A 45577-nucleotide genomic window follows, 5' to 3' on the forward strand; every position below is an offset into this window, starting at 1 on the left:
TAGTACTGGTCAGCACCGGCTGCAATGGTAAGCATGTAATACCTGTCATCTTGCTCACCTTGCTTCGTCAGAGCCGCCCTCATCGTTTTCAACAAAAGGGTAAAGTTAACTCTGTCCTCCGCAGAGGCGGCAATACCCGCCTCCCCATAGCACGGATATTCCCAATCCAGATCAATCCCGTCCAAGCCATAGGTAGTCACGGCCAGAACAGCGGATTCTGCGAGCTTCTGTCTCCCTTGCTCAGTTGCAGCTGCCTCCGAGAATCCGCCTGCACTCCAGCCTCCCACAGACAAAATCATTTTCAAATCCGGGAAAGCTTTCCTGATGATTGGAATCCGGTCCATATGCTGCAGATGGCTGGTCTGAATGATACCTTCCTGTATATGAGCAAAAGCGATATTGATATGCGTCATTCGGCTCAGCTCTACCTCTGGTACACTATGCAAATCACGATGTCCGACGTATCCAATAATCCATTTGGGGTTCATAGGCTGCCTCCATCATGTTGGAATGGTTCACTTCGCTGTCCGGCCAGCTGCAAGCTTACCTGAATGGCTTCCTTCACAGCACCAATCCGATATCCGGATGAGACATAACGAATCTGATAAGCCTCATCCAGAACAACCAGATGGGGGTATCCCGACTCTGTCGCTCCAGAGCTACGGAACACCTCGGGCAGTGAGGCAGGTGATGCCTCGCCTAACCGGACTTGTGGCGGCAGCATCTCAAGCTGCTCCGTCTTCAGGGAGTTTCCTGTACCAGCAGAGCCAGTAATTAGAACAACCGATATATTCCGTTCTACCAGTTCTTGCCTCAAGTCAGCAAGTTCTTTCAGCAAATGCATGGTCGGTTCCCGGTCCGGTTCAACCCAGGAAAGAAGTATGCCTGCAGCCGTTCCACTTACGCTATGCTCGAGTGTAGTTACGTTCTCGTCCTGCCACCGCAGTTTCGTGTGTTTATCCACCGTTCCAAGGACAGGAATTTCTTCATCGGAGCTGCGGAAGTTTACGGCAACACAAGACTCTTCCCCCTTGTTCAAATTAAAATAAGTGAACCGAGCTCTTACCGTGCCGTTTTTCAAACGTACGCCTGTCGTCATGCGATAAGCCCCCTCCTCTGCTGGCAGAGGCTCGTCAAACAGCTTTGTCTCTTTATAAGGAAAATGCAAGGTCACGTATTTCCCCTGAACAAGACGAGCAATAGAAATATTCTCATAGTAGGAAGCCTCCGGCATGTTTCCTTTTGACTCGTTTTGCACAAGACGAATGCTTCCCATTCGCTGCTTTCCCTTTTCTTTAATGCCAAGATCCGCGAAGATCCAGGACCCTTTCTGCCAATACTGCGGCTTGCGTTCACTTGGATGCAAACGGGATGGGATGCCAAGGCTGCGACAGAGAGCAACAAACAGGATAGCCAGCGATTCCTCGTCTCCTGCCATGATCCGATAGGTTCCTGCTGCTGTACCCTTTCCTTTCAGATTAGGCAGATCCTCCCAAGGAATGAACTTTTCCTTGAGTGCTTCAGCAAGAAGCGAAGGCTCCCTCACCATTGCGTCCCTCTCATCTGATGCAAACGCTGATTGGAATTGTTTCCTGTACGGTCCAAGCATTTCAAAGGCAACGCGCGGACATAACAAATAGGGAATAAACAAGGTATCCGGGAGCATACCTCGCAGCGGAAGCGAATAATCTAAATGCTCATGCAGGACTGGACGGAACGTATCAATCAAATCTTTACTATTTAGCGACTCCAGCAGCAATAACGGCCATTGCCCGTGCTCAGGAGAGCTTTCCCTGAGAAACGCGGCTATCTCATGGCCATTTCCACGCGCCTTCTGCATGACGTCCCATACCCTCGCCTCCGGAAGGCTTAGTTCGCGAGATAGATCAACGCTCTCCTTATGGGTTACAAAGGTGGCTTCAAACGCAGTGCGGATGTCCGTCCCTTCAGACAAACGCTGCTGATGGAGTGACTCCGCTTCCCCTGTTAATGGCGGGAGTTCCTCTCCCTCCGTCTCAGGCGGAGGAACCATATCGAAATCAATCACTCCGCTCTTCTGCTCAGGTTGATTTTGCAGATCCAGCACCAGTTCCAATCGGTCTGTCTGGTCAATCGTGATCTTATGCTCTCGCCAGCGTCCCTGATATACCGCCCGGATGAGCAGATCGCCATATCCCGTTTTGAAGACCACTTCTCCGTCTTCATTCGTCAGTAACTCCGCAATCGGATAGAATTCGGCCATGTTATACAGCTCAAATCGCACGGAAGCACCCACAACTGCAGCTCCGGCCAGATCCTTGACCGTTACAGTGAGCTCCTTCGTTGGAGCGTAATTCTCCAAAAGATTGAGCTCGGTGTACCATTCGGTTGCCAATGTCACATCCTCTGGACCATGATAGGCGCCAAGCACTCTCGTATTCATCAGCATCGACCGACGGGCAGGAGGTGTAAACCATCCCTGATTCAGCCGTGCTTCCGGTTCACAGGCACCAATATAATGCCAGGTTCCGTCAGCCCATGCTTCCACCCAGGCATGATTGTCGTCACAATGCGCCCATCGGGGAGTGTATACCTGACGAGCAGGGATCCCGATACTTCGCAGTGCGGTTACTGCCAGCGTTGATTCTTCCCCGCAGCGCCCCCTTGCACTCCGAATCATGGTGAGCGGTGAAACCGTCCTAAGGTCACTGCCGGTATAGACTGCCTTTTCATGGCACCAGTAGTTGGCTTCCAGAATCGCTTCTGACATCGTGAGCGACATGATGCGATCAGCCAGTTCAGCATAGAAGACCGCTCGGCAATCCTCAATATTCTCCGTATTCACCCTGCATGGAAGCACAAAGTGAAGGAACAAATCATCCGGTACCCGTTGCCCCCACGGAACCTCCCGCCTCATCCGCAGAGTTGATCTTACGTGGCTAAGAAACAGTGCGCCCGGAACATCTGCCAGATCCTGAAGCGGACTGTATGCATACACAAACTTGAGCGCCCACTCTTCTTCTACGGACAGCGGCTCCCTAAATACCGAAAAGATTTCGTCAGCCTGAGCCTGAACAAGCTTCCTTTTGATACGGAGTTTATCTTCAATAGATTTCATTTCTTCGGGGGTAAGCGAAAACGCCGACGTTTGTACACTCATCTCGTATCCCTCTCTTCCCACAGGTACCCGTCTTCGCGAATGAGCCATCTTCCGGTCCCATCCGCAGTCGCAGCTGAAACCTGAAATAGGCTTGGAGCAGCGTAGACCTCGGGATAAACATTCACATCAGAAGTCCAGCCGAGCAATGACAGATCTTGCGTAAATGTCCCATTCTTTTCTCTGTAATTACGCTGCAGATAATATAGCTTTCTTAGCTCCCATTTGATCCGTTCATCCTGTGGAAGCACAAAATCGGCTTGAGCATACTCACCCGCAAACACAACATAACCCCACAGTTCGGGATAATGCATGTTCACCAGTCCCATCGGCGACCAGACCCAGTTGTCCTCCGGATATGGCTTACCGGTTCCGGGATCCATTACTTTGCGGTAATTTCCATCGATCACTTCAGTCCGCCACTCCACCCGTGAGAAATTAACTCTCCAAAATTCACCCGGCAGGGGTGCCCGCTTTTCCTTGGCGCATTCTTTCAGACTGGTCCACGGGATCGCAACCTCAACAGACCATTTCCGGTTAATCGCTTCCGGACGGTTCAGCTCGCCGTCAATATACACGGCTGTTTTCAATCCTTTTATATCCCAGCTGTCCAGCGGTGGCCCTCCGTCCCGGTATGGCTTGATGAGGAGCAGGTCCCATACCGTATTTAGCGCATTGATCTCGAATTCGTAATACGCGTGGCTGTCCCCGTCAGGATCAATAAAAATTTCAAAGTCATTATCATAAAAAATGACAGAATCCCGCTCCGTCAGCGTTGCCCAGATCTGATCTTCCCAAAGCTCGGCACCAAAATAAAAATATTCATCATCCCATAGCATCTTCACCCTTGTATCCTTGGACGGAGCAGGACGAAGGTCCCCTTCAATATCGACGAACTTGTCCGTCCATTCCGCCTGATCCCAAAAAGGCTTATCCAGCCTTCCGTCAAGCTCCAATTCACCTGCTGCACGTTGGCAAATGTAGTGCTTCGGCTGATACGTATCGATATGTGGTATAGGCACGCCACTTAGCATCATGTTGATCCCTCCATTCAGTTATGCGTAACGACTGCTCCGGAGCCGCCATACATGTCTACCTTTTCATCGAACTCCAGCTTCACTACCGTTGTCAGTTCATGGGTGTCTTCACCCGTCAGGTGAATCCAGGTTGTACCAGGAATTTGAAACCACGGAACCCCGCCATGAATGTCATACGACAGTTCTTTGCCTGAATGCAGCACGGATACTTTCCTGATCTCGTTGCACAGCCCCTTCACACAAATGCTCTCCTTCGGATCACCATGCACAAAGAGATAGAGCGTCTTTCCATCTGCCGAGAGCGTGCTTCCATCTCCATAATATCTGCTCATAATTCCGTCTCTTGTCCCGTATACCGCCTCTGCATGCGGTCTAATCCACTCGCCCAGTCCAAGCAGGATGGCTTCCTGCCTCTCATCAATTGTTCCGTCCTCTCTTGGGCCAATATCGAGCAGCATGTTGCCACCCATGGAGATGCAGTCGCAGAACATGCGAACGATCTGAGAGAGTGACTTGTAATGCTGATCCGTTGGGACGTACCCCCAAGAGGAATTGATCGTTGTACAAAACTCCCACGGCCCATCTGGTCTCGTAATCGGCAGCCCTTGTTCTGGCGTTTTGTAATCCCCATGTCCCTGCAGGCGTGAATTGATGATGAGATCTGGCTGCATTGATTTCAAATACTGCTTGAATTCAGGCAGATTCCACTGCTTCTCGCTTCGTTCCCAATCCCCGTCAAACCACAGCAGGTCAACCTTGCCAAATCCGGTGAGTAATTCTTTCAATTGATGGTTGTTAAACTCCAAAAACCTCTGCCATTTGGTTTCATCCTGAACCCCATCCAAGGGATAGGAGAACGGATTGCTAGAACCGGGGTCATCCGGCACCTTGCCACCTTCATATACACTCGGATAATCCGGGTGGGACCAGTCGATCAACGAGTAGTAGAGTCCGAGTCGAAGTCCCTTCGCCGTGATCGCATCGGCATATTCTTTGACAATATCACGTGCAGCCTGTGTTTTCTTTACCGTGTTCAAGTCACTGTACTGTGTATCCCACAGAGCAACTCCGTCATGATGCTTGGTTGTCAGCACAGCATACTTGGCACCCGATTTCTCGATCAGATCCGCCCACGCCGCGGCATTGAATTTGGAGGCCGTGAATCCCTCCATTTGCTTCATGTAGTCGTCATAAGTCATGGGTCCATTGTAAAAAGACCACGACTCCGCAACACCGTCCACGGCATAGATTCCATAGTGAATAAAAATTCCCAGCTTCGCATCCTCAAACCATTTCTGCATCATCATCTACACCTTTTTCTCAGCGATATTTGGAAACCGTGTGCACACGTGCGAAAAAGCTATGTCCAAACCGTTTTTTTATTGATATCATTTATAAGAAAAGAAATGGCATTTCTCCATATGGAAAGGAGGCAGCATTTCACTTGCGAATGGACTATTTCAAATCCAAACTGTTCCTGAAATACATTTGGTCCTACCTGTTCATTCTGCTAATTCCTCTCGTATTCATGACCGTATTTCTCTATGAAAACGCAGTTAAAACCCTCCGTACTGAGATTGAAAGCTCGCGTCTGGCCCAGCTATCACAAACCAACGTAACCATTGACAGCCGAATGAAAGAGCTGAGCGAGATTGCTTCCCGCATTTCTTACGATAATCGGCTCTCTTCCTATCGGGTCACCAATATCCAGACCAGCCCGGAAGCCATTCGTGCCTTGGATCAGTACAAAGCCACCAGTTCCATGATTGATGAAATCTATCTTTATTTCCACGATGATACACGTATCTATTCCAGCAAAGGTTTGACCGATTTTGAGGTGTTTGCTGACAATCTCAGCTTCGAGAGATGGGACAAACAATCCCTGTATAACGATCTCAACGAAACGAAGCATCCTACCGTAAGACCTGCCGATGTTGTAACCAAAACTGGTGGAGTACAGGACCGCAAGCTTGCTTACCTTATTCCGATTACTCCTAACAGTCTGAACCCCCACGCCACGGTCATGTTTTTTATCAAGGAGTCGCAGATTACGAGCCTGATTGATTCCATACTTGGAAACTATCAAGGCCTGACCTATGTCCTCGATGCAGAGGGTCAGGTACTAACGGCCAACCATCAGGGAGATACACTAAGCACAGATGCATTGGCTGCCTTGATTAAAGGCATTACTCCAGGAATCCAGGAGCGGACGCTGGACGGCAAAGATCATTCCATCGTATCGGTGCAATCGGAAACCAACGGCTGGACCTACATGACTGTAATGCCAAGCTCCCAGTTTTTCAGCAGTGTACTGGATGTCCGCAGTTTCATGATGATGATCATAGGTATCGTGCTGCTGGTCGGAGTTGCAATTGCTCTCGTTCTCGCCAAAATGCAGTATCAGCCCATCTCAACCCTGGTCGAATTTGCCGCTTCCCGCTTCCCGGAAAAGAAACCTGATGGAGAGTCGCGAAATGGGAGCGCCAATGAACTGGAACGAATTCGTTCTGCCTTGCAGAATTACAGCTCCCGCATTGATATACAGGAACCGTATGCTCGGAACCAGTATTTGTCGACCTTAATTAAGTCTGGAAATCCAGATCCATTGTCTTCTGAACTGGTGCAGCTGTTCGACCTGAAACTGAACAAGGATTATTTGTTTGTCATGGTCATTGGCTGGAATGATTCCAAGCATGCCGATATGGAACTCCGCCGCCGCATTGCGAGCAGTCTTGCACAGATTGAATTGCCTGATCTGCAGGCAATCGGTTATGGCGTTGAGCTGCCTCAGCTGGACCGTTTCGGTTTAATCATGAGTTTTGATTCCGCTGAAGGAATCGATCTGGTAACACGTATAAAACAGATCATGGAGCAGATAAGAGGCTTACTTTTGGGAACCTTGTCCATACCTCCGTTAATTGGTGCCGGAAGCGCTTATTCGCAGCTTCATGAACTGACCCAATCTTACGTTGAAGCCTGTTCTGCTTTTGATTTGCTCGTACCCGGTGAGTATGGATCATCCGCTTTATTTGAAGAAATGTCCAAGACACCGAGCCATTCCTACTGGATTCCAAACCATATGCAGCTGAAGCTGGTTCAAAGTCTGAAACAGGGAAATATCGATATCGCTACTCAGATGATTCGCTCTTCCGTGACCAGCTTGCAGTCTTCCATGCTGCCTGCGCTGCTTGTGCGCTGCATCAGCTTCGACCTGCTGAACACGATCCTGAAGACAGCCTCGGAACTTGGAGAACAGCAGATGCTGCAGCAGATTGCTCCCAACATGGTGTTTAGCAGCTCGCTGGAAGAGCTTGAATCCGTTCTGATCTTGCTTGCCTCCCAGTTATGCAACGAGGTGAAAAAGGAAACGCAGCATGAAGAGCAGACATTGATAGACCGCATCATTGAATATATTGATGCCCATTTTACCGATCACAATCTTAGCCTGGATACGCTTGCGTATGAATTCGAGGTTTCACCTTCCCATGTGAGTCGCTCCTTCAAGGAGAAGACCGGAATCAACTTCCTTCAGTACATTTGGCAAAAACGACTCGACAGGGTTTTTCATCAGCTGAAAACAACGGATACCCCTCTGAAAGATCTCATTCAGGAAGTCGGCTATCTGGATACACCGAATTTCATCCGCAAATTCAAGAAGGAGACCGGGCTTACACCAGGACAATATCGCAAGCTTCATCGCACTACGGGTAGTGATGCAGGAACTGAATCGGCCAGCTAATAACAGGAAAGCCAACAGACGAACAATCCGGATTGCCGTCGATGTTGGCTTTTTTCTGTTATTTCAAAGTGCTGCTAACGGGGATTCACATCCGATTACTTGCCTGCGGAATTCCACGTATCATACACTTCCTGATAAATTTCCTGAATCCGGTCTCCACCCATTTTCTTCATCTGTTCAACATAGCCGTCCCAGTTGGACAATGGCTCTTCCCCGGTTACAAACTTCGCTTCCATCTGCTTCACGTACGTATCAAGATCAGATAACAATGCGGAGGCTTCATCCTGCTGTTCGTTGGTCAGATACGCATTCGGAAACGGTGCTTTACCGATCGGGATCAGCTTCTCTTCATTCTCTTTTGCAATCCACTCGTCAAATTCGGTCGTCAGACCATTCGTCAGCTCCGGTGAGTTATGCCCTGGAGTCAGCATGCCGAAGTTTGGCGTAATGGTGCCTCTGTACTCTTCCCGATCGCCGCCTCCCGGAACAGGCAGCCATTCTTTTTCATACGTATCTTTGTTGGTATACTTCCACAGCGTGCCTTCAGGACCTTGATTGAAGAGCGTTTGTCCCTCGATCGAATACAAGTAATCGATCCAGCGCATGGTGGCTTCAGGATGCTCATTCACACTTGTGATAGCAAATGTCCCGTTAGCAGAAAGACCTGGATGCATACCGTAAACAGGCGTTCCTGCAATATCGCTCGCCACGGGTGTCATAAGCGGATTTTTCATTGCTGCATCCGGATCGCCACCCAAGGTAAAGTAGGAGTAATAGTCGTTAAAGAGAGCAATCTGATTGTTTTCCCCTTTGGCTTTTTTCTGCTCAGGGGTTTGCGAGAAGGTTTCGTGATCCAGCAGATCTTCCTTCCATAAACGATTCATGAATTCCAAATACCCCTTATATCCTTCCTGCATCGGACTGTAAAAGACCTTATCCTGCTTATCGACGTAAACAACAGGGTCATATATGCCCCAGAAGCCCAGAAAATACATGCGCAGATCATCCAGCTTCACGGAGGTCAGCGGAATTTCATCGGCCTTGCCGTTACCATTCGGATCTTCCGTCTTCACTCGCTTCAGCAGCGTGTACAATTCCTCTGTCGTTTTTGGCAGTTCTTTTACACCAAGCGCTTCCAGCATACTGCCGTTATACCACATGGGGCTGCGATACCAGACGGCGGCACTGTCGATGAATGGCAGGGCGTAAATATGTCCTTCGGGCGTTGTGAACGATTTGCGAATATCCGGATTCTCATCGAACAATTTCTTTATGTTCGGAGCATATCCCCCATCAATGTAAGGTTCCAGCGGGAGAAGTGAGCCTTGGGTGCCATAGGTCACCTGCTCTGCCGGTGTAAGATCGGCTCCGTACAGCACATCAGGCAAATCTCCACTTGCAAAGACTAGATTCTTCTTGGTTGCAAAGCTGTCAATCGGAGTAAGCTGAAATTCAAACTTGATGTTGGTAAGCTTCTCTGCTTCCTGAATAACAGGCATGGTATTCCAATCAGCCACGCCTACATCCTGGGACATCATGGTCAAAGTGATGGGTTCCTCCACAATAGGAAAGCCCTCTTGCTTCACCCCTGTCTCTTCCGGTGTACCCGGTTCAGCGGTTGAACCGCCATCAGGAGATGCTCCGCATGCCGCAAGCATGCTTGCAGCAAGGATCAGACTTAACAGAACCGTTGATTTCTTGTGAGCTCTCTTCATGACAACAACTCCCTTTTTGATGATTTATTTGGTATAGATCAGCCCTTGACAGAACCGATCATGACACCCTGAACGAAGTATCGCTGCAAAAACGGATAGATGATAATGACCGGAAGTGTCGATACAATAATGACTGCATAACGGACAAGTGCCGCCACTTCGGCTTTGTTATTCAGTGCCGAGGCCGATGAGCCGTCCATCATACCGGAGCCTTGCGCTGACATTTCCTGTAGGACAAGAATCTGTCTTAACACAAGCTGAAGCGGATATTTGGCCGAATCATTTAAATAAATCATTGCTGAGAAATAACTGTTCCAGTGACCTACACCGTAGAAGAGCGCCATAACGGCTATGATCGGCATGGATAATGGCAGTACGATTTTGAAAAACAGCTTGAAATTAGAACAGCCGTCAATCTGTGCAGCCTCCTGAAGCTCACTCGGGATCGTTCCCTGAAAGAAGGTGCGGGAGACGATGATATTCCAAACCGAAGCTGCGGAAGGCAAAATCAGGGCCCACATGCTGTTGATCATGCCGAGCTCCTTAATCAGCAGATAACTCGGTACTAACCCTCCGCCGAAGAACATCGTGAACATAAAGACGCCCATAAAGAACTCCCTGCCGACCAGGTCTCTTCTGCTGAGCGCATAGGCTGCAGGAATGGTGAACGCCAGGTTCACAGCAGTACCGACAACCGTATACAGAATCGTGTTCGCGTAGCCTGACCAGATTCGTTGATCCTGAAGCACGCGCTCATAACCTTCAAACGTGATATCTTTCGGAAATAGCCACATTGCACCTGAAGCAACTTCCTTCGGATTGCTGATGGAGGCGCTAATCATATATACCAGCGGGTACGCCACAAGAAGGAAAGCAATTGTAACGTAGATGTAGTTCAAGGTTAGAAAAATTTTGTCTTGTCTCGTTTCCTGTATACCGGTTAACATTCAGCCTCCTCCTTTACCACAGACTGTTCTCGCTCGTCTTGCGTACGATTTGATTGACGGTAACGAGCAAAAACGCATTAATGACAGAGTTAAACAAGCCGACAGCAGTAGAGAAGCTGTACTGGGCATTTTCCAGACCTGAACGGTATACGAAAGTGGATATGACATCGGAAGATTCCATGTTCAGCGGGTTCTGCATCAGGAGGATCTTCTCAAACCCGACCCCCAGCAGACTCCCCATGTTCAGAATGAGCAGAATCGTCATGGTTGGTACCAGCACGGGAATGTTAATGTGCCGGATACGCTGCAGCCGGTTTGCCCCGTCTATAATGGCTGCTTCATGCAGGCCAGGGTCCACTCCAGACAACGCAGCAAGGTAAATGATCGTTCCCCAGCCGGCACTTTGCCATACGCCGGAGAGTACGTATACCGTCTTAAACCATGCTGGGCTTGTCAGAAATGAGGGTGCATCTATTCCCATCCATTCCACGAAACGGATCAGGATTCCGGTTGATGGAGAGAGGAAAGCAATTACCATCCCGACCATGACAACAACCGAGATAAAATGAGGCGCATACGTGACGGTTTGGACCAGCTTCTTGAACCGTTTATGCTTCAGTTCATTAAACGCCAGAGCCAGAATGATCGGAATCGGAAACCCGACAGCCAGCTCATACAAACTGATCGCCAGTGTGTTCCACATCAAATCCCAGAAATAATAGGATTCAAAGAACCTTACAAAATGATCAAAACCTACCCAAGGACTCCCAAATACTCCGCGTACCGGATTGTAATTTTTGAACGCAATCTGGATGCCGTACATGGGTCCGTAATGAAAGATGAGAAAATACAGAAATGCGGGTGCAATAAACAAATACAGTTGCCAGTTTCTCCAGACCTTATGCCATCGCTTTCTACTGATGTTCGGCTTGTATAATGTCTGCTGCCGATTGGCCGTTTTTACCTCCTGCACACAGGATCGCCTCCTTCTGTTGCTTCTCATGTTTGGGTCATACGCTGCAGGAAAAGTTGGAGCATTCATGTTGCATGTCAGTTTTGTTGGCGCAGCTGTAGTTTAACAATAGGGGATGACGTATTTTTTCGTAAATATGTCATTTTGTCAGGCCCCGTAAACGTTGATGCAACAACGTTTTTTATCATTTATTCTCCATTTTAACAATTCGAAAATGTGTCGTTTTCGACCAAAAGAAAGCGATTACAATTGCAAAAGTGGAAAATTACCAATTGATAATTTCGGGTGTATACGATTTATTTTACATCACGTTTACTTTTTTTAAGTAAATTCAACCTTTTCGCGTTATATTAATTAACACTACAATAACAAAAACCTGCCTTGAGTTAGCGTTTTTATGATTTTTCATGGTCAATATTTACCTAATGTTCATATGTACCACGTTCTTGCAGGCTAGTGCAAAGTCTAATCCCCAAAAGAAAAAGTCGCCATGAAGGCGACCTTTGATCAATTATGTTTTATTATTCCGCGCTTATGTCCAGTTCCACCAAATCTCAAATCGCTAAACGTTGAAGACCTGTATATTTTAAATCCCGTAAAAACTTGTTTTGTCCATCGTTTTGCTGGCATACTCTGTCTTGATTTCGTTACGGTAAGATCTTTCAATCTTGCGCACATAGGACAGCCGCTTCACATTTTTCATCGTATCTTCAGCCCGCTCTGCATTAACATACATAACAACATAATGCATACGGCGGGAAATGTAATGCACGGTACCATACTTTTCGAGATTGCGGGCTGCTTTTAGATCACTAACCCAAATAATAAATCCTGTCCTTTCCGCAAACATCATTTTCCCCGCCCTTCTTATAATGGAGACCGGACACTTCGGGGTGAAGGTCCGGTCTATATGGATTTTAATTCATTCGGAATTCAGTTAACCGCAGCTGCACTTGCCGCCGCTTCCACAGCCGCCACCTTTGGGGTTCGGGTCATTGCTCGGAACCTTGATTGTGGTTGAGACTGCATAAGCAATGGTTTCAGACATCTGGTGCAGCATTTCATCGAGCGCTCTCTCTGCCTGCTTGAAGCGAGCTACTGCCTCAATTTGTTCCAGTTCCAGTTCCAGAGCCTTCACTTGGTCTTTTGCAGCATGATAATCCGGGTGGAAGTGTCCAAAACGCTGTGTTTCTTCAAACAGTTCCTTTTTGGCTTCCAGCTTGCGTATTCCCGCTTGAACCTCCGGATTGCTCTCAACTTGCTGCTTCCAATATAAATAATCCGATACTTCGGCAGATTGGTTAATCATGTCGCCCAGTTCATATGCGCCCGTCAACACTTGGGCCATATCGACCGTGTTCAATTCCGCTACGCTCATGAAATTCATCCTATCTATATATAAAGTTCTACGTAACGTAGACTACTTTATCATAGCATATCCCCCGGTAGTTAAGAAGAGTTTTTCCTGCAAATAGAAAATAGGGGAACATAAGCTCTTCCTGCTTCAGATCTGCTCCGGAACGATTAATCTGATCTTGTCCCAATCCATGGGAGAAATGGTGCACCGTTCTACTGCCCTCTCGTCTGCCCCCGGTACAATCCATCCTGTCAGTGTCCAATCGTCCTGGCCTTGAATTTGATCCGGAATAATGTATACCTCGGACTGTTCCTTCCTCAGGCCCAGCTTGGTCTGCCATTCTATTGCTTTTGCCGTAATCTGACGTGTCGTGGACATATGATATCGCCGCCAATCGTTATGCCACATATCGGGAATGGAGCCGAATGCGGGTACATCAACCGACTGCTCTGCAATCGGCTGTCCGTGTGTATATGAAGATGCCCGATCCGGTTCATTTTGAATCAAGCCTGCCCTGCCAGGCACATAAAAGCTTTCTCGTAGACCGCTAAGCCCAACCCTTGGCTCATGCGTGTGAATCTCAGTATTTTTATCCTCCCCCGACCCCTCGCTGCATATGAAATCGGTCGGATGTATATTTTCTATTTCCTCTGCATTTCCCCCGTGCTGTGCCTTCAATCGCTCCCACTCATTCCCCCACTGATGAATCGCGTGATACACATGCTCGGGGACTCCCGTGGCAGCATAACGGCGCAGAAATTCCACCACCTTGTCAGACGTAAAACCACTATGGGATGCATGGACAATGTGTTCTTTGGTCACACGATAGATGCTCATGCGATCACAGCTCAGCAGTTCGGCACAATTCTCTATTTTCCAGCGGACCTGAGGAGCCACCTCTGCCGGGACCATAATTTCGAAGTCAGGCTGCACAAAGAAAACATTCTTCGCGCTGTCCAGTTCCTGCTGTACTTTCAAGGGTAACAGTTCCTCAGGCTCAATCAACCAGCGAAAAAACAAATCACCCGAAGCATTTTCACCACTTTCTCCGTACCCCCACCCAGCCAGTGCGTTTAGCCAGCTCTGAACATATTCAGGAAGCCCGGGATCACTGCCACTTCCTTTGAAATGCGGAATCAGATCTGAAATATTGAACCAGGTCTCCTGTCCTTTACAGAGCAGGACCAGGCGATAGCGAAAATGTTGTTCTGCAGGACTGGTTACACCATATCGCTCCATGCACACCTTGAATATCTCGCGATGCATGAACGACCACGGCTGCTCTAACCAGTGGCCCAGAGTCTCATCATGTACCCTTATTTTCTCTTGATCCTTATGGAGAAGTCCCAGAGCAAGCAGCATGTCCAGCATAATGGCAACATGAACAGGGTAGATATCCGGATGCTCGTAGTTTAGATTCAATGATGCAAAATCATCAGGACATAAATGAACCAAAGCGCTCAACCGCTGCACCATTCTCTTGTGGATCGTACCTTTATTCGTCAATGTGAGGCCTTCTCTTGCGATCCAGGCCAATATGTGGATGATTTCGGCAGCGATATCAGGCCTTGCTTCACGAATCACGTGAATTTGACCACCACTGACCATCTGGATTTCAGATTCCTTCTGATCCTGCTCATGTATTAAAAATGGATGTTTACCGACTCTATTTGCGTAGGCTACAGTTAATGCAGGGATATAACGCAGCGGGATGTAGTACAGGTTCTCTCCCCACGTTTTGCGAACCGCTTCGATCCACCCTTTTTGTCTCAGACGCATAAAACCTAACCTGGCCTCCGCCCCGCTCAATCCTTCTTCCGCAGACTCAGCGGTGGTCATTATGACTGAAAAGGGTTGACACGCATGTTTGTGAAAAAGAGCACCAAGTACCGAATGTTCTGTGGCTGACAGTTTCAATATTTCATCGATATCCACCGCTTCATGTCCCTGCATTACTATGCTCCCGCCTTTCCTCTTCCCACGCTAACGCTTAATGGTGACTTAAGTATGTTCATGTATTATGGAGTATTCATATCCCTGCTCGACCAAAAACATCTGACGGCGCAATGCAAACTCCTGTTCCTTGCTATCCTCTGATACCAGCGCATAGAAATAGGCTCTATTGTCACCAGGCTTAGGCCTTAAAATCCTGCCCAGTCGCTGAGCCTCTTCCTGCCTTGAACCATAACTTCCCGATATCTCAAGCGCAACAGCAGCGTCAGGAAGATCGACAGCGAAATTCGCTACCTTGGAAACGACAATGGTTTTAATTTCGCCCCGCCGAAAGGATTCGAACCACTTTACCCTTTCGTGTTGTGACATCGTACCCGAGATCAGCGGAGCGTCAATTTCCCGGGCAATGGTTTCGAGCTGGTCCAGATACTGACCGATCACAAGTGCAGGCAAACCATCATGTTGACGCAGTAATCGTCTGATCACTTTTAGCTTAGCGGGATTTTCCGCTGCAAGACGAAACTGATGTTTTCCTTCTGCCTCCAGATAGGTCGTTTTCAGATCCGTTGAAAAAGGAACACGTATCTCCTGACACTGCACATTAGCAATCCATCCTTGCCGCTCGAGGTCTTTCCAAGGCATGTCATACAGTTTAGGACCAATGAGGGAGAATACATCCTGTTCACATCCATCCTCCCTCACCAAGGTTGCCGTCAATCCCAGCCTTCGCGTAGCTTGAATATCCGCAGTTGCCCGGAAGACAGGAGCAGGTAACAAATGCACCTCATCATAAATAATGAGTCCCCATTCCCGCTCACTCAGCAATTTAATGTGAGTAAAATCAGAATCTTTGGATTTTCGATGTGTAAGAATCTGATACGTAGCCACCGTGACAGGCCGAACCTGTTTTTTCTGACCGGAGTACTCCCCGATTTGATCCGAAGTAAGAGTAGTTTTATCCTGTAATTCCTGAATCCACTGCCTTACAGAGGTCGTATTGGAAGTCAGGATGAGGCATTCACATTGAAGACGTTCAAGCACTGCCATGCCAATGACTGTTTTTCCAGCTCCACAAGGCAGCACGAGTAGCCCGCTCCCTCCCATGCCCTCACTTCCCTCAAATGCGTCTACAGCTTCTTTCTGATAAGAACGCAGTTCAAAGGCTTTCTGATCGACATCGGTTTCATGATGTGTATTCTTTTCATTTTTCCAACCAAACGGAAGACGTGTTCCTGGGCGATAGCCTGCATAATCTAGTACAGGGTAGCCCAGACGCGTCAATTCTTGCTTGAGCAAGCCCCGCTGTTCTCCGCGAACGACAAGCTCATCCCGGGCAACACGCTCCATCCGAAAGGCCGCAATGGTTTTGAGACCACTTAATTCATCCAGCAGTTGTTCACTGTCTCCAATCAGACGCAGGTGCTGGTGATCCTGCTCCCAATGCAGCTTCAATTTTCCGTATTGTTCTACGATTCTCCGAATATCCTGCACAAGTGCTGCGGGTACATTCCAGCGAGAAATGGACTCGAGACTGCTAACGACTTGTTCTGCACTCCAACCGAGTGCCGCAGCATTCCACAGGGATAATGATGTCATGCGATAGGTATGGAACCCCTCCGGCGTCTTTACAAGTTCGGCAAATACGCTTAGTCGTGTCCGTGCCTGCTCGAATCCCGGATGACCCACTTCCAGCAAAATCGTAAAATCCCGTTGAACAATACAGGCATCCGTCTTCTCCATGTCTGCTCCTCCGATCCGGTACTGATTACGTTGTGCTCCAAGATAGATGCTCATGACAAAAAGTTCAGTTCCGGCAAACCCGGAAATGAACCTTTACAGCCGACACCTACCCAGTAAATTCGCAAAAAAAGAGCACCCTACTTCTATGAGTAGGATGCCCAACTATACCCAAAACATTCTATTGGCCACCCATATAATCGGTAGCCATGGCAATAAAGAGCTTAACTGCATGCTGCATGGCATCTTCATCAAAATCAAACTTGGGATGATGATGCGGATAAATGGCGCCTTTGTCCGGATTCCCTGCCCCGACAAACATGAAGCAGCCTGGAACCTGCTGCAAATAATAAGCGAAATCTTCTGCGGGCATCAGCATCGGAGACGTGTGCACTTGTTCATCACCGAACACCTGAACGGCTTGGCGGAAGAAGCGGTCGGTTTCTTGCTTATCATTGACTACAGGCGGATAACCCATGATGTAGTTCACTTCCGTCTGTGCCCCATAGGCACCGCCTGTTTGGGAAACGATGCGATGTACACGGTCCTTCATGTCGGCTCTCGTTTCTTCATCAAACGTACGGACGGTTCCGCTCATTTTGCAGGACTCGGCAATGACATTCTGGGCAGACCCTGCCTGCATTGTACCAATCGTCAGCACCGCAGGTCGCAGCGGATCCACGGAACGGCTGACCACCGTCTGCAGCTGCATGACAAGTGCAGAGCCTGCAACCAGACTATCCACGGTCGACTGCGGCATGCCACCATGCCCGCCCTTTCCTTTGATCTCAATGTAAAAGTCGTCAGCAGCCGCCATCAGCGGTCCTTCCTTGCTGGCTGCCACTCCGACCGGAAGAGGCGTCCACAGATGGATGCCATAGATGACATCCACGCCTTCAAGCGCACCATCCGCAATGACTTTCACAGCTCCGCCAGGAAGCAGTTCTTCCGCAGGCTGGAACAAAAAGCGAATCTCGCCTTGGATATCAGCCTTGTGCTTGCTGAAATACAATGCCGTTCCAAGTAAAATGGAAACATGCCCATCATGACCGCAGGCATGCATTGCTCCTGCCTTCTGTGAAGCATACTCTACGTCCTTCTCATCCTGGATTGGCAGTGCATCCATATCAGCCCGAAGCATGACGACTGGACCGGGATTGTCCCCCCGAATCGTACCAATTACACCATGACCACCTACATGACGCTTCACTTCAACGCCAAAGCTCTCCAGCATATCCGCTACAAAAGAAGATGTCTTTTCCTCATGAAAGGAAACCTCGGGATTGCGATGAAGATGACGCCGCCATTCCACCATATGGATTTGCAGATCGTCCCACCATATATTATTTGTCATTTTCTCCCCATCCTTTCGATCTTGAACGGAACTTTCATCAAGTCCGAACCATCCTCTTCAAACCTATTGCTGTATATTGTAGCAGAATTGGAAGAAAACCGATACGAAACACCTTGGGAAAGCTTGCACGGGAAGGGGAAACATACTATCATGAACTAGAGAAATGCACGAGAATTATACTCGGAAGCTATGAGGAGGATCAGACGCTTATGATTTTTGAGAATACAGGCTTGGATGGCTTGAAAAGCGACTTGGCATACCTGGATGAGAGCGCCGAGAAAGTCGGATTTGTCCGGTGGCAATGGGAGTATTACCGTGCTACATATGACTACAAAATTGAAGATGACAACACCAACTCAGAATACTTTGTACGTATTAACACCCGTGTAGTAGATGGCAAACTTGAAAAACCAGATACCGTGCTCTCTGTCGAGGCTGTTTACCTTGGCAAAGCAACCTTTCCGCACGGTCTCGATTATGACTCTACCGTTCCGCAGCCAGTCGTGAAGCTGGCAGCCCAAAAATTGCAGCAGCTCAAAGAACTGCTGGAAGCATAGGCTGGGCCAAACCATGAAACAACAATCGGCCCAAACGAAAACAAAGAGAGGCACGCCGGATTTCCAACTGCTAATCCTCACTTTATTGTTAGTGGGCTTTGGACTGCTGATGGTATTCAGCTCCAGTTCCAGCATTGCAATTGCAAACAGTAGCTTTAACAATGATCCCCTATACTTCACGAAAAAACAACTTATGTGGGCGGTTATCGGTTTAGTTGGTATGTTCTTTGCCATGAACATTCGTTTTAATAAATACAAGAAGCTTTATGCACCTTTTTTCCTGTTCACAACCGCTTTGCTGGTGCTCGTACTTGTTACAGGCGCCATGTTGAACGGTGCACGAAGCTGGATCCGCATCTTTGGCTTTAGTCTTCAGCCTGCGGAGTTCGCCAAAATTGCCATAATCCTATACCTTTCTGCACTGATCACCAAAAAAGGCGAACGCTTCAGGGACCTCAAGACAGGTTATATTCCGGTCCTAGTCATTGTCGGATTCATTGCAGGATTGATTATGCTGCAGCCGGACTTCGGTACCTGCTTCATTCTGGTTTCCACCTGCGGTCTCGTCATTTATGCAGGCGGAGCAAGCATGAAGCATATTATGGGATCGATCCTGCTCGTTGTACTGGGAGGGGCACTCGCACTCGGCGCGAATGCCCTCTTCTCCTCCATGTCTCCTTCAGACGCTGTGGACAGTACTACTGCAGCCTCTGCTGAGCAGAATTACAAGATCGGGCGTATTCAGGCATTCCTTGATCCGTTATCGGACACTAGTGGTGGAAGTCTCAACCTTTTCCGCTCCCTTGTGGCCATCGGTGATGGCGGCATGACCGGTTCGGGTATTGGACAAGGTACGATGAAGCTTCATTACCTGCCAAATGCGTATAATGACTTCATTTTCTCCGTAATTGGGGAAGAGCTTGGTTTCCTGGGGAGTGCGCTATTCCTTTTGGTTTATCTGTACTTTATCTGGCGAGGCATTATTGTCTCGTTGCGCTGTCCTGACCCGTTCGGAACGCTGGTGGGTATCGGAATCATGGGATTGATCGCCATTCAGGCGTTCATCAATATCGGAGGCGTGACCCAGACCATACCGGTGACGGGGGTTACCCTTCCGTTTATCAGTTATGGAGGTACGTCACTCTTTGTGATGATGGTGGCCATGGGTATTCTGCTCAGTATTTCGCGTACGAACAACCAGGACGTCATTAAGGAAGAGAGAACCAAATCCGTAACGGTACAAACGCAAACACGTACTTCTCCCGCTCTTCGTTCACGGGATTCCAAATCCATTCGGCGCATTCGTTAACGGTGTACCGGAATAAAAAAAGACTTCGCATCCTAGGGATGTGAAGTCTTTTTTGGGTTAACTGGAGCTCAGAGAACATCATCTACGATCATCTGCTCTCCAGTCAATTTGGAGGTTAGTACCTTACAGGTCGTCGCCTTTGAAGGATACGCCTTCTACCTTCACGTTCACTTCGACAACGCGCAATCCGGTCATGGTCTCTACCGCTTCTCTCACATTCTGCTGAAGCATACGGGATACTTCATGAATCGGTGTCTCGTACAGGACGATGATGCGCAGGTCAATGGCTGCTTCCAGTTGGCCGACCTCAACGCCTACGCCTTTCTGTACGTTTTTACCGCTGAGACGTTTGGCCCAGCCCTCTGACAATCCTCCAGACATTGCGGCAATCCCCGGTGTCTCCATCGCAGCCATTCCGGCAATTTTCGCCACCACGTCATCGGCAATCCGGATGTTACCGCCTTCTAGTTGAAGTTGTTCTGCCATGCCACATCCTCCTTCACTTCGTTACTCGTATTTTAAATCCTTTCCACCCCAAAAAGCAAATTAAACTCGAAAACATGCGTTTACAACCTACCACCATTTGGTTATATTGAAATATGAAAATAATCTCATAAGGCTTTCATTGTCATTTAAAACAAAATAATTTTAACCGAGGTGTTTGTTGTGAGAAACCGGATTTCATCCATTTTGCTGATTGTCACCTTTGTACTCAGCGCCATTGCCCACTATCTGCATTGGAATCCGATCCTGCAGTTTGTGATTTCAGCCATTTCGGTTATTTTTGTGGCCGGTTTTTTAGGGAAAGCTACCGAAAATGTTGCTCACTATGCCGGACAGCGGCTTGGCGGATTCTTGAATGCTACGTTCGGTAACGCTGCCGAATTGATCATCGCCATTTTTCTGGTCAAAGAAGGACTATTCGACATGGTAAAAGCCAGCCTGACCGGTTCCATTATCGGAAACCTGCTGCTGGTGCTGGGGCTAAGCATCTTTGCCGGAGGACTCAAATTCAAAATTCAAAATTACAACGTCTCCCTTGCGGGACTAAACGGCTCCTTAATGATTGTGGCAATCATTGCCCTGTTCATTCCAGCTGTTTTCCTCAACACCCATTCGATAACTCAAAAGGACACAGATACGCTCAGCCTGATCGTCGCAGGGCTGTTGATTATTGCCTATATCGCTTGGCTCTTATTCTCGATGGTCACACACAAGAACTACCTCGCGGATGTGACGGTCGATGAAGACGAGGAATTGCCGCATGAACATGCGCCAGCGTGGTCCAAGAAAAAATCCATTCTATACCTGGTTATCGCCACAGTTATGGTAGCCTTTGTCAGTGAATGGCTCGTGGGTACTCTCGAGGTATTTACCGAAGAATTTGGTCTGAGTGAACTGTTCGTTGGTGCATTTTTGGTTGCGATTATCGGTAATGCGGCCGAACACAGTGCAGCCATTATGCTTGCCATGAAAAACAAGATCGGTGCCGCTGTAGAGATAGCGGTCGGCAGCAGCTTGCAAATCGCACTTTTTGTTGCACCTGTGCTTATTTTTGTGAGTTATTTTACGGGCACAACCATGGATATCGTCTTCACAACGATTGAGCTTCTTGCCATTGGTGTAGCCGTATTTATCGCCAAGTCGATTACCCAGGATGGTTCAACGAACTGGTATGAGGGACTGCTGCTGCTGGTTGTATACATCATTCTGGGGGTATCCTTCTTCCTGGTGTAACCTCATAAGCTTATTAGCTGCTGACATGATTAGCGGATAGCAAAAACAGTCTGGAAACTCGTTTCCGGACTGTTTTTTTAATGATCGGTTTACAGAGCCCTCTCTCGTTGTCGCACGTTAAAACATACAAAAAAAGCATGCAAAATGCCTGCATGCCTTCTATTCTGACCCGCACGATTGCAGGCTATTGCTCATTCTTTTTGTTCAAAGCTTCATATAGAATTGCCAGATTCCGCTCAAGCGCGCTTACCAGCTGCTTACCAGCACCTTCAGGAAGAAGCCCTGCACGAACAGCAAAATCGACTTCCTTGGAGAACCCATACATCTGTGTATCCAATACTTCCTCATAGAGAGGGCAGTAGCGGGTAGCCAGATTCTCCATCTGTACTTCAATAAGCTTCTGTATTTTATCTGCATCTTCTTGAAGAAGACTGATCGCTTTCATGTTCAGCTGGTCCTGCAGATCAGATGAAGTCATGCATTTTTCCCCCCTATGTCCCAAAAATCGCGTAAAGACGTTCTACCTCTAATATTAGACGAAATCAGGAGCTAATACAAGAACCTGACCAAAATAACCACTCAAAACGAAGGCTTGGACAACACGTATTTTAACTCCTCGGCAGCGGACCCAAACACCTGTTCATTTGTGTATACGAAAAAGCATCCCCGCCAAGACAGGCGGAGATGCTTCCTGGAATGATTACTCGGATGCGATGCTTACATTCAGACCATGTTTCGCAAATACTTCTGACATGGCTGCTTTTGCTTCATCTGCATCTGGTCCATGAACGTGAAGTTCATAGCTGTGTGTGCTGATCAGCGTGGTAAACAAACCGAGAATACTTTTCACATCAATATACTTGTTCTCCGAATGAAGCACGATTGAAGAAGTAAACTTGCCTGCTGTTTGAGCAATTTCCACTACAGCCGCGTTATTACTCGACATAGGAATCCCTCCGTCTTTTCACATTTGGTATCATCTATTAATTACCACTACATGATACCGTGAATCCGCTTTCCTAGCAACAGCAAAATCCCGCGGTTACTTCAATTGGTCTGGATTCAGGCATTCCAGCTCTGGAATCACAAAGATGCCGTCTTTGCGAATCAGCACATCGTCAAAGTAAATTTCGCCGCCGCCGTAGTCTGGGCGCTGAATCAGCACCAGATCCCAGTGAATGGAGGAACGATTTCCGTTATCCGTTTCTTCGTATGCCTGCCCAGGAGTAAAGTGCAGACTGCCTGCAATTTTCTCATCAAACAGAATATCCTTCATTGGATGCAGAATATGCGGATTGAAACCAATCGCGAACTCACCAATATGACGTGCACCGTCATCGGAATTCAGAATCTCATTCAGACGTTCTGTATCGTTACTTGTCGCTTCAACAATCTTGCCATCCTTGAAGGTGAACTTGATGTTTTCAAACGTTACCCCGTTGTACAGGGTTGCTGCATTATAACTGATTGTTCCGTTTACAGAATCACGCACAGGTGCACTGTAAACTTCGCCATCAGGAATATTTTTTTGACCAGAGCATTTCACTGCACCGATATCTTTAATGGAGAAGCTTAGATCCGTTCCAGGTCCTGTAATACGAACTTTGTCCGTACGGTTCATCAGGTTAGCCAGGGAATCCTGTGCTTTGTCCATTTTGGCATAATCCAGGTTGCATACATCGAAATAGAAATCTTCGAAGGCTTCCGTGCTGGTATTCGCAAGCTGCGCCATGCTGGCATTCGGGTAACGAAGCACAACCCATTTCGTATGTTTAACCCGCTGCTCGCTATGTACCGGATGGGAATACAGGGAGTTATACATTTTCATTTTTTCTTCCGGCACGTCGGACAGGTCGTTCACATTTTCGCCTGCACGGATACCAATGTAGCAATCCATTTGTTTCATGCGGTTCAGGTCAATCTCTGCCCAGGTTTTCATCATCTCTTCTGTAGCATTTTTCAACATCGCACGTTGTACCGTCTTGTCGGTCAGCTGTACAAAAACATTGCCGCCTTTTTTGCCTACTTCTTCAATAATAGCGTTGATCAGATCACGTTCCGATCCAATCATCTCAACCAGCACGTTCTCGCCAGGCTGTACATCTACAGAGTAGCCAACCAGGTTAGCTGCAAGTTTCTGAATTCGTGGGTCCTTCATCTCGTAAATCCTCCTGTCATCTGCCATTCAAAAAATTGAACAACGGTAAATTACGATACTATTGTAGCACGCTACTGCAATCCCGTCAGCAGGCAGACCCCACGTCTAATCATATGTTTTAAAATTTACATCCATGACCAGAGCTTCTTTATTGCTTTTGTTGCTTGCATCCTGGTACGTCACCTGGCTTTCCGAAGAGAGCCGCAGCGGCAAACTGGTCTTCCGATCCACAGTCAGATGATATACCGTTTGTACTTTGGCCTGTTTCATCATTTGCTCCATACTGTCTTCACCCTGCTGCCAAACCTGGCTCAATTCCTTCTCAAGCTTCGCCTTGCTCGTCCCTTTGATTTTACTCGCCCGTTGCATATATTCTGCCCTAATCGCGTTCATCTCGTCGTTCAACTGTGCTGCGGCCCAGGTCTTGGCATCTTCAGGTGCCAGTTCAATCCGCAGGATCCTTGTTCTTCGACCAGAACCGTATTCGGATTTTATCGTTTTGTTCATCCGGTCAATATTCTCCAGTTGGGCGATGGGGTTGTAACGGGACAGCGATCCACGGAGTGGTTCTTGCTCTGCGGTCAATGCCTCCCATTGTCCCTTTTTTCGTTGGAAAGAGGCGCTGAATCCGCTGGGTTGAGTAGTCAGATTAGCAGATGCAGCATGCATACCGTTTACCTTACTTGAACCTGCTGCAGTAACAGCTCCAGGGAGTCGTGTCTGCAGCGTTAGCTGATCATGATTTTCCAGCTTTCCTTCAAATTTGAACTGATTTTCAAAAAGTCCGCTGCTTTCTCTTCTTAACCCTGCTTCGCCTACAAAATCCAGCTTCTCTTTACCTGCAATACCGGATAAGGCCATGGAGAACACCTCTTCTGGAGTGCGTTCACGATGTATCAGCCCACAACCCGGTGCAGAAAGGATAACAACACTCAAAAGCAGCATTAATGTACGCATACCCTGCCTTGTAATCATCTAAAATCCATCCTTCCGTCCAAGGTTCTCCATAGCCTGCCCCTCCTGTATACCCTTATACTTCACATCAACGCAAACTTTGCTGCAACAGAAAAAAGAGAGAACGACTCCAATTCATGGAATAGTTCTCTCTTAGCGTGTAACTTCCTGTTCTTCCAGCACGATCCGGTTGCGCCCGTTATGTTTCGCCTCGTAGAGCGCCATGTCTGCCCGGTAAAATAAGGACTCCACACTGACCTTGTCATCCATCCAGTTCCACTCGGCTATACCGCTGGATACGGTCACGGGTGGCCTGGTCTCTTCCGCCACTCGGCTGCGTATGACCTCTGCATACTCGAGTGCCTGGCGGATTCCCAGCTGCGGTACGTAAATGGCCAGCTCTTCGCCACCCCATCTGGCACAGATATCATCGGAACGAACGGAGGATTTAACAATATCACTAACCTGCTTCAGCACCTGGTCCCCGGTTTGATGGCCAAAAGTGTCGTTCACCTGTTTGAACTGATCGATATCAACCACAATTAATGAACCACAGAATTCATGAGCCTGCTTTTCGTGAATGACACTATCGAGATAATGTCTGACGTACAGTCCAGTTAACATATCAAGGTTGGCCAAACGGCGAACCTCTGCATGCAGCGTTGCATTGGATAGAGCAAGTCCTACGTGAATGGACAGCATCTGCAGCAGACGATAATTATCGTATGAGAAATACTGCGGTTTGGGATGACCCAGCAAAATGGTTCCCTTCACTTGACCGTTGACTCGAATTGGTGAAGCCATCAGTGACATTGAGCTGGTAATCTCCATAAACACGGAAGACACTTTGGTGTACTGTGCATAATTGGACAGAATGAGCGGTTCTTCTGTCTGATACAGCAGACCAGCGATACCGTAATCCAGCGAAAAGGATTTATGACGCATTTCCCCAATATTGGATGACATCACTTCGAAACGATTCGTGGTGTCATTCAATTGAAGAATACAACAGGATTCAGCTTGAAAAATATCCTTTAACTCCAACTCGGCCATTTTATAAATTTCTTTCAATTGCAGACTTCTATTTAGACGTTGTGTCAAATCATTGATTAGACGAAGTTCCTGAATCAACATGTTCGATTGCTCATGTAATTTGGCATTCTCAAAGGCAGTTCCTGCCATATCCGCCATCATGGTGATAAGCTGCAAGTCGGGCTCCTCCATGAGCTCGTCATTCATCTCGATGTGAAACACACCATAGATACCCTGCTTCCCCTTGAGCGGAAGTCCGACCTCCACAATAGAGTTATCCTCCTGATCAGAGCGAATAACTATCGTTTGTCCATCTTTAAATGAACGGAGACAAATATCTTCCCCATGTTCATGGACAAGCAAAGGTCTGATTCTCGGATTGGAACTATTGCGATCTTGGGACATGTACAGATTCATGCGTGTGGTCGGATACAAATAATCGATACTGTCAAATACCTCGTCCAATATGGCATCCACGTCCATTTTGTCATGCATCCGCTGCACGATCTGAAAAAGAATGGACCTCCGGTGCTCTTCACGCGCCGTTTGCTCATGAGCTTTTAGCAGATCTGCCATAAATATGTATTCAAATCTTCGGTAAAAGCAAGTACGATAATGCGCTGCCTCAGATCGAACAATCTCTTCAGACCTTTCATAACGAAGAGGCTCGTAAATGAAAGCTGTAAACACGGCGAACATATCCTTGTTGATTCTGGAAAACAGAGGCTCCGCAATGTATAGGAAATCCCCGTGTTCATCTGAACCCCGCATTGATTCCGCCCGTCCAGTTTCAAGACACATCATGACCGTCTGAACTGATTCAGGCCTGTCCATAGACTCATCGGCGGTCGTCGCTACACAATTACCTTCTGTATTCCATACGCTGTAAATCGCAGATGATGCGCTCCAGTTCGAATCATGCTGAGTCAGCCAATCCGTATAGGCTTGCTGCAGCAAGTTTTTCAAATATGAGAAATCAAAAGGTGTAATATCCATTTGCTGCATCCAGAACGCATGCTCATTGCGCTGAGCTGCAGAAGATGCGGAATCGCCCGAACTTGGCGAATGCATGCTGGCTGGTAAACTTCCTAGATGTTCTAACATGTCAGGCGCTCCTTTGCACCGTTTTTGCAACCTCTAATGGGATGCATTAATCTGCAGACGTTATCGCAAACCTGCAAAAACCTTACGATAACCTTAATGTACATGATCATTTAAAGTTAAGATACATTCTATTTTACTCTCTTTATTGCTTTTTTGCATCCATATTTCAGAAAATTGTCCCATTTTTTTGGGCCTAATGACCTATCGACAAATTTAGACTTTTTTTTGCCTTTCTCCTACTCTTGACTTTGTCTCTTTTAAACTGTAATATAAATTGTTGATGAAGACTACTAATGGGTCTTTAAATTTGGGCATTACCGGTTGTGTCACCCTCATTCTTTTTGTTGCTTTCAGGACAGCGGCTGAACTTTCCTGATTGACGTATGTGTGGCCTAGCCCGCATCAACAAATTGGAGCGCAAACAGAGCCCTATATGAACTTTAACTAAAAAGGAGCTACTATAAACATGGCACGTTACACTGGTCCTAAATTTAAATTGAGCCGTCGCCTCGGCATTTCCCTGAGCGGAACAGGCAAAGAATTGAAACGTCCTTTCCCTCCAGGTCAGCACGGAGCTAACCAACGCAGAAAAATGAGCAACTACGGTATGCAGTTGCAAGAAAAACAAAAACTTCGCCACATGTACGGTTTGGGCGAAAAACAATTCCGCACTCTTTTTGCTAGAGCGCAAAAAATGCAAGGTATCGCCGGTGAAAACTTCATGTTCTTGCTTGAGTGCCGCCTTGACAACCTCGTTTACCGTCTTGGATTTGCTAACTCCCGTGCAGGAGCACGTCAGTTGGTATCCCACGGTCACGTAACAGTAAACGGTAAAAAAGTCGATATCGCTTCTTACCAAGTAAGCACTGGCGATGTAATCGGCCTGCGTGAAAGAAGCCGCGGTCTTTCTTCCGTTAAGGAAGCTTTGGAAAACCGTTCGCATCTTCCAGCATACCTTGAATTCAACGACGCTGCTGTAGAAGGTAAATACATCCGTCTGCCTGAGCGTTCCGAGTTGTCCCAAGATATCGACGAAAAACAAATCGTCGAGTTCTACAACCGTTAATCGTTGGAATTTCGGTAAAGCATCACACAAAAAGCGATTCGAGATTTTCTCGGATCGCTTTTTTGTTGTCTGCAAATTTTTGCATACAGGATTTAGTAGGCATGAAAAATTTCAAATTCCATAAAATAATGGCAATTTTCGACCATTGCTTGTATTTCTCAGGCATGCAAACCCGCCTTTTTATGCTATAATAAGTGCTGTTAAAAGGAGGAAGACACTGAATGGTTGATGTTAATAAGAAAAAGCCCGATGAACAGCCTGCCCGCAAGCGCAGCTTCGCCCGCAGACTGGGCAGTGTCGCCAAATGGATGGTTGTCCTGGGTTTTATGGGGGCGCTATTTGTAGGTGGTGCTCTGATGGGATACGTGAGTTCCATTGTAAAAGACGAGCCCGTCCGCTCCAGGGCCCTGATTGAACAAAAAGTCAGCGAAAACTCCATCACAGGCTTTGCTTACTTTGCCGACGGTAGCCCGATCGGTCAATTACGTACGGAAGAAGACAGGCGTCCGGTCACCTTTGACCAGATACCACAGAAAGTTATTGATGCTGTCATATCGATTGAAGACAATCATTTTTACGAACATAAAGGTGTAGATATGAGCGGAACGCTCCGAGCCGTGAAGCAGAAGGTGCTGAAAGAGTCTGTGCAAACGGGCGGAAGTACGCTGACTCAGCAATTGGCACGGCGTGTGTTCTTGAATCTGGATCGTACCGAGGACCGCAAAGTCAAGGAGATACTGCTGTCCTTGCGACTTGAACGATTCCTGACCAAGAACGAGATCATGACCGCGTATCTGAATAAAGTTCCTTTTGGTAACGGCTCCAGTGGATATAACGTGTATGGCATCAAGGCAGCTGCCAAAGGATTGTTCAACATTAATGATCTGGAGAAAATAAACACGGCTCAGGCAGCCTATCTTGCCGGATTGCCTCAGCTCCCCTCCTCTTACTCAGCCTTTAACGGAAAAGGCGACTTTGTAGAGGATAATTTTGAGCGTGCAATCAACCGCCAGCATCTGGTATTACGTCGTATGCTTGAGCTTGGCAAAATCAATCAAACCGAGTATGACGAAGCTATTGCTTTTGATATCAAGAGTTCACTGGCACCGAAAACCGTCAAGGCTTACAACACTTATCCATATCTTATGATGGAAACCGAACGCCAGGCTGCACAAATTTTGATGAAACAAATGAATGCTGACACAGCAGCTGAAGGAAATTCCGAAGGTTCAGATTCTACCGAGGATGGAACCCAAAAGGAAAGCAGTGCTCTGCTCGAAGAAGCTCAGCAGCAATTGCGTACAGGTGGTTATCGCATATACACAACGATTAACAAAAGTGTGTACAAAACCATGCGTACCATTGCCGAGAATGACAGCAATTTTGCTGCAGACGATCCCAAAAAAGGAAAAGAACAGACTGCAGCCATCATGATTGATCACAAAACCGGGGCTATCCTGGGCATGATTGAAGGCCGAAGCTTCCAGGATGAACAGATGAACTATGCAACCCAGATGGTGCGTCAGCCAGGTTCGACAATGAAGCCTATTGCCGCCTACCTGCCTGCTCTGGAAGAAGGACTGGTTCAACCAGCGTCCATCATTGATGATTCACCGATCATTCTTAAGGATGGAGGCTCAAACGGCTTCCATATTCCGAAGAATGCGAACAATCGCTATCAGGGACTTGTAACCGCTCGTAGAGCGCTGAACTATTCCCTGAACGTTCCTGCGCTGAAACTCTTCAATGAAGACGTCGGGATCGAAAAAGCCTGGGCATTCTCCAAGAAGCTTGGCATAACGACCATTCAGCAGCAGGACTATCAGGCTCAGACGGGTGTTCTCGGGGGACTCCAGTACGGTGTAACCGTGGAAGAACTCACGAATGCTTACGGAGCTATTGCGAACAATGGGGTATATAACGACTCATACATGATTAGCAAAATTGTAGACTCCAAAGGAAATATCGTTTATAAGCATGAATCCGAACCTGTTCAGGCATTTTCCGAACAGACAGCGTACCTGATGACAGATATGTTAAGAACCGTAATTACCGAAGGTACTGCGGATAAGGTTCGCGAAACGTATAAATATACGAAAAGTGCACCTGTCGTAGGAAAAACCGGTTCAACGCAAAACTATGCGGATGTCTGGTTTGAAGGCTATACGCCTGATGTTACGCTTGGTGTGTGGGTTGGATACAAACAGCCTGTGAACACCCTTGAAACCAAATCTCAGCGTAAACGTGCCCAGCAGCTCTGGTCTCAGATTATGAATGAAGTCGTTGCTACCGACAAGGAACTGTTCGTGACGGATTCATTCAAGAAACCATCGGGCATTGAAACACGTACAGTATCTGCTTATAGCGGCAAATTGCCAACATCACTGACTGACAAATTTGTAACAGATATTTTCAACAGCAAATTTATTCCCAAAGATAGTGATGATGGTGTCGCCAAAGCAAAATACATTACCTACAATGGTGTAAACTACATCCCTCGTGATGAAACACCTAGCGACATGCTGAAGGAGAAGACGGTTATTAAACGCAAGAAACCGATCTCCGATCTGATCAAGGAATTGCAAAATGCATTCTCACGGATGAGCCGGCACGAATCCCTTGCCTATTACCTGCCAGAAGATGCGGATGCAGACATGCCAACACAAGTCGACCCGAGATCGGACAATGGCAAGGCACCAGATGCACCAGGAAATGTGCGGATATCCGTAGCTAATGGCAAAGCTGTAATTACATTTAACGCTACGCCTGAAAATGACGTTGTCGGATATCGGTTGTATCGCTCCGTAAATGGTGCCGGCTTCCAGAACCAGGGCCAAGTTGTCCTGACAGGTGAATCCAGATCATTTACAGCATACGCACAGGGCGGGAATTTCACCTTCTATGTCACTGCTGTCGATGTAGCCGGCAAAGAGTCTGCTCCTAGTGCTACGGTTAGCAGTGCAGGAGTGTCAGATCCACTCCCGGATGAGGAAGTAAAAGAACCGATCAATGTTCCTGGAACCATCGTTGAGCCGGAAGAAAATGAAAACACTGACGCTGCAACCACCGTTCCAGGTACCCCTGGACAGGTTAGCGTAGCAGCGCTCACCCAAGGATTGCGCATTCAATGGGCCTCCAATCCGGAGAGCGATGGTGTGCAGAGCTATGCCGTCTATTACAGTGAAACGGGCTCTGCCCCTTACACCAAGATTGGCACAACTTCGGGTACCTCAATGGATTACGGTGTACCTGCCTCTGCTAGCGGATGGTTCAAAGTATCTGCCATCAACAGTGTAGGAGAATCCGAGCCCTCTGTTGCTGTCCCATATCAACCGTAAGGATGCCGTAACGCACGTTTTTTAAGCCCCCACCCTCTCATTAGAGGATGGGGGCTTTTCTCATAATAAAAAGCCTGATCTGCATCTTACGCAAATCAGGCTTGTTCCTTAAAATACAGGCACCGCGTATTCAATAATTAATCTTCATCGGTTATTAATCTTCAATGGTGGACAGGTCACCTGTCGGCAAATCGAGCTCCCATGCCTTCAGCACACGTCGCATGATTTTACCGGAACGAGTCTTGGGCAGTTTATCCTTAAACTCGATCTCTCGCGGAGCTGCATGAGCAGACAAGCCCTCTTTTACAAATCGATAGATCTCTTCCTTCAACTCAGGAGTCGCTTCATAGCCCTCACGCAGCGCTACAAACGCCTTGATAATTTCTCCGCGTGTTACATCCGGCTTACCGATAACTCCGGCCTCTGCAACGGCAGGATGCTCTACGAGCTTACTCTCCACCTCAAACGGACCAATACGTTCTCCGGAAGAATTGATTACATCATCAATCCGGCCCTGGAACCAGAAATACCCTTCTTCGTCCATATACGCCGAATCCCCGGATACATACCAGCCAGACAGCCTGAAATATTCATCATATTTGGCCGGGTTGTTCCAAATCTTCGCCATCATGGATGGCCAAGGTGTACGTATGGCGAGGTTCCCCATGCTGTATGGAGGAAGTTCCTGTCCCCGGTCATCGATAATGGCTGCTTCAATACCAGGCAGCGGCCGCCCCATTGAACCAGGCTTAATCGGCATCTCCGGATAGTTACATATCAGCTGTGCTCCGGTCTCTGTCATCCACCAGGTATCATGAATTCGCTGACCATAGGCTTTCCATCCCCAACGCACCACTTCGGGATTGAGCGGTTCTCCAACCGACATTACATGCCGCAAGCTGCTGAGATCATGTTGTGCAATAGTCTCGTCCCCTGCACCCATCAGCATACGGAACGCGGTCGGCGCACTGTACCAGACACTCACTTTATTTTTCTCAATGGTGCTGTACCAATCCTGCGGGCTGAACCGGCCCCCACGAATAACATTGGTCACTCCATTCAGCCACGGAGCAAAAATTCCGTAAGAGGTACCTGTTACCCAGCCTGGGTCAGCCGTACACCAGTACACGTCATTTTCCCGTAAATCAAGAACGACCTTGCCTGTATAGTAATGCTGAATCATGGCATTTTGGACGTGATAGACCCCCTTAGGCTTGCCCGTAGAGCCCGATGTATAGTGAATAAGCAAACCATCCTCACGATTCAGCCATTCCACTTCCATATCATCCGAGGCTGCAGACATCTCTGCGTCAAAGTCGATTAAGCCCTTTTCGGTCTGGGTACCTCCACCCACAACAAAGATATGCTTCAGTTCCGGCAGTTCCGCACGTTTAATGCGTCCCAGCAGTTCTGGCGTCGTGACGAGAGCTACAGCCCCGCTGTCTTCCAGCCGGTCTTTGACTGCCGTCTCCATAAACGCCTCAAACAGCGGGCCGGCTATGGCTCCTGCTTTTAACACACCAAGCAGGCTGAAATACAACTCAGGACTTCTTGGCATAAAAATAAACACCCGGTCTCCCCGGACAATGCCATATTTGCGCAGGACATTTCCAAAACGGTTCGATTGCTCGCTCAAATCAGCGAAAGTATACGCTTCTTCACGCGAAGCATCGCTGTATAACAGCGCCGTTCTCCCGCCTCTTCCTTCCAGTACATGACGATCGATCGCTTCATGCGCCATGTTGACTTTTCCGCTGGCGTGCCACGTAAAGTGCCTCTCCACCGATTCCCAATCAAACCGGCTTCGGGCCTCTGTGTAATCGCCCAGGTTAGATTCAGACACAACCGTTTGCAGCATCTCACCATGTGCTTGACTCATGCTTGCCAGCCTCCTTCAACTCGACATTTCGATTTCCCATAATGGGTTACTTCTCATTGCCTTTGTGTTGACTGAACTTCCAGTTAGCGCTTACATTAATAGAGAGAAATTCTCATCATGTACCTGTCTGGCCAAACCAATGAACTCAAATCTGCTTGAATTGTGAACGTTTTTTGTCTACGCAATTATAGCAAATCTACACAATCATCGTCTATGGGTTTTCAATTTTTTGATTTTTTGCTATAAGTAGGGGGAGAGAGGAGCATGAACCATGGAGCATATCAAGGCGTATCATATGCGTTCCATCTTCAAGTCCGGCCACCGAGTCACTGTAGAAGGACCTATGCCTTCTGAGGCAATCACCAAGCTTGCGTTCCATCCCGATCTGGATGCCTTTCGTCGTCCTTCTGAGCAGCAGGAAGCGCTGGCTGAGATTGCGGCATTGCCTGAAGGAAGAATCATCATTGCACGTGAAAATGAGACGATTATCGGATATGTTACATTTCACTATGCGGATGATTGTGAGCGCTGGTCTGAAGGAAACATGATGGATCTCATTGAGCTCGGAGCTATCGAAGTGGCAGACGAATACCGTTCACTCGGGGTCGGACGCGAGATGCTGCTCACTGCATTTGAAAATGGACAAATGGAAAGATATATTGTTTTCACGACGGAATATTACTGGCATTGGGATCTGAAGGGCAGCGGGCTTTCCGTTTGGGATTATCGCAAAATGATGGAGCGACTGATGCAGACTGTGGACATGACGTGGTACGCGACGGACGATCCTGAGATTTGCTCTCATCCGGCCAACTGTCTCATGGTACGCATCGGCAGTGAAGTCCCCATGTCCTCCGAGGAACAATTCGACCGTGTACGGTTTCGTCATCGCTTCATGTATTAATACATTGAGATATACATTTATCTAAAAAACCGCCTCCTCTAGGCAGCTCCAGATGGCAAACTGGAACTGCCCACGAAAGGCGGTTTTAGTTTATAGACTTATACTTCTATGGCAGCTTCTGAAAGAGACTCAAATTACATATTTTCAAGCATGTGCTCGACAATCCGATGGGAACGCTGAGAAGATTGCACGGTAAATTCAGCAAAGTTCACATGAGCCGACCCGTCCGCTTTATCGGACATGCCGCGCAGCACAACAAAAGGAACCCGATTCATAAAACTAACCTGAGCGACGGCAGCTCCCTCCATCTCTGCACATGCTCCATCCATTTCGGTATACAGTATGTTCACGGTCTCTTTGCTCGCAATAAACTGATCTCCGGACAATACCTTACCAATCAGATACTTGGCTCCCTGTGCCTTACACGCTTCCTCTGCTAATGCAATCAGAGCAGGTTCCGCGGGGAATGCGGAGGTTTCCTGATACGGGATTACGCCCCGTTCGAAGCCGAGAGGAGTCACGTCCATGTCATGCTGAACGCATACGGAGGAGATTACGATATCTCCAATGTTCAATTCCGGGTTCACTGCGCCCGCAACACCCGTAAAAATAATTCGGTTCACTTGGAAACGATCGATCAAAATTTGCGTGGTCACCGCCGCGTTTACTTTGCCGACACCCGATTTACACACCACGATCTGTTTGCCCAGCCATTCACCCGCCACATACGTAATGCCGGTTTGCTTCACCGTCTCCAGTTGCTTCATGCCAGCCAGCAAAAGTTCTACTTCTTCATCCATAGCTCCAATGATCCCAATCGTTTCCTTCAATCTCGCTACCCCCTATTCACTTCCGGACCTGTCCGGTTCGCCTGATTCATCCTCATGAAGCACAAAAGCTCCGTCTCCGGAGCTTCCGTATATCGATTATGTAGAGAGAATTCCTTCTCCCTTTTCGAATTGCTTTAGCCTTAACCAGCGTGGCTTACTGACAGACGAAGAATCGTTTCATGCGGCAAAATAACCCGTGGGTTCTCCACATTTTCCTTCTTCATCAACTTGGTGAGCAAACGCATCGCTACTGCGCCAAGGTCGTACATCGGCTGTGCCACCGTCGTCAATTGAGGACGAACCATGGAAGCCATACGAATGTTATCCACACTAATGATGGAGAAGTCATCCGGTACCTTCAAGCCTTCATCCTGAATGGAGTGAATGGCACCAATGGCCATTTCGTCCGTTGCAGCAAAGATGGCAGTTGGTCTTTTCTTCAGTCCGAGGAAATATTTCATGGCTTCCACACCGGACTCGTAACGATAGTTACCGATCCGTACCAGATCCTCCTGATATTCCATTCCCGCTGCTTCAAGTGCTTTTTTGTACCCTTGGAAACGGGCATACCCGTTCGCAGGATCCTGCAGTGTACCACTGATCATCGCAATTTCCTTGTGCCCATGACGAATCAATGTGTTCACCGCATCAAAAGCCGCAGCTTCGTGGTCGATATCCACGGAAGGATATGTTCCCTTCTCGTCACTCGTTGCACAGAGCACGATGGGTACTGCCGCAGACTGAAACGCCTGAATATGTTCATCCGTTACTGTTCCACCCATGAAGAGCAGGCCATCGACCTGTTTCTCCAGCAGCGTGTTGATGACACGGATTTCCTTTTCCTTTTTCTTGTCCGCATTACACAGAATAATGTTGTAGTGATACATATTCGCAATATCCTCGATTCCGCGGGCAATCTCTGCGAAAGTCGAGTTTGAAATGTCCGGAATAACGACACCGACCGTGGTTGTCTTCTTGCTCGCCAAACCTCTGGCTACCGCATTCGGACGATATCCCAACCGCTCGATGGCTTCATATACTTTTTTGCGCGTTTGTGGCTTAACATTCGGGTTGTTATTTACCACCCGCGATACCGTTGCCATGGACACACCAGCTTCACGTGCCACATCATAAATGGTTACCGTCACAGTACTTCTCTCCATTACCAGTAAATTTTCATACCATTTTCATTAAGATTTATATTACGACAAATTTTTGCATTAATCAATTAAAATAGGCTTTAGGACTCACTTAGAACATTCGTGAGTGTGGACGAAGCAATATCCGAATGGGAAGTATGCCATACAGGGATTCCGTTTTTGACCAGAATTGCCTGCGGAGATTCGTGCTTAACTCCCAGCTTGTCGGCTGCTTCATTAGACACAGGGCGATCTTCCACAACGTAAATGATGCCATAGTTTACATTTTCATTAGGATTATTTTGCAAATAATGGTTCATCCCCTGATAAGCATTGGCGCTGATCGGGCAGCGTGTGCTGTGCTTAAACAGAAGCAAGGGTTGGTCTTCAGTAGCCTCCACTGCGGAGTTTAGCTGTTCAATACTTGTCATTTTAGTCATGTCAGCCATTTGATATACATCCCCCTTTTTCAGGAATACCGCTATGTTGAGCGTTTTCACTCTAAGATATCTTAACAAAAAGCGCATGAAAAAGCCAATTTTCATGAAAACAAGCATTTAGCACGTCAAAATTAGACAGCATTCGAGAAATGTGCCTGCCATACAAAACCGGACAATTGGCTCAACCTGCGCTCCGTGGTTTCTATCCATTCTTCGTCGCCCGATTTCTGAGCATATCCCATAATATCAAGCAGCAGATTAATTCGTTCGTTTACAGCTTGCTGCATATGATGTGCCATCTCGCGATCGCTTGCATCTGGCCAGGCCAGCAGTTGTTCATGGAAAAGATCCGCAAGTTCATTTTGCTTGCCAAAGGATAGATCCTGTTTCACGGGTTGTTCACCCAATTTGCTGATACATTCTTTCAAATCCGGCTTGACCGGCTGTAATACTTCGTATGAAATACAATCCGTGCATGCGAAAACAGGCACATTCCGAATCTCTACTTTCTTCGCATAAACTACCGTTCTCAATTCCAATTCCATTACATGTCCGCATTTGCACGTTTTGCGCACATTCATCACCTCATTCGTTCTATACTCGTATACGTTACCATTCGACCTTTTTCCGCGTAAATCCTGCTGCAAACCCCAGGTTGTACAAATTACCACTCCCCCCAAATGCAGGTTGTCGAAAATAAGCTTTCATATATATGTAACCGCTATCTGAACAGGGAAAATGCACAATCATGAAGTGTCATACAGAATCTGTTACAATATAAGTTGCGACATCCTAACCACGGCAAAAGGAGAGATGGTTGTGAGATTAACAGGAAAAAAAGTCATCGCACTGGTCGATGAAGAATTTGAGGATCTGGAGTTGTGGTACCCGGTACATCGTGTGCGTGAAGAAGGTGCTGAGGTACATCTGGCCGGAGAGAAAAAAGGTAAAGTCTACATCGGAAAATACGGTGTTCCCGCTGAAGCGGAATACAGCTTCGATGAACTGGACAGTTCACAATATGATGGCATTCTCGTGCCAGGCGGCTGGGCACCTGACAAGCTTCGCCGTTATCCGAAAGTCCTTGAACTGGTGAAGGAGATGCATGCCGATCGCAAGCCGATTGGGCAGATCTGTCACGCTGGCTGGGTGCTGATCTCTGCCAAAATTCTGGATGGGGTCACTGTAACTTCTACACCAGGCATTCGGGATGACATGGAAAATGCCGGAGCAATCTGGAAGGATGAAGCCGTTGTTGTCGATGGACATATCATTTCGGCTCGTCGTCCGCCTGATCTTCCTCCCTATGGCAAAGCATTCTGTGATGCCCTTGCTGAAAAGTAAATCAGGAATACAAAAAAAGCCCTTCGCTCTAAGCGGGGGCTTTTTTTGTATCATATTAACTCTGATGGTATAAAAATGAATATATTAATTTAAAGGTATTTTACATGCACAATGGGTTTAAGAAGCATTGGACCCGCTTTGTTCATCAGGATTTCCTGTTGAATCATTATATTTCTGCAAGCGCTGCTCAATGTCTGTACTGGTTCTTAGGGCAAAGCAGTCACGCGCCGCTTCTTTGGCGTCCACGGCTGTTGTATTTAACACCCTGTGCTTCACCCGCAGCAGAGATTGCGGTGACATGCTAAGATTACGAATGCCCAGCTCCAGCCAAAGTGGAATGGAACGTTCGTCACCTGCCATCTCCCCACACACACTAACCTCAATTCCAGCGGTGCGAGCCGCATCGACCGTTGCACGCAGCATTCGCAGAACTGCCGGATGATACGGATGGTACATGTGAGCAATCTGTTCATTCATACGGTCTACAGCCAGCACGTACTGTACCAGATCGTTTGTCCCGATGCTGAAGAAATCCGCTTCCTCGGCCAGCAGGTCAGCAATCATGACTGCCGCAGGCACTTCGATCATGATTCCCACTTTAATATGAGGATCATACGCAATTTGACGTTCATCCAGATCGGCCATCGCTTCACGCAGAACCTCATTGGCCTGTCTAAGTTCTTCCACCGAGGAGATCATGGGATACATAATCTTGACGTTCCCTGCTGCACTGGCCCGCAGAATTGCTGTGAGCTGTGTCTTAAACAGATCCTTGCGGTCCAGGCTGATCCGAATGGCCCGATAACCCAAAAATGGATTATCCTCTTCAGGCAGTTCGAAATAATCGAGCTGTTTGTCACCACCAATATCCAGTGTACGTATGACCACAGATTGTCCTGCCGTCTTCTCTGCTACCAAACGATACACTTCATACTGTTCCTGCTCACCTGGGAAGGTAGCACGGTCCATGTACAAAAATTCCGTGCGGAACAAACCTACACCCTTTGCCCCGTGCTTGAGAGCCAAATCCAGCTCCTTCACAGAGCTGATGTTCGATGCCAGATGCAGCATTGCTCCGTCCTTCGTGATCGCATCCACTGTAGCGAGTACTTGGAGCTGTTCCTTTTTCTTCAGCTGTTTGCTGCGAATCATGGTATACCGTTCAATTGTCTTGCGATCCGGTTCCGTGAATACCAAGCCGTTATCACCATCCACCACTAACATATCCCCGGTGTCCACTGGCATGCCAACACTCGCTTCCAAACCGGAAACGAGGGGGATGCCAAGCGCACGGGCCATAATTGCCGAATGCGACGTCTTGCCACCGATCAGGGTCACAATGCCCAGTACGTGACTGGGATTCAGATGGGCCAGCTGCGATGGAGACAGTTCTTTGGCTACAAGTATATAAGGTTGAGTATCCGAAGGGAGCGTAATCTCCGGGGCTCCCAGCAAATGCTTCAACAAGCGGTTGCCGACATCCTTAATGTCGATCGCCCGTTCCTTCATATATTCATCATCCAACAAATCGAACATGGTGACAAAGTGGTCAATGGCTTCTTTTACTGCCACTTCTGCCGCTTTGTACTGCCGTTCAATAATGCCGCGAATCTCGTTCATGAATACCGGATCTTCCAGAATGGCCAGATGGGCATCAAAGATGCTGGACTCCTCCGGACCGACGACTTCCTTGAACTCATTCTTGATAAATTCGATCTCATCCTTCGATGTCCGTATTCCCTCGTACAGCCGTTCGAACTCCTGGGCGAGATCCACCGAGTCCATCTTCTGGTCCGGCAGATCCCATTCCCAACTGGGCAGGACAAATGCTTTGCCGATGGCTACGCCTGCAGCTCCATTGATGCCTTGTATCTTCATTCTACCCCTCCAACGTTCCTGTCATAGAGCACCACGGACATGACGGATGCCTGACCTTTCTTGACTTGCTTAAATGGAGCAAAACTCCATGATTTGACACGATCCGGATTCGTGATCACCATCGGTGTAGTCAGCGACGCTGCCTCTGCACGCAGAACAGCCAGATCAAACTTGATCAACAACTGTCCGGGCTCGACGGTATCTCCTTCCTGAACGAAGGCTTCAAAATGCCCCTTCAGCTGCGAGGTATCGATACCGATATGAAGCAGGACCTCAAGTCCTTCCCGAGTGGATATACCCAGAGCATGCATCGTCGGATACAGGTGCATAATCGTTCCGTAGACTGGTGACACCAGCTCTCCCTTTTCCGGTACAAAAGCCACTCCATCCCCAACCAGCTTCGCTGCAAAGATCTGATCAGGCACCTCTTCGATCGGCAGCATTTTGCCTTGAACCGGTGCACAGAACAGGACTTGCGGCAAATCCCGCTCCAGGAGCTTGGCGATCTCTTCACGAATCAATTCGGAATACGTGCCAAACACGACCTGGACGTTACCACCACCGAGCTTGATCAGCCCCGCAGACCCCATACTCTTCATAGCTCCCGTATCGATGAGGCGGTCATTGTGCACCGTCAGACGAAGCCGTGTAATACATGCCTCTACCTGAACGATGTTCTCCTTACCGCCCAATGCTTCCAGGATCAATGGTGCCTGGTAAGGAATATTCCCTACCCAATCCTCCAGCATGGAGCCTTCTTCCCGTCCTGGCGTTGGAATCTTGAACGTACGAATGGCCCAGCGGAACAGGAAGTAATAAACCAGTCCATATAGTATGCCAATCGGTATGAGTTTCCAAGCATTCTCTGATAGATGGAAGTTGAGTATGTAATCGATAATGCCGGCGGAATAAGAGAAGCCGTGCCTGATATCAAGCCAATAACCAATCCACATCGCAAGTCCGGACATGACGGCGTGTACGATAAACAGATAAGGCGCTGCAAACAAAAAGGCAAATTCAATCTGCTCGGATACACCTGTCAGAAAACAAACCAGCGCAGAAGTGAGAAATGTCTTTTTGATCTTCGGTTTCAGATCTTCCCTTGCCTCCTGAATAATCGCAAAGGCAATGGCAGGTATGGCAAACATCATGATCGGAAACAAGCCTGCCATAAAGTAACCCGCCGTTGGATCACCCGCAAAAAAGCGTGGCAGATCCCCCTGCACAATGTTACCGTCTGACGTTTCATACGTCCCCAGCTGAAACCAGAACACATTGTTAAGCAAGTGATGCAGTCCAAATGCCACCAATACTCTGTACAGCACTCCGTAAATGAACAAACCAAAACCGCCGAGACTGTATTCCCAAGCGGCGATCGCATTCAGTCCATGCTGCAATATGGGGGCGAGCCACAGCATGAAACAGGAAAACAGCGCCGAGCACAGCCCAACGATTAGCAAAACAAACCTGGACCCGCCAAAAAATTGCAATATCTCAGGCAGCTTGATGCTTTTGAACCGATTATGTGTCACCCCGGCGAGAGCGCCGAGAATAATTCCAACTAAAGAAGCTGGCTGTATGGTTCCATCCCCAAAATGGCGAGTCACCTGATCATATATAACGATACCGGCCAAAGCGGCAAGTCCCGCTTGTCCGGCCTGGTTGGAGAGTCCCAATGCTACACCGACAGCAAACAAATACGGCAAAAAATAAAAAATACCGTGTCCGGCCACGGTAGACACTTCACCAACAACTTTCAATCCCCAGGCGTCCCAGGGCAAACTGCCAACACTCAGCAAAATTGCGGCTGCGGGCAGGACCATTGTAGGCAGCATTACCGCTCGTCCGAGCTGCTGCAAGGATCCGAGCCAATTCATGGCGACCTCTCCTTTCTATCCTAGATGGTAAGCTTTACGAAACGTTTTGTCAAAGCAAAACGGTAAGCTGCTGGAAATTTGCCGTAAACTCTTGAGACTTGCGACCAAATGCCCACCACAGCTACGATCTGAAGGCAAGAAAGCAGTTTAAAGCGAAGGAGCATCCGCAGCTCTAAACACAGAAAAATCCCGTTAACGTGAAGTTAACGGGAGCAGGTCTATTCCATATTCGCTTAACCGCGTCCGGCACCGCGCAGAACGATGGAGTCCTCCACCTTGATACAGCGATTCGTTACGGCCGTCATTCCGTTCTCAGCCGCAATCTGTACAGCCTCATCATTGTGAATGCCTAGCTGGAGCCACAAGACGTTTGCTTTGATGGCTGCGGCTTCACGAGCTACTTCCGGTGTATATTCGCTGCGACGGAACACATTTACAATATCCACGGGCTCGGGAATATCCGCGAGGGTTGCATATACTTTCTCACCAAGGATCTCTCCCTGTGCTTGTGGATTAACCGGAATGATCCGATATCCTCTGCTCTGCATGGCTTCTGCTACCATGTAGGATGTCCGATCTGATTTGTCCGATAAGCCGACGACTGCGATGTTGCCTGCCTTGCGTAAAAGTTGCCCAATTTCTTCGCGAGTTGGGTTGTTAAATTCCATGTTCAAGCACCATCCTTTTCTGCTTAAAGTGCGTGTTCAAAAAGACCAGTTTTCAGTACCGAGAAGATGGGATAAAGCTAGAAATGGAGTAGCGGAGCGTAGGGAAAACTACGTGAGCAACGGACATTTCGGCTGAATTCCATATTCGATGCTGATGATGCCGCTAGGCATCCTTCGTAATCAAAAGCGGACTTTTTGAAACCTCTTAAACGTGTTATTTTACTCTTTTACCCATTGAACCGAGGCGCCAAGCGCCTGCAAATGATCGAAATATTGTGGATAGGACTTGGCTACGTGGTGTGCATCCCGAATACGAAGCGGCTCCTTGGAACGAAGGCCAACCACGGTCAATGCCATGATAACGCGATGATCGAAGTGAGCATTAATCTCTACGCCGCCTTCAACGCCCTCCGGACGTCCGTGAACGATAATCTCGGCCTGACGCTCTTCCACGTTAGCCCCAGCCTTGCGCAGCTCGTTCAGGTAATCCGTAATTCGGTCACATTCCTTGTAGCGCAGGTTCTCTACATTATAAAACCGTGAGGTCCCTTCCGCAAATACAGCCGCGGCTACCATCGCCAAAACAGCGTCCGTCGCTGCATCTCCGTCAAATTCTACGGCTTTCAATTTTCCGTTACCTTGTACATGTACCACATCATTCTCATGTGTCAGCGGCACTTCCATCATGCGCAGAACGTCGACAATCGCACGCTCTCCCTGTTTGCTCTGTTCCATCAGGCGCAGAATCTTCACATCCGATTGAGTAACTGCCGCTGCAGCCAGAACTGCAGCCGAACCGGGATAGTCTCCTTGAACGGTATACGTCTGCGGTTGATAAGCTTGACCACCAGGTACGCGGAAAGACATGTAATCATCGCTCGCATGAATAATGATTCCTGCCTGTTCAAGCACTTCAAGTGTTTGACCGATCACCACTTTGGACTTGAGGTCATTCAATACTTCAATGGTGCTGTCTTCCGCAAGAAGTGGAGTAACAAAAAGCAATGCGCTCAGATATTGGGAACTCACTGATCCGGACACACGGATATGTCCGCCCTTGGCATTACCCCCTTTGATCGTGATCGGCAGTCGTCCTTGTTCATGCTGCACTTCAACGCCGAGCTGGCCAAGAGCATCAATCAGATCGTCATGCGGACGTTTACCGAGTGAGTCCGGGTAGGTATTCACAAAGGTAACTTCAGGACAGAGTGCGGTGACGCCCATCAGAAAGCGAAGCACTGCACCTGCGTTGCCTACATTTAACTCGCGCACATCACGAGGATGGCTGCCGAAGCCTTGAATGACGATTTTGCTATCATCTTCTTCTAGTACGGCTCCAAGATCACGGATACATCTGCGCATCGCATCACTGTCTTCGCTGTGGGCCGGATAATGAATTGTACTTGTACCTTCTGCCAGTGCTGCTGCGAGCAGATAGCGGGTAGTGTAGTTTTTGGAGGAAAGGGCTCCAATTTCCCCATTCAGGGTAGGGGTTGGTTTAACAATTACGTCCATGGATGAAATTCTCCTTCATTGATCAGATTAATCTGCTATATATATTTGTTACAAATAAAATGAAGTCCTTTTGCCAAATTGACATCCCCCACTTAGCTTGGGTATCATTATAGGCGTTAAGTCCATACAGAAAAGAGGACCTGAATAATGACTCAAATAGCTGAAATAGAAACATCCGAGCTGCGTCGCCGCCTGCAGGCGGGAGAGAAGCTTCAGATGATAGACGTTCGTGAGGACGAGGAAGTCGCGCAAGGCATGATTGAAGGAGCCAAGCACATCCCGCTGGGACAAATTCCGGACAGATTGTCCGAAATCGAGAAGTCCGGCGAGATCATTCTGATCTGCCGCAGCGGCTACCGCAGCGAGCGTGCCGCCGAGTACTTGCAGCAGCTTGGTTATGCAGGCTGCACCAACATGGTTGGCGGCATGCTGCAATGGCAGCAGGAAGACTAAATGATCTGGAGCAGGAACCAACACAGCGTTATCGGGAATTGCAACAAGGCAGTTCACCCTGCAGCTTTTGGATTCCGCTCCGCTACAGTCAGTTTTAAACGGGCCATTTGGCCCGTTTTGTTATATTCCCACCCAATAATCATTGCCCCTTATCATCTGCTTCACCGTTGTAACTTCCCCACTACTTGAGGTCATAATAGACATCAAAATGCAGCGAACACAAGCTTAGACGCGGTAATGCGCTAAAATAAGACGAGACACTTCAGCTGCGGATAACTCGGTTGTATCCACTGTGTAATGTGCAAATTTATATGCGTCCTTCCGTTCCTTCATAATGGTATGAATGCGTTCCTCTGCATTGCCTGCCAGAAGAGGACGTTTATCATCGCCGCTTACGCGCTGTACAATTGCTGCGGGATCAGCAGTCAGCGCAACAATCCAACCGTTCTTCGACATTACATCACAATTGTCAGAACGCAGTACCACACCGCCTCCGGTTGCGACCACCTGCGACTTTTTTTCCAGGACCGAACATAACATGCGGCTCTCGGCATCACGGAAATACGACTCACCTTTGCTTGTGAACAATTCCGGAATCGTACAGCCTTCCTCTTTCTCCACCGCGGTGTCCACATCGATCAGCTTGTAACCCAGCTCACGGGCGAGCAGGTCAGCTACCGTTGATTTGCCGGTTCCCATCATGCCTATGAGAATAATATTGTTAGACTTGCTCAAGGGTGTACACTCCTTTATCTCAAGCATTTCATGAGCGCTTTTGTCCTATCATAACACAGCCCTGCTAACGGGGGAAGGCCACAATAGGTCTGTTGGAAAACAGACATATCATGAAAAATGGCCCGGAGGCATCCGGCATACCGGAACTCCAGGCCATTCTTCAAGAAAGGGTGTCCCAAACGAACAGGGAGATCAACCCAACCTCATATTAAAGCTGTTGAAGCTTCGAATGAACAAATATATATTATTCCATCCAGTTGTGATGGAAGCTTCCCTCTTTATCCACACGTTTGAAGGTGTGAGCACCGAAGTAGTCACGCTGTGCTTGCAGCAGGTTTGCAGGCAAACGTTCTGTACGATAGCTGTCGTAGTAGGAAAGCGCGCTGGAGAAACCAGGTACCGGAATACCTTGCTGTACAGCAGCTGCTACCACTTCACGCCAAGCATCCTGGTAGGATTCAACGATATTTTGGAAGTATGGATCCAGAAGCAGGTTTTTGAGTGCTGCATCTTTGTCATATGCTTCTTTGATGTTTTGCAGGAACTGTGAACGGATAATGCAGCCGCCGCGGAAGATCATGGCGATGTTACCATATTTCAGATCCCAGCCATACTCGTCGGAAGCCGCACGCATTTGGGCAAAGCCTTGTGCATAGGATACGATTTTACTTGCGAACAATGCTTTGCGTACACTCTCGATGAACGCTTTTTT

37 protein-coding genes and 1 pseudogene (1 of these 38 running past the window's edge) are annotated in these 45577 nt (G+C 48.0%); 9 read left to right on the top strand and 29 right to left on the bottom strand.

Annotated elements, in window-relative coordinates; genetic code table 11:
• The 4 genes in view from GUA98_RS19780 to GUA98_RS19795 are tightly spaced (at most 14 nt apart) and all read right to left on the bottom strand, a layout consistent with a single transcriptional unit that may run on beyond the window.
• Positions 1-488 carry the start of a glycoside hydrolase family 18 protein gene (locus GUA98_RS19780; protein WP_193724176.1) on the bottom strand. Its footprint begins 559 nt before the window's first position, so 488 of the gene's 1047 nt are visible here — the first part of the coding sequence; its start codon is at positions 486-488; its stop codon lies off the left edge, out of view.
• Positions 485-3139, bottom strand: coding sequence for a transglutaminase-like domain-containing protein (locus tag GUA98_RS19785; RefSeq protein WP_153979355.1), 2655 nt, complete (start codon positions 3137-3139; stop codon positions 485-487). The genes GUA98_RS19780 and GUA98_RS19785 overlap by 4 nt, the downstream gene beginning before the upstream one ends.
• Positions 3136-4173: a carbohydrate-binding family 9-like protein gene (locus GUA98_RS19790; protein WP_153979356.1), complete on the bottom strand. Its 1038-nt coding sequence runs from the start codon at positions 4171-4173 to the stop codon at positions 3136-3138. The genes GUA98_RS19785 and GUA98_RS19790 overlap by 4 nt, the downstream gene beginning before the upstream one ends.
• 14 nt (positions 4174-4187) lie before the next feature.
• Positions 4188-5474, bottom strand: a complete 1287-nt coding sequence (locus GUA98_RS19795; RefSeq protein WP_193724177.1) for an alpha-L-fucosidase — start codon at positions 5472-5474, stop codon at positions 4188-4190.
• Positions 5475-5623: 149 nt separating this feature from the next.
• On the opposite strand from GUA98_RS19795, the gene GUA98_RS19800 reads away from it, so the two are divergent.
• Complete coding sequence (locus GUA98_RS19800; protein ID WP_227779872.1) at positions 5624-7912, top strand: helix-turn-helix domain-containing protein; 2289 nt, start codon at positions 5624-5626, stop codon at positions 7910-7912.
• 95 nt (positions 7913-8007) lie between these two features.
• On the opposite strand, the gene GUA98_RS19805 is transcribed toward GUA98_RS19800, so the two are convergent.
• From GUA98_RS19805 to GUA98_RS19840, 8 genes are all read right to left on the bottom strand, one after another.
• On the bottom strand, positions 8008-9627 hold the full coding sequence (locus GUA98_RS19805) for an extracellular solute-binding protein (RefSeq protein ID WP_153979358.1): 1620 nt from the start codon (positions 9625-9627) through the stop codon (positions 8008-8010).
• Between the two features lie 38 nt (positions 9628-9665).
• Positions 9666-10574: a carbohydrate ABC transporter permease gene (locus tag GUA98_RS19810; RefSeq protein WP_193724179.1), complete on the bottom strand. Its 909-nt coding sequence runs from the start codon at positions 10572-10574 to the stop codon at positions 9666-9668.
• 13 nt (positions 10575-10587) lie between these two features.
• A complete protein-coding gene (locus GUA98_RS19815; protein WP_153979359.1) occupies positions 10588-11577 on the bottom strand; it encodes an ABC transporter permease in 990 nt (329 codons plus the stop codon).
• A gap of 556 nt (positions 11578-12133) precedes the next feature.
• The gene (locus GUA98_RS19820) at positions 12134-12397 is read right to left on the bottom strand and encodes a YlbG family protein (RefSeq protein WP_095290540.1); all 264 of its coding nucleotides are present in this window, start codon (positions 12395-12397) and stop codon (positions 12134-12136) included.
• Positions 12398-12484: 87 nt separating this feature from the next.
• Positions 12485-12925 (bottom strand): YlbF family regulator, encoded by a 441-nt coding sequence (locus GUA98_RS19825; RefSeq protein WP_153979360.1) that lies wholly within the window; start codon positions 12923-12925, stop codon positions 12485-12487.
• Between the two features lie 126 nt (positions 12926-13051).
• Positions 13052-14857, bottom strand: a complete 1806-nt coding sequence (locus GUA98_RS19830; protein ID WP_193724180.1) for a helicase-associated domain-containing protein — start codon at positions 14855-14857, stop codon at positions 13052-13054.
• A gap of 48 nt (positions 14858-14905) precedes the next feature.
• The gene (locus GUA98_RS19835; protein ID WP_193724181.1) at positions 14906-16597 is read right to left on the bottom strand and encodes a DNA repair helicase XPB; all 1692 of its coding nucleotides are present in this window, start codon (positions 16595-16597) and stop codon (positions 14906-14908) included.
• Between the two features lie 178 nt (positions 16598-16775).
• Positions 16776-17948, bottom strand: a complete 1173-nt coding sequence (locus GUA98_RS19840; protein ID WP_193724182.1) for a M20 family metallopeptidase — start codon at positions 17946-17948, stop codon at positions 16776-16778.
• Between the two features lie 209 nt (positions 17949-18157).
• On the opposite strand from GUA98_RS19840, the gene GUA98_RS19845 reads away from it, so the two are divergent.
• Both GUA98_RS19845 and ftsW read left to right on the top strand, forming a co-directional pair.
• Positions 18158-18505, top strand: coding sequence for a YugN family protein (locus GUA98_RS19845; protein WP_095359371.1), 348 nt, complete (start codon positions 18158-18160; stop codon positions 18503-18505).
• Positions 18506-18518: 13 nt separating this feature from the next.
• Positions 18519-19814 (top strand): putative lipid II flippase FtsW, encoded by a 1296-nt coding sequence (ftsW, locus tag GUA98_RS19850; RefSeq protein WP_193724183.1) that lies wholly within the window; start codon positions 18519-18521, stop codon positions 19812-19814.
• Between the two features lie 123 nt (positions 19815-19937).
• Here ftsW and GUA98_RS19855 read toward each other — a convergent pair whose 3' ends face one another.
• The gene (locus GUA98_RS19855) at positions 19938-20300 is read right to left on the bottom strand and encodes an Asp23/Gls24 family envelope stress response protein (RefSeq protein ID WP_095290227.1); all 363 of its coding nucleotides are present in this window, start codon (positions 20298-20300) and stop codon (positions 19938-19940) included.
• 180 nt (positions 20301-20480) lie between these two features.
• Between GUA98_RS19855 and cax the strand changes: the two genes are divergently transcribed.
• On the top strand, positions 20481-21551 hold the full coding sequence (gene cax / locus GUA98_RS19860) for a calcium/proton exchanger (RefSeq protein ID WP_153979364.1): 1071 nt from the start codon (positions 20481-20483) through the stop codon (positions 21549-21551).
• A gap of 184 nt (positions 21552-21735) precedes the next feature.
• Here the strand turns inward: cax and GUA98_RS19865 are convergent, their stop codons facing one another.
• The 5 genes from GUA98_RS19865 to GUA98_RS19885 form a co-directional block, all read right to left on the bottom strand.
• Complete coding sequence (locus GUA98_RS19865) at positions 21736-22029, bottom strand: YlaN family protein (protein ID WP_095290224.1); 294 nt, start codon at positions 22027-22029, stop codon at positions 21736-21738.
• Positions 22030-22251: 222 nt separating this feature from the next.
• Positions 22252-22497 (bottom strand): HPr family phosphocarrier protein, encoded by a 246-nt coding sequence (locus GUA98_RS19870; protein WP_095290222.1) that lies wholly within the window; start codon positions 22495-22497, stop codon positions 22252-22254.
• 96 nt (positions 22498-22593) lie between these two features.
• Entirely contained in the window at positions 22594-23709 is a 1116-nt protein-coding gene (locus GUA98_RS19875) for an aminopeptidase (RefSeq protein WP_095359374.1), read from the bottom strand.
• A gap of 105 nt (positions 23710-23814) precedes the next feature.
• Positions 23815-24684, bottom strand: a complete 870-nt coding sequence (locus GUA98_RS19880; RefSeq protein WP_193724184.1) for a hypothetical protein — start codon at positions 24682-24684, stop codon at positions 23815-23817.
• 132 nt (positions 24685-24816) lie between these two features.
• Positions 24817-26799 (bottom strand): diguanylate cyclase, encoded by a 1983-nt coding sequence (locus tag GUA98_RS19885; protein ID WP_153979366.1) that lies wholly within the window; start codon positions 26797-26799, stop codon positions 24817-24819.
• Positions 26800-27265: 466 nt separating this feature from the next.
• Here GUA98_RS19885 and rpsD point away from each other — a divergent pair, with 466 nt between their 5' ends.
• Both rpsD and GUA98_RS19895 read left to right on the top strand, forming a co-directional pair.
• Positions 27266-27865: a 30S ribosomal protein S4 gene (gene rpsD, locus GUA98_RS19890; RefSeq protein WP_095290216.1), complete on the top strand. Its 600-nt coding sequence runs from the start codon at positions 27266-27268 to the stop codon at positions 27863-27865.
• A 221-nt stretch (positions 27866-28086) separates the two neighbouring features.
• Positions 28087-31203, top strand: a complete 3117-nt coding sequence (locus GUA98_RS19895; protein ID WP_153979367.1) for a penicillin-binding protein 1A — start codon at positions 28087-28089, stop codon at positions 31201-31203.
• A gap of 154 nt (positions 31204-31357) precedes the next feature.
• On the opposite strand, the gene acsA is transcribed toward GUA98_RS19895, so the two are convergent.
• Positions 31358-33082: an acetate--CoA ligase gene (gene acsA / locus GUA98_RS19900; protein ID WP_193724185.1), complete on the bottom strand. Its 1725-nt coding sequence runs from the start codon at positions 33080-33082 to the stop codon at positions 31358-31360.
• 271 nt (positions 33083-33353) lie between these two features.
• Between acsA and GUA98_RS19905 the strand changes: the two genes are divergently transcribed.
• Positions 33354-33986 (top strand): GNAT family N-acetyltransferase, encoded by a 633-nt coding sequence (locus tag GUA98_RS19905; RefSeq protein ID WP_153979368.1) that lies wholly within the window; start codon positions 33354-33356, stop codon positions 33984-33986.
• A 134-nt stretch (positions 33987-34120) separates the two neighbouring features.
• Here GUA98_RS19905 and GUA98_RS19910 read toward each other — a convergent pair whose 3' ends face one another.
• From GUA98_RS19910 to GUA98_RS19925, 4 genes are all read right to left on the bottom strand, one after another.
• The gene (locus GUA98_RS19910) at positions 34121-34816 is read right to left on the bottom strand and encodes a 5'-methylthioadenosine/adenosylhomocysteine nucleosidase (protein ID WP_193724186.1); all 696 of its coding nucleotides are present in this window, start codon (positions 34814-34816) and stop codon (positions 34121-34123) included.
• Between the two features lie 140 nt (positions 34817-34956).
• A complete protein-coding gene (gene ccpA / locus GUA98_RS19915) occupies positions 34957-35964 on the bottom strand; it encodes a catabolite control protein A (RefSeq protein ID WP_127537845.1) in 1008 nt (335 codons plus the stop codon).
• A gap of 92 nt (positions 35965-36056) precedes the next feature.
• Positions 36057-36404: a bacillithiol system redox-active protein YtxJ gene (ytxJ, locus tag GUA98_RS19920; protein WP_193724187.1), complete on the bottom strand. Its 348-nt coding sequence runs from the start codon at positions 36402-36404 to the stop codon at positions 36057-36059.
• A 122-nt stretch (positions 36405-36526) separates the two neighbouring features.
• Positions 36527-36940, bottom strand: coding sequence for a hypothetical protein (locus tag GUA98_RS19925; RefSeq protein WP_153979370.1), 414 nt, complete (start codon positions 36938-36940; stop codon positions 36527-36529).
• A 268-nt stretch (positions 36941-37208) separates the two neighbouring features.
• Between GUA98_RS19925 and GUA98_RS19930 the strand changes: the two genes are divergently transcribed.
• Entirely contained in the window at positions 37209-37739 is a 531-nt protein-coding gene (locus GUA98_RS19930) for a type 1 glutamine amidotransferase domain-containing protein (protein WP_193724188.1), read from the top strand.
• Between the two features lie 117 nt (positions 37740-37856).
• Here the strand turns inward: GUA98_RS19930 and ptsP are convergent, their stop codons facing one another.
• The 4 genes from ptsP to aroA all read right to left on the bottom strand — a co-directional run bounded on the left by ptsP (position 37857) and on the right by aroA (position 43677).
• Entirely contained in the window at positions 37857-39617 is a 1761-nt protein-coding gene (gene ptsP, locus GUA98_RS19935; protein ID WP_193724189.1) for a phosphoenolpyruvate--protein phosphotransferase, read from the bottom strand.
• Positions 39614-41494: a glucose PTS transporter subunit IIA gene (locus GUA98_RS19940; protein ID WP_095290194.1), complete on the bottom strand. Its 1881-nt coding sequence runs from the start codon at positions 41492-41494 to the stop codon at positions 39614-39616. Before GUA98_RS19940 ends, ptsP begins: the two co-directional genes overlap by 4 nt.
• A gap of 233 nt (positions 41495-41727) precedes the next feature.
• Entirely contained in the window at positions 41728-42162 is a 435-nt protein-coding gene (locus GUA98_RS19945; RefSeq protein WP_095290193.1) for a CoA-binding protein, read from the bottom strand.
• Between the two features lie 219 nt (positions 42163-42381).
• Positions 42382-43677, bottom strand: a complete 1296-nt coding sequence (aroA, locus tag GUA98_RS19950) for a 3-phosphoshikimate 1-carboxyvinyltransferase (RefSeq protein WP_095359385.1) — start codon at positions 43675-43677, stop codon at positions 42382-42384.
• A gap of 147 nt (positions 43678-43824) precedes the next feature.
• Here aroA and GUA98_RS19955 point away from each other — a divergent pair, with 147 nt between their 5' ends.
• Positions 43825-44130: a rhodanese-like domain-containing protein gene (locus GUA98_RS19955; RefSeq protein ID WP_095290189.1), complete on the top strand. Its 306-nt coding sequence runs from the start codon at positions 43825-43827 to the stop codon at positions 44128-44130.
• Between the two features lie 225 nt (positions 44131-44355).
• Here the strand turns inward: GUA98_RS19955 and GUA98_RS19960 are convergent, their stop codons facing one another.
• Together GUA98_RS19960 and GUA98_RS19965 are read right to left on the bottom strand one after the other, a co-directional pair.
• Positions 44356-44865: a shikimate kinase gene (locus GUA98_RS19960; RefSeq protein ID WP_227779834.1), complete on the bottom strand. Its 510-nt coding sequence runs from the start codon at positions 44863-44865 to the stop codon at positions 44356-44358.
• A 244-nt stretch (positions 44866-45109) separates the two neighbouring features.
• Positions 45110-45577 (bottom strand): annotated as a pseudogene (locus GUA98_RS19965) (NADP-dependent phosphogluconate dehydrogenase); the annotation flags it as partial.

Source organism: Paenibacillus sp. P13VS (assembly GCF_015143645.1).
Taxonomy (GTDB): domain Bacteria; phylum Bacillota; class Bacilli; order Paenibacillales; family Paenibacillaceae; genus Paenibacillus; species Paenibacillus xylanilyticus_A.

Excerpts from the sequence above, each read along its gene's own strand:
- GUA98_RS19835 (WP_193724181.1), bottom strand. The coding sequence starts at position 16,597 with ATGGAGAAGACGGATGCCTGTATTGTTCAACGGGATTTTACGATTTTG.
- GUA98_RS19865 (WP_095290224.1), bottom strand. The coding sequence starts at position 22,029 with ATGACTTCATCTGATCTGCAGGACCAGCTGAACATGAAAGCGATCAGT.
- GUA98_RS19825 (WP_153979360.1), bottom strand. The coding sequence starts at position 12,925 with ATGAGCGTAGCGGAATTGAACACGGTCGATATGGCCCAAGTGTTGACG.
- GUA98_RS19930 (WP_193724188.1), top strand. The coding sequence starts at position 37,209 with ATGGTTGTGAGATTAACAGGAAAAAAAGTCATCGCACTGGTCGATGAA.
- acsA (WP_193724185.1), bottom strand. The coding sequence starts at position 33,082 with ATGAGTCAAGCACATGGTGAGATGCTGCAAACGGTTGTGTCTGAATCT.
- ytxJ (WP_193724187.1), bottom strand. The coding sequence starts at position 36,404 with ATGGCTGACATGACTAAAATGACAAGTATTGAACAGCTAAACTCCGCA.
- GUA98_RS19800 (WP_227779872.1), top strand. The coding sequence starts at position 5,624 with ATGGACTATTTCAAATCCAAACTGTTCCTGAAATACATTTGGTCCTAC.
- rpsD (WP_095290216.1), top strand. The coding sequence starts at position 27,266 with ATGGCACGTTACACTGGTCCTAAATTTAAATTGAGCCGTCGCCTCGGC.
- ftsW (WP_193724183.1), top strand. The coding sequence starts at position 18,519 with ATGAAACAACAATCGGCCCAAACGAAAACAAAGAGAGGCACGCCGGAT.
- GUA98_RS19945 (WP_095290193.1), bottom strand. The coding sequence starts at position 42,162 with ATGGAATTTAACAACCCAACTCGCGAAGAAATTGGGCAACTTTTACGC.
- aroA (WP_095359385.1), bottom strand. The coding sequence starts at position 43,677 with ATGGACGTAATTGTTAAACCAACCCCTACCCTGAATGGGGAAATTGGA.
- GUA98_RS19785 (WP_153979355.1), bottom strand. The coding sequence starts at position 3,139 with ATGAGTGTACAAACGTCGGCGTTTTCGCTTACCCCCGAAGAAATGAAA.
- ptsP (WP_193724189.1), bottom strand. The coding sequence starts at position 39,617 with ATGAAGATACAAGGCATCAATGGAGCTGCAGGCGTAGCCATCGGCAAA.
- GUA98_RS19885 (WP_153979366.1), bottom strand. The coding sequence starts at position 26,799 with ATGTTAGAACATCTAGGAAGTTTACCAGCCAGCATGCATTCGCCAAGT.
- GUA98_RS19855 (WP_095290227.1), bottom strand. The coding sequence starts at position 20,300 with ATGGCAGAACAACTTCAACTAGAAGGCGGTAACATCCGGATTGCCGAT.
- GUA98_RS19955 (WP_095290189.1), top strand. The coding sequence starts at position 43,825 with ATGACTCAAATAGCTGAAATAGAAACATCCGAGCTGCGTCGCCGCCTG.
- GUA98_RS19925 (WP_153979370.1), bottom strand. The coding sequence starts at position 36,940 with ATGGAATTGGAATTGAGAACGGTAGTTTATGCGAAGAAAGTAGAGATT.
- GUA98_RS19810 (WP_193724179.1), bottom strand. The coding sequence starts at position 10,574 with ATGTTAACCGGTATACAGGAAACGAGACAAGACAAAATTTTTCTAACC.
- GUA98_RS19830 (WP_193724180.1), bottom strand. The coding sequence starts at position 14,857 with ATGCAGGGACATGAAGCGGTGGATATCGATGAAATATTGAAACTGTCA.
- GUA98_RS19895 (WP_153979367.1), top strand. The coding sequence starts at position 28,087 with ATGGTTGATGTTAATAAGAAAAAGCCCGATGAACAGCCTGCCCGCAAG.
- GUA98_RS19805 (WP_153979358.1), bottom strand. The coding sequence starts at position 9,627 with ATGAAGAGAGCTCACAAGAAATCAACGGTTCTGTTAAGTCTGATCCTT.
- GUA98_RS19790 (WP_153979356.1), bottom strand. The coding sequence starts at position 4,173 with ATGATGCTAAGTGGCGTGCCTATACCACATATCGATACGTATCAGCCG.
- GUA98_RS19820 (WP_095290540.1), bottom strand. The coding sequence starts at position 12,397 with ATGTTTGCGGAAAGGACAGGATTTATTATTTGGGTTAGTGATCTAAAA.
- GUA98_RS19845 (WP_095359371.1), top strand. The coding sequence starts at position 18,158 with ATGATTTTTGAGAATACAGGCTTGGATGGCTTGAAAAGCGACTTGGCA.
- GUA98_RS19815 (WP_153979359.1), bottom strand. The coding sequence starts at position 11,577 with ATGAGAAGCAACAGAAGGAGGCGATCCTGTGTGCAGGAGGTAAAAACG.
- GUA98_RS19870 (WP_095290222.1), bottom strand. The coding sequence starts at position 22,497 with ATGTCGAGTAATAACGCGGCTGTAGTGGAAATTGCTCAAACAGCAGGC.
- GUA98_RS19875 (WP_095359374.1), bottom strand. The coding sequence starts at position 23,709 with ATGAAGGACCCACGAATTCAGAAACTTGCAGCTAACCTGGTTGGCTAC.
- GUA98_RS19880 (WP_193724184.1), bottom strand. The coding sequence starts at position 24,684 with ATGATTACAAGGCAGGGTATGCGTACATTAATGCTGCTTTTGAGTGTT.
- GUA98_RS19840 (WP_193724182.1), bottom strand. The coding sequence starts at position 17,948 with ATGACAAATAATATATGGTGGGACGATCTGCAAATCCATATGGTGGAA.
- GUA98_RS19940 (WP_095290194.1), bottom strand. The coding sequence starts at position 41,494 with ATGAATTGGCTCGGATCCTTGCAGCAGCTCGGACGAGCGGTAATGCTG.
- GUA98_RS19905 (WP_153979368.1), top strand. The coding sequence starts at position 33,354 with ATGGAGCATATCAAGGCGTATCATATGCGTTCCATCTTCAAGTCCGGC.
- GUA98_RS19795 (WP_193724177.1), bottom strand. The coding sequence starts at position 5,474 with ATGCAGAAATGGTTTGAGGATGCGAAGCTGGGAATTTTTATTCACTAT.